The 57,671-nt window shown below is 71.6% G+C and carries 48 protein-coding genes, 2 tRNA genes and 1 pseudogene (2 of these 51 running past the window's edge); 20 read left to right on the forward strand and 31 right to left on the reverse strand.

Going from position 1 to position 57,671, the window contains the following annotated elements; genetic code table 11:
- The 3 genes from gyrA to FB157_RS12625 all read left to right on the forward strand — a co-directional run.
- Nucleotides 1-1,486, forward strand: partial view of a DNA gyrase subunit A gene (gyrA, locus tag FB157_RS12615; RefSeq protein ID WP_145878978.1) — the 3' portion only. Its footprint begins 1,109 nt before the window's first position; the window shows 1,486 of its 2,595 coding nt (coding positions 1,110-2,595); its start codon lies beyond the left edge, outside the window; its stop codon occupies nucleotides 1,484-1,486.
- 19 nt (nucleotides 1,487-1,505) lie between these two features.
- Complete coding sequence (locus tag FB157_RS12620) at nucleotides 1,506-2,234, forward strand: DUF3566 domain-containing protein (protein WP_145878979.1); 729 nt, start codon at nucleotides 1,506-1,508, stop codon at nucleotides 2,232-2,234.
- Nucleotides 2,235-2,346: 112 nt separating this feature from the next.
- Nucleotides 2,347-2,420 (forward strand) — tRNA-Ile (locus tag FB157_RS12625).
- A 204-nt stretch (nucleotides 2,421-2,624) separates the two neighbouring features.
- Here the strand turns inward: FB157_RS12625 and FB157_RS12630 are convergent.
- Nucleotides 2,625-6,749, reverse strand: coding sequence for a WD40 repeat domain-containing protein (locus FB157_RS12630; RefSeq protein WP_145878980.1), 4,125 nt, complete (start codon nucleotides 6,747-6,749; stop codon nucleotides 2,625-2,627).
- Nucleotides 6,750-7,352: 603 nt separating this feature from the next.
- Complete coding sequence (locus FB157_RS12640; RefSeq protein WP_145878981.1) at nucleotides 7,353-7,823, reverse strand: hypothetical protein; 471 nt, start codon at nucleotides 7,821-7,823, stop codon at nucleotides 7,353-7,355.
- Nucleotides 7,824-8,129: 306 nt separating this feature from the next.
- On the opposite strand from FB157_RS12640, the gene FB157_RS48345 reads away from it, so the two are divergent.
- Both FB157_RS48345 and FB157_RS12650 read left to right on the forward strand, forming a co-directional pair.
- Entirely contained in the window at nucleotides 8,130-8,504 is a 375-nt protein-coding gene (locus tag FB157_RS48345) for a hypothetical protein (RefSeq protein ID WP_261386288.1), read from the forward strand.
- A 32-nt stretch (nucleotides 8,505-8,536) separates the two neighbouring features.
- A complete protein-coding gene (locus FB157_RS12650) occupies nucleotides 8,537-8,749 on the forward strand; it encodes a ferredoxin (protein ID WP_145878982.1) in 213 nt (70 codons plus the stop codon).
- A gap of 16 nt (nucleotides 8,750-8,765) precedes the next feature.
- On the opposite strand, the gene FB157_RS12655 is transcribed toward FB157_RS12650, so the two are convergent.
- The 3 genes from FB157_RS12655 to FB157_RS12665 form a co-directional block, all read right to left on the reverse strand.
- Entirely contained in the window at nucleotides 8,766-9,524 is a 759-nt protein-coding gene (locus FB157_RS12655) for a glycosyltransferase family 2 protein (RefSeq protein WP_145878983.1), read from the reverse strand.
- Between the two features lie 8 nt (nucleotides 9,525-9,532).
- Entirely contained in the window at nucleotides 9,533-10,180 is a 648-nt protein-coding gene (locus FB157_RS12660; protein ID WP_145878984.1) for a UTRA domain-containing protein, read from the reverse strand.
- 168 nt (nucleotides 10,181-10,348) lie between these two features.
- Entirely contained in the window at nucleotides 10,349-10,687 is a 339-nt protein-coding gene (locus FB157_RS12665; RefSeq protein ID WP_145878985.1) for a DUF6344 domain-containing protein, read from the reverse strand.
- Nucleotides 10,688-11,035: 348 nt separating this feature from the next.
- Between FB157_RS12665 and FB157_RS47925 the strand changes: the two genes are divergently transcribed.
- On the forward strand, nucleotides 11,036-11,164 hold the full coding sequence (locus FB157_RS47925) for a DLW-39 family protein (protein ID WP_003999697.1): 129 nt from the start codon (nucleotides 11,036-11,038) through the stop codon (nucleotides 11,162-11,164).
- A 304-nt stretch (nucleotides 11,165-11,468) separates the two neighbouring features.
- Nucleotides 11,469-12,731 carry a hypothetical protein gene (locus FB157_RS12675; RefSeq protein WP_261386289.1) on the forward strand — a complete coding sequence of 421 codons (1,263 nt, stop codon included), beginning with the start codon at nucleotides 11,469-11,471 and terminating at the stop codon, nucleotides 12,729-12,731.
- On the opposite strand, the gene FB157_RS12680 is transcribed toward FB157_RS12675, so the two are convergent.
- Both FB157_RS12680 and FB157_RS12685 read right to left on the reverse strand, forming a co-directional pair.
- Entirely contained in the window at nucleotides 12,695-14,074 is a 1,380-nt protein-coding gene (locus FB157_RS12680) for a serine/threonine-protein kinase (protein WP_145878988.1), read from the reverse strand. The genes FB157_RS12675 and FB157_RS12680 overlap by 37 nt on opposite strands.
- Nucleotides 14,075-14,222: 148 nt before the next feature.
- Complete coding sequence (locus FB157_RS12685) at nucleotides 14,223-14,771, reverse strand: DNA-binding protein (RefSeq protein WP_145878989.1); 549 nt, start codon at nucleotides 14,769-14,771, stop codon at nucleotides 14,223-14,225.
- Between the two features lie 182 nt (nucleotides 14,772-14,953).
- Here FB157_RS12685 and FB157_RS12690 point away from each other — a divergent pair.
- A tRNA-Ala gene (locus tag FB157_RS12690) sits at nucleotides 14,954-15,026 on the forward strand.
- Between the two features lie 75 nt (nucleotides 15,027-15,101).
- On the opposite strand, the gene gntA is transcribed toward FB157_RS12690, so the two are convergent.
- The 16 genes from gntA to FB157_RS12770 all read right to left on the reverse strand — a co-directional run bounded on the left by gntA (nucleotide 15,102) and on the right by FB157_RS12770 (nucleotide 38,178).
- Nucleotides 15,102-16,199, reverse strand: coding sequence for a guanitoxin biosynthesis heme-dependent pre-guanitoxin N-hydroxylase GntA (gntA, locus tag FB157_RS12695; RefSeq protein WP_145878991.1), 1,098 nt, complete (start codon nucleotides 16,197-16,199; stop codon nucleotides 15,102-15,104).
- On the reverse strand, nucleotides 16,189-17,040 hold the full coding sequence (fabI, locus tag FB157_RS12700) for an enoyl-ACP reductase FabI (protein WP_222440931.1): 852 nt from the start codon (nucleotides 17,038-17,040) through the stop codon (nucleotides 16,189-16,191). The genes gntA and fabI overlap by 11 nt, the downstream gene beginning before the upstream one ends.
- Before the next feature lie 46 nt (nucleotides 17,041-17,086).
- A complete protein-coding gene (locus tag FB157_RS12705; protein WP_145878992.1) occupies nucleotides 17,087-18,454 on the reverse strand; it encodes a condensation domain-containing protein in 1,368 nt (455 codons plus the stop codon).
- Nucleotides 18,444-19,718 carry a beta-ketoacyl-ACP synthase II gene (fabF, locus tag FB157_RS12710; RefSeq protein ID WP_145878995.1) on the reverse strand — a complete coding sequence of 425 codons (1,275 nt, stop codon included), beginning with the start codon at nucleotides 19,716-19,718 and terminating at the stop codon, nucleotides 18,444-18,446. Before fabF ends, FB157_RS12705 begins: the two co-directional genes overlap by 11 nt.
- 12 nt (nucleotides 19,719-19,730) lie before the next feature.
- Nucleotides 19,731-21,470 carry a thiamine pyrophosphate-binding protein gene (locus tag FB157_RS12715; protein ID WP_145878997.1) on the reverse strand — a complete coding sequence of 580 codons (1,740 nt, stop codon included), beginning with the start codon at nucleotides 21,468-21,470 and terminating at the stop codon, nucleotides 19,731-19,733.
- On the reverse strand, nucleotides 21,467-24,127 hold the full coding sequence (locus tag FB157_RS12720; RefSeq protein ID WP_186581475.1) for an aldehyde dehydrogenase family protein: 2,661 nt from the start codon (nucleotides 24,125-24,127) through the stop codon (nucleotides 21,467-21,469). Before FB157_RS12720 ends, FB157_RS12715 begins: the two co-directional genes overlap by 4 nt.
- Nucleotides 24,128-24,193: 66 nt before the next feature.
- A complete protein-coding gene (locus FB157_RS12725; protein ID WP_186581476.1) occupies nucleotides 24,194-25,483 on the reverse strand; it encodes an ATP-grasp domain-containing protein in 1,290 nt (429 codons plus the stop codon).
- Nucleotides 25,480-26,709, reverse strand: coding sequence for an MFS transporter (locus tag FB157_RS12730; RefSeq protein WP_145879002.1), 1,230 nt, complete (start codon nucleotides 26,707-26,709; stop codon nucleotides 25,480-25,482). The genes FB157_RS12725 and FB157_RS12730 overlap by 4 nt, the downstream gene beginning before the upstream one ends.
- Nucleotides 26,710-26,717: 8 nt before the next feature.
- Nucleotides 26,718-27,731, reverse strand: a complete 1,014-nt coding sequence (locus FB157_RS12735) for a diiron oxygenase (RefSeq protein WP_145879004.1) — start codon at nucleotides 27,729-27,731, stop codon at nucleotides 26,718-26,720.
- A complete protein-coding gene (locus FB157_RS12740) occupies nucleotides 27,728-28,990 on the reverse strand; it encodes an ATP-grasp domain-containing protein (RefSeq protein ID WP_145879005.1) in 1,263 nt (420 codons plus the stop codon). Before FB157_RS12740 ends, FB157_RS12735 begins: the two co-directional genes overlap by 4 nt.
- Nucleotides 28,991-29,025: 35 nt before the next feature.
- Nucleotides 29,026-33,957: a non-ribosomal peptide synthetase gene (locus FB157_RS12745; RefSeq protein WP_145879007.1), complete on the reverse strand. Its 4,932-nt coding sequence runs from the start codon at nucleotides 33,955-33,957 to the stop codon at nucleotides 29,026-29,028.
- Between the two features lie 14 nt (nucleotides 33,958-33,971).
- Entirely contained in the window at nucleotides 33,972-34,724 is a 753-nt protein-coding gene (locus FB157_RS12750; protein ID WP_145879008.1) for a thioesterase II family protein, read from the reverse strand.
- On the reverse strand, nucleotides 34,721-34,930 hold the full coding sequence (locus tag FB157_RS12755) for an MbtH family protein (protein ID WP_145879010.1): 210 nt from the start codon (nucleotides 34,928-34,930) through the stop codon (nucleotides 34,721-34,723). Before FB157_RS12755 ends, FB157_RS12750 begins: the two co-directional genes overlap by 4 nt.
- A 2-nt stretch (nucleotides 34,931-34,932) precedes the next feature.
- Entirely contained in the window at nucleotides 34,933-35,928 is a 996-nt protein-coding gene (gene sbnB / locus FB157_RS12760; protein ID WP_145879430.1) for a 2,3-diaminopropionate biosynthesis protein SbnB, read from the reverse strand.
- A gap of 38 nt (nucleotides 35,929-35,966) precedes the next feature.
- Nucleotides 35,967-36,983 (reverse strand): 2,3-diaminopropionate biosynthesis protein SbnA, encoded by a 1,017-nt coding sequence (gene sbnA / locus FB157_RS12765; protein WP_145879012.1) that lies wholly within the window; start codon nucleotides 36,981-36,983, stop codon nucleotides 35,967-35,969.
- A 175-nt stretch (nucleotides 36,984-37,158) separates the two neighbouring features.
- Nucleotides 37,159-38,178, reverse strand: coding sequence for a LuxR C-terminal-related transcriptional regulator (locus FB157_RS12770; RefSeq protein WP_315903813.1), 1,020 nt, complete (start codon nucleotides 38,176-38,178; stop codon nucleotides 37,159-37,161).
- A gap of 164 nt (nucleotides 38,179-38,342) precedes the next feature.
- On the opposite strand from FB157_RS12770, the gene FB157_RS12775 reads away from it, so the two are divergent.
- The 4 genes from FB157_RS12775 (at nucleotide 38,343) to FB157_RS12790 (ending at nucleotide 41,992) form a co-directional block, all read left to right on the forward strand.
- Entirely contained in the window at nucleotides 38,343-38,633 is a 291-nt protein-coding gene (locus tag FB157_RS12775; RefSeq protein ID WP_145879013.1) for a hypothetical protein, read from the forward strand.
- A gap of 199 nt (nucleotides 38,634-38,832) precedes the next feature.
- Nucleotides 38,833-39,012, forward strand: a complete 180-nt coding sequence (locus tag FB157_RS12780; protein ID WP_145879015.1) for a hypothetical protein — start codon at nucleotides 38,833-38,835, stop codon at nucleotides 39,010-39,012.
- Between the two features lie 47 nt (nucleotides 39,013-39,059).
- Nucleotides 39,060-40,016 (forward strand): ParB N-terminal domain-containing protein, encoded by a 957-nt coding sequence (locus tag FB157_RS12785; RefSeq protein ID WP_145879017.1) that lies wholly within the window; start codon nucleotides 39,060-39,062, stop codon nucleotides 40,014-40,016.
- Nucleotides 40,017-40,120: 104 nt separating this feature from the next.
- The gene (locus FB157_RS12790) at nucleotides 40,121-41,992 is read left to right on the forward strand and encodes an AfsR/SARP family transcriptional regulator (protein WP_145879019.1); all 1,872 of its coding nucleotides are present in this window, start codon (nucleotides 40,121-40,123) and stop codon (nucleotides 41,990-41,992) included.
- A gap of 60 nt (nucleotides 41,993-42,052) precedes the next feature.
- Here FB157_RS12790 and FB157_RS12795 read toward each other — a convergent pair whose 3' ends face one another.
- Together FB157_RS12795 and FB157_RS12800 are read right to left on the reverse strand one after the other, a co-directional pair.
- Nucleotides 42,053-42,877 (reverse strand): SDR family oxidoreductase, encoded by an 825-nt coding sequence (locus FB157_RS12795; RefSeq protein ID WP_186581477.1) that lies wholly within the window; start codon nucleotides 42,875-42,877, stop codon nucleotides 42,053-42,055.
- 200 nt (nucleotides 42,878-43,077) lie between these two features.
- Nucleotides 43,078-43,779, reverse strand: a complete 702-nt coding sequence (locus FB157_RS12800) for a DUF5324 family protein (protein WP_145879023.1) — start codon at nucleotides 43,777-43,779, stop codon at nucleotides 43,078-43,080.
- Nucleotides 43,780-44,022: 243 nt separating this feature from the next.
- Here FB157_RS12800 and FB157_RS12805 point away from each other — a divergent pair, with 243 nt between their 5' ends.
- Nucleotides 44,023-44,556: a peptidylprolyl isomerase gene (locus FB157_RS12805; protein ID WP_145879025.1), complete on the forward strand. Its 534-nt coding sequence runs from the start codon at nucleotides 44,023-44,025 to the stop codon at nucleotides 44,554-44,556.
- 123 nt (nucleotides 44,557-44,679) lie between these two features.
- On the forward strand, nucleotides 44,680-45,564 hold the full coding sequence (locus tag FB157_RS12810; RefSeq protein WP_145879027.1) for a rhomboid family intramembrane serine protease: 885 nt from the start codon (nucleotides 44,680-44,682) through the stop codon (nucleotides 45,562-45,564).
- 259 nt (nucleotides 45,565-45,823) lie between these two features.
- Here the strand turns inward: FB157_RS12810 and crgA are convergent, their stop codons facing one another.
- Nucleotides 45,824-46,078, reverse strand: a complete 255-nt coding sequence (gene crgA / locus FB157_RS12815) for a cell division protein CrgA (protein WP_145879029.1) — start codon at nucleotides 46,076-46,078, stop codon at nucleotides 45,824-45,826.
- A 140-nt stretch (nucleotides 46,079-46,218) separates the two neighbouring features.
- Here crgA and FB157_RS12820 point away from each other — a divergent pair, with 140 nt between their 5' ends.
- From FB157_RS12820 to FB157_RS12845, 6 genes and pseudogenes are all read left to right on the forward strand, one after another.
- Nucleotides 46,219-47,007 (forward strand): DUF881 domain-containing protein, encoded by a 789-nt coding sequence (locus tag FB157_RS12820; protein ID WP_145879031.1) that lies wholly within the window; start codon nucleotides 46,219-46,221, stop codon nucleotides 47,005-47,007.
- Between the two features lie 27 nt (nucleotides 47,008-47,034).
- Nucleotides 47,035-47,649: pseudogene (locus FB157_RS12825) on the forward strand (class E sortase); the annotation flags it as partial.
- A gap of 64 nt (nucleotides 47,650-47,713) precedes the next feature.
- Entirely contained in the window at nucleotides 47,714-47,911 is a 198-nt protein-coding gene (locus tag FB157_RS12830; RefSeq protein ID WP_186581498.1) for a hypothetical protein, read from the forward strand.
- Entirely contained in the window at nucleotides 47,908-48,546 is a 639-nt protein-coding gene (locus tag FB157_RS12835) for an aminodeoxychorismate/anthranilate synthase component II (protein ID WP_145879037.1), read from the forward strand. Before FB157_RS12830 ends, FB157_RS12835 begins: the two co-directional genes overlap by 4 nt.
- Nucleotides 48,543-49,649 (forward strand): class E sortase, encoded by a 1,107-nt coding sequence (locus FB157_RS12840; RefSeq protein WP_145879039.1) that lies wholly within the window; start codon nucleotides 48,543-48,545, stop codon nucleotides 49,647-49,649. Before FB157_RS12835 ends, FB157_RS12840 begins: the two co-directional genes overlap by 4 nt.
- Nucleotides 49,650-49,663: 14 nt before the next feature.
- A complete protein-coding gene (locus FB157_RS12845) occupies nucleotides 49,664-50,416 on the forward strand; it encodes a class E sortase (RefSeq protein ID WP_145879042.1) in 753 nt (250 codons plus the stop codon).
- Between the two features lie 192 nt (nucleotides 50,417-50,608).
- On the opposite strand, the gene FB157_RS12850 is transcribed toward FB157_RS12845, so the two are convergent.
- The 5 genes from FB157_RS12850 to FB157_RS12875 all read right to left on the reverse strand — a co-directional run.
- Complete coding sequence (locus tag FB157_RS12850) at nucleotides 50,609-51,544, reverse strand: restriction endonuclease (RefSeq protein WP_261386291.1); 936 nt, start codon at nucleotides 51,542-51,544, stop codon at nucleotides 50,609-50,611.
- Nucleotides 51,545-51,734: 190 nt separating this feature from the next.
- A complete protein-coding gene (gene pknB, locus FB157_RS12855; protein ID WP_145879044.1) occupies nucleotides 51,735-53,714 on the reverse strand; it encodes a Stk1 family PASTA domain-containing Ser/Thr kinase in 1,980 nt (659 codons plus the stop codon).
- Between the two features lie 172 nt (nucleotides 53,715-53,886).
- A complete protein-coding gene (locus FB157_RS12865) occupies nucleotides 53,887-55,368 on the reverse strand; it encodes a penicillin-binding protein 2 (protein ID WP_145879046.1) in 1,482 nt (493 codons plus the stop codon).
- On the reverse strand, nucleotides 55,365-56,810 hold the full coding sequence (locus FB157_RS12870) for an FtsW/RodA/SpoVE family cell cycle protein (RefSeq protein ID WP_145879048.1): 1,446 nt from the start codon (nucleotides 56,808-56,810) through the stop codon (nucleotides 55,365-55,367). Before FB157_RS12870 ends, FB157_RS12865 begins: the two co-directional genes overlap by 4 nt.
- A 24-nt stretch (nucleotides 56,811-56,834) precedes the next feature.
- Nucleotides 56,835-57,671, reverse strand: partial view of a Stp1/IreP family PP2C-type Ser/Thr phosphatase gene (locus tag FB157_RS12875; RefSeq protein ID WP_145879434.1) — the 3' portion only. 705 nt of this gene lie beyond the right edge of the window; only the last 837 of its 1,542 coding nucleotides appear in the window; its start codon lies beyond the right edge, outside the window — the gene reads right to left on this strand; it ends in the stop codon at nucleotides 56,835-56,837.

A 57,671-nucleotide genomic window follows, 5' to 3' on the forward strand; every position in this document is an offset into this window, starting at 1 on the left:
GACGCACCAGATCGAGGTCGTCGTCCGCCGGACGCGCTTCAGGCTGCGCAAGGCCGAGGAGCGCGCGCACATCCTGCGTGGTCTGCTGAAGGCCCTGGACGCCATCGACGAGGTCATCGCGCTGATCCGGCGCAGTGAGACCGTCGACGTCGCGCGCACCGGCCTGATGGGCCTCCTGGAGATCGACGAGATCCAGGCGAACGCCATCCTCGAGATGCAGCTGCGCCGGCTGGCCGCTCTGGAGCGCCAGAAGATCGTCCAGGAGCACGACGAGCTCCAGGCGAAGATCAGCGAGTACAACGAGATCCTGGCCTCCCCGGTCCGCCAGCGCGGGATCGTCAGCGAGGAGCTGACAGCGATCGTCGAGAAGTACGGCGACGACCGTCAGACCAAGCTGATCCCGTACGAGGGCGACATGTCCATCGAGGACCTGATCGCCGAGGAGGACATCGTCGTCACCGTCTCGCGCGGCGGTTACGTCAAGCGGACGAAGACGGACGACTACCGGGCGCAGAAGCGCGGCGGCAAGGGCGTGCGCGGCACGAAGCTGAAGGAAGACGACATCGTCGACCACTTCTTCGTGTCCACCACGCACCACTGGCTGCTGTTCTTCACCAACAAGGGCCGGGTGTACCGGGCGAAGGCGTACGAGCTGCCCGAGGCCGGCCGGGACGCGCGCGGCCAGCACGTGGCGAACCTGCTCGCCTTCCAGCCGGACGAGGCGATCGCCGAGATCCTCGCGATCCGCGACTACGAGGCGGCGCCGTACCTGGTCCTGGCCACCAAGTCCGGCCTGGTCAAGAAGACGCCTCTGAAGGATTACGATTCGCCCCGCTCCGGCGGTGTGATCGCGATCAACCTGCGCGAGCGCGAGGACGGCTCGGACGACGAGCTGATCGGTGCCGAGCTGGTCTCGGCCGATGACGATCTGCTTCTGATCAGCAAGAAGGCACAGTCGATCAGGTTCACCGCCTCGGACGACACCCTGCGCCCGATGGGCCGCGCCACCTCCGGCGTCAAGGGGATGAGTTTCCGTGAGAGCGATGAACTTCTGTCGATGAATGTTGTTCGACCCGGTACGTTCGTGTTCACTGCCACGGACGGCGGGTACGCGAAGCGGACCGCTGTCGACGAGTACCGCGTCCAGGGTCGCGGCGGCCTCGGCATCAAGGCCGCCAAGATCGTGGAGGACCGCGGTTCTCTCGTCGGCGCGCTGGTTGTCGAGGAGAACGACGAGATCCTCGCGATCACCCTGTCCGGCGGTGTGATTCGTACGCGAGTCAACGAGGTCAGGGAGACGGGCCGTGACACCATGGGCGTCCAACTGATCAACCTGGGCAAGCGCGATGCCGTGGTCGGTATCGCACGTAACGCCGAGGCGGGGCGCGAGGCGGAGGAGGTCGACGGCGAGGATGCCGTCGACGAGACCGCCGAGGGTGCCGCGACCACCGGCACGGACGAGGGTGAGGCGCCCTCGGCCGAGTAGGCACGAGGAGTGAGTCATCGTGAGCGGAGCCACGGGCGCGGGATCGGCCGGTACCCCTGTGGGTACGGAGACGGACGGCGGCCGTGGCTCCGCCGCGCGTGCGGCGGACCCGCACACGACCCAACTGCGCAAGATCGAGGCAGGCACGACCGACTCGCCCTCGACCGACACGCATGCATCCCAGGGGGGAACTGTGACGGACACCCGCGGTCCGCAGACCCAGCCCGGCCCGGCCGAGCGGCAGCAGGCGTCCCCGCTGCCCGGTGAGCGGCGCCCCGAGTCCGCGGAGCAGCCCTACCACCCGCCGCAGGCCTATCCGGCGCAGACTCCCACCGGGGCCGTGCGCCGGCCGCGCACCGGCGCGAAGACCGCGCCGCGCACCCGCAAGGCCCGTCTGCGGGTGGCGAAGGCCGATCCGTGGTCGGTGATGAAGGTCAGCTTCCTGCTCTCCATCGCGCTGGGCATCTGCACGATCGTCGCCTCGGCGGTGCTGTGGATGGTCATGGACGCGATGGGCGTGTTCTCCACGGTCGGCGGCACGATCTCGGAGGCCACCGGTTCCAACGAGGCGAACGGCTTCGACCTCCAGGCCTTCCTCTCGCTGCCGCACGTCCTGACGTTCACGACGATCATCGCGGTGATCGACGTGGTCCTCGCGACGGCGCTGGCCACCCTCGGCGCGTTCATCTACAACCTCTCCGCGGGCTTCGTGGGCGGTATCGAGCTGACGCTGGCCGAGGACGAGTGACTCCACCTGCCGGGCTCTCCTGACAGTCCCCGGACAACCGATTTTGGGACTGCCGCCCTCGTGCGCTAATCTTCAGGAGTCAGCGCGCGGGACACACACCGCAGAGCGCGGCGGGGCTATAGCTCAGTTGGTTAGAGCGCATCCCTGATAAGGATGAGGCCACAGGTTCAAATCCTGTTAGCCCCACAGAAAGAAGACCCCCGGTCCACTTGGACCGGGGGTCTTCTGCATGTCCGGGTCCCTCTACGGGTTTCACGGTACGAAAAAAGGCCCGACCGCTGGCGACGGGGGATGCACCAGCGATCGGGCTATGGCCAAGGGTAACAAGGTTGAGCCGCTTGCGGGAGATAACGGGCCTGTTGGTTGGGGTAGTTGGCTGATCTTGATCGGTCAGTCGGCGCACGGAGGGTCGTACGACAGCCGCGGGAGGTACTCGTGCCACCGCTGCGGGGTCAGAACGTTCCTGGTCACCGCGCAGATGTGCTGGATCGCCGCGTCGGCGTCCAGGCGCCACAGGCGGATCGTGTCGGCGCCGCTGGACACCCCGAGGACGTGGCTGTCGGGGCTGAAGGACAGCCAGTTGCCCGTCTTGGCATAGGGGCTCATCGACTGGCCGATGGGCGTGGCCGACGAAGGGCGGGCGACGTTCCAGATCCGGACCGTGTTGTCGTCGCCGCCGCTCGCCAGGGTCCGGCCGTCCGCGGTGAACGTCAGCGAGGTGACCGCCTCGGTGTGGCCGGTGAGGGGGGCGCCGAGCGCGGTCGCCGCCCGGGGGTCGGTGACGTTCCAGAGCCGTACGGTGTCGTCGTCGCTGCCGCTGACGAGGGTGCGGCCGTCGGGGCTGTAGGCGAGAGCGTTGACGGGGCCGGTGTGCCCGGTGATCGGATGCCCGATCCGGGTGACGTGGCCGGGGTCGGTCACGTTCCACAGCCGGATGGTGAGGTCCGCGCTGCCGCTGGCGAGGGTGTGCCCGTCCTGGCTGAACGCGAGGGCGTTGACGTAACCCCGGTGGCCGGTGAGCGGCTTGCCGAGCGGGACGGTACGGGAGGGGTCGGTGACGTTCCACAGCTGGATGGTGCGGTCCTCGTAGGCGGTGGCCAGGGTGCGGCCGTCCGGGCTGAACGCCACCGTGTGGAAGCCCGCGAAGCGGGTGCGCAGGGCGATGGGCCGCCCGGCCAGGACCGGACGGGCCGGATCGGTGACGTTCCACAGGTACAGCGTTCCCGTCCCGTTCAGCACGGCGAGGGTGCGGCCGTCGGGGGAGAACATCATCGAACGGTGCCCGCCGTCCGTGCCCATGAACGGCTTGCCCAGCGCCACGGGCCGGTCGGGCGCCGCCACGTTCCACAGCCGGACCCTGCCGTCGCGCGCAGCCGTGGCCAGCACCTTGCCGTCCGGGCGGAAGGCCCCGCTGCGGCCGGTCATGTCCCGTGTCGGTACCGACCACAGGCGGACCTTGCTGTCACCGCTGCCGGTGGCGAGGGTGCGGCCGTCGGGGCTGAACCCCAGCGCGAACATCTCGCCGCTGCTGCCCGCGAGCGGAGCGCCGACCTGCGAGGGGGACGCCGGATCGCTGACGTTCCACAGGCTCGCCGTGCTGTCCGCGCTGGCCGCGGCGAGCCGGCCGCCGTCGGGGCTGAAGGCCACCGACCAGATGGGGCCGGTGTGCCCGGTGAGCGGTGAGCCGATCGCTGCCGCGTGCGCGGGGTCGGACACGTTCCACAGCCGGATGGTGTCGTCCGCGCTGCCGCTGGCGAGCGTGCGCCCGTCGGGGCTGAAGGCCACCGAGTGCACGATGTCCGTGTGTCCGCTCAGCACTGTGGGCAGGGCCTTGGGGTGACCCGGATCGGCGGTGTTCCACAGCCGGACCGTGTTGTCGTCGCTGCCCGCCGCGAGCGTGCGCCCGTCGGGGCTGAACGCGACGCAGCGCACCGCCGCCGTGTGGCCGGCCAGTGTGCGCAGCGGCTTGGGCCGGCTCGGGTCCGCCACGTTCCACAGGCGGACGGTGCGGTCCTCGCTCGCCGAGGCCAGCGTGTGTCCGTCGGGGCTGAAGGCGACCAGGTAGATCGTGCCCGTGTGGCCGGTCAGAGGCCGGCCCAGCGGCACCGGGTGGGCCGGGTCGCGCACGTCCCACAGCCGGATGGTGCCGTCGTCGCCGGCGCTGGCCAGGGTGTGTCCGTCCGGGCTGAAGACCGCGCTGCTCACCCAGCTGGTGTGTCCGGTGAGGGGTTTGCCGAGCGGCTTGGGGCGGCCGCGGTCGGCCACGTTCCACAGCCGGACGGTCCGGTCGTAGCTGGCCGTGGCCAGCGTCTTGCCGTCGGGGCTGAAGGAAGTGAGGTAGACGGCGCCGGTGTGGCCGAGCAGGGGCGTGGCCAGGGGCGCGTTCACGATCGAGATCAGACGGCTGTACGTCCCCTCGTCGCCCGGCCGCAGCCGGTGGGCCACCAGGTCGAGCTGGGAGGCCAGCGAGGGGTCCGTGTGCTGGACCCGGTCCGCCTCCGCGAGCACCTGTTCGAACACGGCGTCGTCCCGCTGCTGCCACGCCACCACCGCCGAACCGGCGGCCAGCACGGCGAGGACGACCAGTGCCGCCACGGCCCCGCGGCTGATCAGGACCGTCCGCCTGCGCAGCCGGACCGAGGCGGCCAGGAACTGCACCGCGCTGCGGGTCAGATAGGTGTCACCGGCGGACTTCGCCCAGCCGCGGGCCTGCTCCAGGCGGGAGCCGCGGTAGAGCAGCGAGCTGTCCCGGTTCGAGGCCTCCCAGGCGCGGCCGTCCTCCTCCAGCCGCTGGCGCACCAGATGATCGCTGCGGTCCTCGTCGATCCAGTGGCGCAGCCGGGGCCAGGCGTGCAGCAGCGCCTCGTGGGTGATCTCCACGGTCTCCGCGTCGAGCGTCACCAGCCGGGCGCGGACCAGGGCTTCGAGCGACTCCTCGGTCTTGCCGGGGTCCGCCGACTCCTGCGCCAGCTGGCGCCGTGTGCCGCGCCTGCGGGTGGCCTGGGTGTCCTCACCCAGCCGGACGAGCCGCAGCAGGAGCAGCCGGGCGGCCGTGCGGGCGGCCGGATCGAGGCCGGACCAGGCGCGCTCGGCGGTCGCCGCGACCGCGCCCTGGATGCCGCCGGCCGCACGGTATCCGGCCAGGGTCAGCCGCCCCGACTTGCGGCGCTGCCAGGTGGCGAGCAGGGCGTGCGAGAGGAGCGGGAGCACTCCGGCGTCGTGGGCGCCGCGCGGGCCGTCGGCGCTCACCTCCCGCACGATCAGCTCGGCCAGCCCCGGCTCCAGCTCGAGTCCCACCGCCTTGGCGGGCCCGGTCACCGCCTCGCGCAGCTCGGCCGTGGTCAGCGGTCCGAGCACCATGTGCCGGTGCTGCAGCGCGTCGGCCAGCTCCGGATGCACGAGGCACTGCTCGTAGAAGTCGGCGCGGATACCGAGGACCACGACGGCGGGCGCGGGACCGGGCGAGTCCGCAGGCGGGGTGCAGGCCGCGTGCAGGAACTGGAGGAAGGTGCGGCGGCCGGGCTCGTCGGGGCAGAGGGTGAAGGTCTCTTCGAACTGGTCGACGATGATCACCGGGCGGGTGGCCGGGCCCACGTCCGAAGGGGGCGCGGGGGATGTGTCCGCGGAGGTGGCCGTGGGGGCGGCCCCGGACGAGGTGCCCGAGGTGCCCGCCGCGTCCGGGGGTGTCCCCCGGTGTGCCCACACCGTGACGGCCTCGCGTACCGCCTCGGCGAAGTCCGGGGTGTCGGATCCCGGTGCCGCCGGGTTCCGTGCGGCGTCCTCCTCGGCCTGCCGCGCCTTCGCGGCGAGGGAGGCGAGTTCCGGTATGCGGCGGGTCAGTTCGCCGAGCGGATCGGCGCCCGGCACGAGCTGGAGCACGGCGTTCGGCCGGCCGCCGTCCCCGAGCGCGCCGCTCTCCACCGCCGGCACCAGGCCGGCGTTCAGCAGCGACGACTTCCCCGCGCCGGAGGCGCCGACGAGCATGATCAGGCCGCCCGGCCGCTCCGTCGCACGCAGCAGGGCCACGAGGGCCTCGGTGCTCCGCTCCCGCCCGAAGAACCAGCGGGCGTCCTCCTGGCGGTAGGGGGCCAGTCCCCGGTAGGGGCACACACCGCCGGCGACGGGCGGGGTCTCGGCCGGTGCCTGCCGGTCCTCCTGCGGGGGCGCCGAGGGGCGCTCGCCCGCCGGGTCGGCCAGCGCGCGCTCCCACAGGCGCTGCCACTGCGCGAGGTCGTACAGGCCGCCGGAGACGGGAACGGGCCGGGAGCGCCGGGCCTCCGGGATCAGGATCTGCAGGACGGCCGCGAGGGCGGCGAACTGCGCCGGTACGTTCTTGGCCCGCCGCCAGTCACTGATGCGCTGGGCGGACACCCGCACGGGGCGCCCGCGCTCGTCCACCCGCTGCAGCCGTACGACCGCCTCGGACACGCTCTTGAGGGGAGGGTTGCCCGCCTCCTTGTAGAGCAGAGCGAGACGCTCGGCGAAGGCCACGCGTGCCCCTGAGTCGGAACCCAAGGTCCCACCCCTTACTCCCCCCGTGTCTGGACGTCCGGACCGGAAAACTCACCCTATACGGCTGACCTGCGGTTACACCGTGGTCCGGAGACCGGAACCTCCTCGTCGTGGACGACAAATGGCAGGATCACGACGCGGTATCCGCCTCATCGCACACCGTCCGGACAGGCCACCTGCCCAGCGCTCGGAAAGACACCCGGGGCGCCGAACGTTCTCGGTCAACTTCGCCGGGAGCGCCGGCGACACCGACGCCACCCAGCGACCTCACGGACACGCACTTCGATCCGCGCCGACACGCCGACGCGGCACGGATCGACGACACCCGCTCCGTCCGGCACCGGCCTCCACGTGGGGAGAGGCCGGTGCCGGACGGGCCGGGTACCGGCACCTCCTCGACCGGCACCTGCCAGGCCTCGACCGGGTACCTCCTAGGTCCTGTCGTCAAATTCCCGTCGTCGCCCGAAGGGCGGCCTCGCGGCGTCTGGTGCGTGCTCTCGGTGTGCCGGGCGGAAGTCCTCGTACTGGACGTACTTGGGCTTTCGCCCGGTGCGGCGAGAGTGCGTGCCAGGCGTCGTGGGGCAGACGGGAATTTGACGACAGGGCCTAGGCGATCCACCCCGCCGCGCGGGCGGCGCCGACGGCCTGGTGTTCGGCCTCGTCGGCCGCGGCGTTCAGTGCCGGGTCGCGGCCGGGTGCCGTACCGCCCGCGGCGGCAGCCGCCGCCCGGGAGGCGGTCAGGGCGGCGCGCAGGGCCGGGGCGGCGCCGGCGGTGTCGTGCGCGGCGGCCACCTGGGCCGCCAGGGCTGCAGCCGCCGCGGCGTTCCGGGCGCAGCGGGCGTCCGCCGCGGGATCGGGCGCGCTCGCGGCCAGCGCGTCGAGCGACCCGGCCGACAGCCGCAGCGCGGCCGCGGCCCTGCCGACGGGGCTCGTCGGCACGAGCTGGGCGGCCTCCTGGGTGACGCCGGCGTGGCGGCAGACGGCGACGGCCCGGTCGTACGCGCTGCGGGCGCGGTCGGCGTGGATCCTTCTCAGCGCGGCCGGCGCCGCGGTCACTGCCTCTTCGAGTCCGCTCATCTTCGGTCTCCCTCTGCCGAGACGGCTTCGTGGCTGTCGGGGACGGGGCGCGGGCAGGGTGCCATGCCGGCCGTGAAGAGGCCAGAAGCGTGCCGGGGATCGCCCTGGAAACCTGACGGCCCGTCAGTTAAGGTCGGCCCGCCTGCCGTTCTCGAAGGGGTGAGTGCCTTGGTGAATCGTCCTGACTGCCCGCAACCTCCCGGTACCCCGCGCTGGGTCGCGATGTTCTACCAGCCTTCCCAGGCCTCCTGGCGGGTGGGCGCGGAGTCCCCCGACCGAACCCCTGTGCTGTACGCCGTGGGAGACATGGCCCAGACCGTAGGCGCGCGCGGGGACGACATGACGGTCGCGGTGTGGGGTCCGCAGAACGGCGCCTGGCACCGGTTCGACACCCCGGCGGCCAGGCCGTCCGCACCCGAGGCGTCCCCGGCACGCCCCGGGGAGCCGGCCAAGCTCGCCGAGCGCATGTCGGACCGCCGCCACCAGGTGCTGATGGCGGGCCTGAGCAAGGCGGGTCTGTACGACCTCTCCGCCGAGGACGCCGAGGCGGTGCGGGCGCTGGTCGACCGGCTCGACGAACCGACGGTCCGCCGGGTCGCCCACTGGCTCGCCGCAGCGGGCGGGCCGCAGCGCGGCCAGGGCGGCGTCCACCGGTTCACTGGGCGGCCCGCGGGGCAGTGACGTCCTGGAAGTCACCCGAGGCTGGAGGACGTATGAAGGTCTCCGTCGACCGCACCGTGTGCTACGGCTCCGCCGAGTGCGCGCACCGGGCCCCGTCCGTGTTCGCGTTCGAGGACGAGTACGGCGTGGTCCGGCCCGGCAGGGAGGAGTCCGGGGACGATCCACAGGTGCGCGAGGCCGCCGAGAAGTGCCCCTCGCAGGCCATCGTGCTCACCGGACGGGACGGAGGAGCCCCGGTCGGCTGAGACGGAGGGGTTCCGGTCAGCCACCGGCCGGGTAGGTCCACCCGAAGTCCGCCAGCGACCGCGCTCTGGCCTCCGCCACGGCCATGCGCGCCTCCCGCTCGGCTGGGTCGGCATGCGAGGCCTGCCCGGTCGCCTGCCCCTCCCACTTGCGGTAGAGCAGCCCCACCTCGGCGGAGAACCAGCCGCGGCTGACCGCGTTCAGTGCCAGCAGCAGGCCGGTGTCCTCGGAGGCGGGCAGGGCCATCCAGCCGCCCAGCGCCGTCAGCAGGTCCCGGCGGACGAAGAGCGTCGCCGGATGCACCTGGGCCAGGAACCCGTTGTCCTTCCAGAAGCGGAGGACCGTCCCGCGCTCGAGGGGGCCTTCGTCCGGATCGCCGGGGAAGCCGGCCGTGGAGCCGTCGGGCAGCAGGTCCAGGACCCGGGAGGTCGTCCAGCCGATCGTGCGGTCCGCCTCCAGCGCGGCCAGGTCGCGGGCGAGGGTGCCGGGCGGGAGCTGGTCGTCGGCGTCCAGGACCTTCACGTACTCCCCGCCGGCGTGGGCCAGCGCGATCGTGCGGGCGATGCCGGGCCCGCCCGGCCGGCCCTGACGGAAGCTCACCCGCTCGTCGTCCGGGACGTACGGGCGGACCGCGTCCGTCGTGCCGTCCTCCTGGATCACCCAGTCCCACTCCCAGCCGTCCGGAAGCCACTGCTCGCACAGGGACTTGTAGGCCTCCGGCAGGAAACGGGCGGACGGGGCGTGGACAGCGGTGACCACGGTGATGCGCCGGGACACGGCGGCATTCACCACCTTTCCAGACGAGTGGTGAAGAGCAGTTCCGTACGGTCGCCGGGCAGCACGACGTCGCAGACCTCCACGACCCGGTCGTTGATGTCGTACGAGGTCTTCCGGACCAGGATCACCGCCGTGCCGTCCGGCAGCTCCAGCTCCCGGGTCTCCTGCGGGGTCGGCGGACGCGCGGTGCAGCGTTCCTCGACACGGTCGATCTCCACGCCCACGGTGGCGAGCTGGTGGTGGGTGCCGCCGGGCCAGGGCTCCTTGGACACGTCCAGGAGGTCGGGGTCGGCCGCCGCCACGGCGTGCAGGAGATAAGAGGTGACGAGGCCGAAGGGGGCCGTCTCCGCCGCGCACCGCGTGCGGTAGCCGCGTTCGAGGAGGGGCGTCCCCTCCGGCACGCCGAAGGCCTCGGCCAGCGGTGCGGGTGCCTCGATCGTGCGGTACCGCGCGAGGAAGACGAGGTCCGCCGCCACCAGACCGGTGTCGTGCTCCGTGGCCCCGGTCGCGGCCCGGGTGGTCCGGGGCTGCCGGGCCCGGTCCTTCTCCCACTGGTGACGGCCGCTGTCGCGCACCACCCGGGTGCGAGGACGCCGTGCACGCGTGTCGCGCCCGTGCGGCCTGTCGTCCGCGATCTCCTCGTAGGCCCTGGCCACGCGTCCAGGCTACGACTTCTCAGGAGGACCCGACGACCTGGCGGTCGTGGCCCGTGGAACGCGCAAGACCCCCGGCCGTCCCGGCCGGGGGTCTGTCCGTGTCGACTGGTGGGTACGCAAGTCGCCGTCATGTCGAAACGTCTGCGGTCCTGCGTGCTGCCGTGCGGCTCAGCAGTCGAGGGGGGCCGTGGACTGGTCCGCCGGGTCCGTCTGCGCTTCCGTCTCGTCGAGGGGCCGGTGCCGGCAGCTGGGGGACTTGCCGTGGGCCTCGGCCCGGATCCGCTGCTTCATCGTGGGGGGCAGTGACTTGCCATGGGACCAGGCCCAGTGGTGCATCGCCGGGATCGTCGGGGCCGTCCGCTCCGCGACGGTGTTCTGCGGGCTCTCGGTCCGGGGTGCGGCCGTCGCCGTGGTGGCGGTGGCGGTGGCGAGTCCGAGCGCCGAGCACAGTGCGAAGAAGGCGGTGACGATGGCGGTCCACAGCTTCATGACCTTGTTCTGGGTCATGGCCCCTCACTTTCGGGTTGGGCGATTTGCGTACTTTCCTCATGATGTGTATGAGGTTCGCGAAGTGGTGGACCTCCGCCCGTGGCGCGTCGATGTTCCGATGAACACCACTCGGATGGCCGTAAGAAGGTCGGAAAACCGCCAAAACCAGGTGAGGGAGTGCGAAGGGGGAGCAAAGTCACGTTCCGTGGGGGTGTGATCACCCTCCGATCGGAGCGGCGCCGACCTGGTCTATTGCGCTTCCGGGGGCGGGAGTTGGGGGCCGACGCAGGTCACCGATCGATATCGGTCGGTGTGTATAGTCGGGCGCCAGAGGTCCCCTACGTCAAGGAAAGACGAGGTCGCGCGGTGAAGAAGCTGCTCCTGGTCGCACTGGCCGCCATCGGCGGGCTCCTCGTGTACCGCCAGATCCAGGCGGATCGCGCCGAGCAGGATCTGTGGACGGAGGCGACTGACTCCGTGCCCACGGGTTCGTGAGTACCGATCCAGAATCTGATCAGACCCCGGCCGCCTGCGCGGTCGGGGTTTTGTGTTGTCCGGGCGGGTCCCCCGGTACGACTCGTGTTGCGCGTCCTCGACAGGTGGTGTAGCCGCTCCGGCAGGACGCGCGGACGCGGGGACGGACGGGGCGTTCGTTTCGGACGGCCGTACGGATTCCACGGATGGCGCAGGGGCACCCGGGGCAGGATGGGCCACGGTCGGGTACGCGGCGGCAGAGGGGTGGCACGTGCGGGGGCGAGGGCGTACGAAGTGGTGGCCTCGGGGCGCCCGAGCGGCTGTCGTGACCGCCGTCCTGTGCGCCGTGGCCGCGCTGCCGGGCGGGATCGCGGCGGCAGGCGGGCCGGGGGCGTACGCCTTCGCTCCGGATGCCCTGCCGGTCACCGGCGCGGCGAGTCCCGCCGACGCCCCGCGGCTGGAGCCCGGCCGGACCTACCGCAGCTCCCTGCCCAGGAACGGCAGGCGCTTCTACCGCCTCGACCTCGCCGCCGCGACCACCACGGCGTACGTCCCCGTCACCGCCGTACCCCCCGCTCACGCCACGGTCACGGCCACCGACGGCATCCGTGTCTCGGTCCAGGACGCCGCGGGCGGCTCCTGCTCCAACGCCTCCGCCCGCTTCGGCGCCGCGCTGAGCCCCCGTCCGGTCACGGCCCTGGCCGAGCGCGAGCCCGGCCGGACACTGTGCCCGGACGCGGGGACGTACTACGTGCTCGTCGAACGCGTCGACTCCGGTACGGCGGGCCAGGCGCAGCCATGGGATCTGGAGATCAAGCCGGTCACGGAACCCCGCCTGGCGAAGGCCGGGCCCACCACCGCGCCGCGTGCCTGGGACTCCGCCTCCCCCGAGCCCCTCACCGGCGACCCCCGCGACCGGACCGGCGGCACCGGCTTCACCACCGCCCGCCCGCTGGGTGGGGGAGTCTGGCGGAGCCGCGTCACCCCGGGGCGGACCCTCTTCTACAAGGTGCCGGTCGACTGGGGCCGCCGGGTGCACGCCGTCGCCGAACTGGACGGCTCCCCGAACGGCCACGGCTATGTCGGCGGAGCCCTGACCCTCTCGCTCTACAACCCCGTCCGCGGACTCGTCGACGACGCCTCCCTCGGCTACACCGGCACCCGGAAGCCCGTCGCCCTCGCACCGCTGCCGCCGGTCGAGTACGCCAACCGGTACGCCGTGCTCAGCGGGGAGAACGCGATGCGCTTCGCCGGTGACTACTACCTGGTCGTACACCTCAGCGAGCAGATGGCCGGCACGTTCGGGCAGGGGCCGTTCGGCGTGACGCTGCGGGTACGGCTCGACGGACAGGCGCAGAGCGGGCCCCGGTACGCCGGGCGTCCCGTGCCGGACGACGTCTTCACGATCACGGAACAGGACCGGGTCGCGGCGCCGACCGGGAGCACCGGCGGTGGTGACACCGCGATGCGGGCGCTGGCCGTCGGGGGGATCGGCACCGGGACCGTGCTGCTGCTGGTGCTGGGGGTGTGGACCGTGGCGGCCCGGCGGGCTCAGACGCGGGTCAGCGCCCAGAAGCCCACGGCGTAGCAGACCAGCGCGAGAAGCAGGATCGGGATCGCGGCCTTGGCCGGGGGACCGGGGCGGCGGGCGGCGCGGCGGGCCCGCCGGCCGTGCGCACGGGGTCTCCCCGCCGGCCGTGCGAGAGGCGGAACCCGCGGGTCCTGAGCGGTGTACGAAGCGGTGGAGGTGTCGACGCGCGGCTGCGCCTCCGGGAAGACGCGCGGCTGCGCTTCCGGGACCGGGGGCGGAGGGGTCGCCGGGGCGGGGGGCATGCCGTACCGGGCGCCGGGGTGCGCCTGCTGGGCGTACGGCTGGGGGCTCGGGGTCTGCTGCGGGGGCGGGAGGTGGAAGCTGCCGGTGTCCGACATCGGGGGAAGCGCGGAGTGCTGCGAGTCGCCGCCGCTCCGGCGGGGGTCGGCCGCCGGTCTCTCGGTGCTGTCGGTGTCCGTGCCCGGCCGGGCTTCGCGTACCCGGACTCCGGACGCGCGCTTGAGCGGGCCGTCGGGGCTGAATCCGGAGGGAAGCGGACCGAGTTGGTCGAAGATCTCGATCAACTCGTCGTCGGGGCCGGGCTCCGGCAGGAGTTCCGCGGCGGAGGCGAGCGCCTTGCGCGCTCCCGTGGCGGTGCGGAAACGGGCCGTCGGATCGGGCTGGAGCAGGGTGGCGACGACCTGCCAGAGCGGCTCGGGAACTCCCTTCGGCGGGCCGGGAGTTCCGTGTTCCATGAAGTACTGCACCAGCGCCTTGGCGTCGGGCTTGGCGCCTTCGAGCAGATACAGCGCGACCAGGCCCACGGCGAACAGGTCGGCGGGGAAGTCCGGTTCCGCTCCCAGCATCTGCTCGGGCGCCAGGTAACCGGGCGTGCCCACCACGAGGTTGGTCTCCGTCAGCCGTGGTTCACCGAACCGCATGGCGATGCCGAAGTCGGACAGCCTGAGCCGCGGCCGGCCGGTGCCGGTCACTTCGAGCAGCAGGTTGGCGGGCTTGATGTCCCGGTGGACGACCCCTTCCGCGTGCACCGCGGCGAGCCCCGACAGGAGCTGGTCGAGCAGGACGCACACGTACGCCGGCGGCAGTGGTCCGTAGTCGCCGACCAGGTGGACCAGCGAGCCGCCCCCGACCAGGTCCATGGTGAACAGGACCTTGTCGTCGTCGGCGGCCCAGCTGGCCGGGGCGAGGACATGGGGATGGTCGATGCGCAACGCCTGTTCCCGTACGAAGCGCAGCAGCGAGTGGGCGTCGCGCTGCTGGAGCACCTTGGCGGCCACGTAGCGCCGGCGCCGGTGGTCCCAGGCGCGCCACACGGCACCCGCACCGCCGCGCCCGATCGGGTCGGCCAGCTCGTACCGGCCGGCGAAGACCTCACCCATGACAGTCCGCCGCTCCTCCCCCTAGCCTCGCGTACCCCTCTACCCCCTCTACCCCCTCTACCCCCTCTACCCCCTCTGTCCCCCGTGTCCCCCCTCCGACGCTCCTGGGCCCGGCCCCGGACCCCCTCCGAGGAACCGGGCCCCGAGGTCAGTTCTGGTGGGACTGGTAGTGCGCGACCGCGTCCGAGGTGCGGCCTGCGCCGTAGACCCGGAGGAACTCTGCCAGTTCGGGGTGGCTCGGGGCGAGGGTGTCGGCGGCCTCGATGATGTCGCCGGCGGCGGCCACCGAGCGCAGCAGCGACTGGATCTCGCGCACCACGCGCTTGACCGTCGGTGCACCCGAACCGCTCGTGGTCTGAGTGGTGTTGTTGAGCACGGATCCCCCCTGGGACTTCTTGATCTCGTCCATGCGGTCGGTCGCCTCGGCCGCGCTGACGCTGCCGTCCGCGACCTGTGCCGCCAGCTCCTGCAGCAGCTGCACCCGCTGGACCACCGCGGGATTGCCGATCTTGGCGCGCTGGCCGCTCATCAACTGCGACAGCATCGGGGCCGACAGGCCCAGAACCGCCGCGAGACGGGCCTGGTTGAGCCCGAGATCGTCGATGAGCTTACGGAAGAGCGCCCCCAACGGCTCCCCGTACCAGTTCCGCTGCAGCTCCCGCGCTCTCGCGGTCGCTTCCTGCTGTGCGGCGTCCATTGCGTCTCCCCATCGCTTCCCCATAAAAACCGCGGTTCGCTGTAGCGAACCACGACGAGCATCTTACGGAGAGTGGTCATCCGCGGGGACCCCCAATCTTTTTGCGGGATACGGGGGGTGACCCGGTACTCTGGTCTGCGGCGCCCGCCGGAACGCAAGATCCGGCTGACGCTTCCCTTTCCGGGGCCTTAGCTCAGTTGGTAGAGCGCCGTCTTTGCATGGCGGATGTCAGGGGTTCGACTCCCCTAGGCTCCACACTGTATGACCCCTCTGAACTGCGGAAACGCGGTCGGAGGGGTCTTTTTTGTGCCGAGGCGGTGCCGCGGTGCGTCAGTACCCGGTGCGGGCCGTGAACGGGCAGGCCCAGCTCTGCTCGGTCATGCGGCCGCTGTAGTGGCGGGCCTCGTCGCGATACGTCAGCAGGCTGGGGTTGGCCGAGCCGTGCAGGGTGTCGTCGCGCTCCCTGATCTTCTTGCGCATCTTGAAGAAGGTGCGGCCCAGGGCGTTGAACTGCAGATGCGAGTTGAACACCAGGGCGGGCAGGGCGAAGCGGCGGCTGGGGCGGGAGGCGCCGGGGTGCAGGCCCACCACGAAGAAGGGGTGGCCGAAGAGGGAGAGGGCGAAACGGGGGGAGGCCGGGTCGGAGTCGTAGAGGCCGGTCCAGGGGTGGTGGCGGCTGTCCTCGTCGTGCAGGGCCTGGAGATGGCGCCAGACGGTCTGCTCGAAGGTCTGCTCCGAGGTGTCCGGGAGGCGGTCGAAGGTCATGACGAACGACGAGAAGCTCTGTGCGCCGGGTTCGAAGGAGTCCAGGAAGGTGCGCAGGGCGTCCAGGTTCGTGCGGACGGCCTCGGGGGACGCCGGTTCGCCGCCGTGCCGGTGGGTGATCCGGTCCCGGCGCAGCGCGGCCTTGGCGCCCAGGCAGACGAAGTCCTCCCGGCCGATGAGTTCCGCCAGCGCCGCGCGCACGGCCTCCCCGGCCAGCGGCCGACGGGACAGGATCCGTGCCGTGGACACGGTGACGGCGGAGCCTGCCCGGTCGGTGACCGTGACCTCCACGGTGACCAGGCCGCCGCCGAGGGCCTCGCGGGCCTCGACCAGGCGGCCGCGGGCCGTCAGGACGTCCCCGGCGCGGATCGGGCGGAGGTGGCGGTAGTCCTGGGACAGATGGGTGGCCGAGGTGTAGTCGTAGCCCAGCGGGTGCCGGTTCAGCACCGGCAGCTCGGCCCCGGCGGCCAGCCGGACGGCGAAGGTGGGCGGTGCGACGACGTCCGGGTGGCCCAGCGCGCGGGCCGCCGCCCGGTCTCGGTAGACGGGGTTGGGGTCGCCTGTCGCGTCCGCGAACTCGGCGATGCGGGCCGCCGTGACCTCGAAGGGTCCGACCGCCGCCGTGACGCCCGGTCCGGTCGGGGCCAGGATGTCAGCGGGCACGGAAGCCCCCGTCCCCGACCGCGTGGGCGCCGCCGTCGACGTGCAGGATCTCGCCGGTGGTGGCCGGGAACCAGTCCGAGAGGAGGGCCACGCAGGCCCTGCTCACCGGGTCGAAGTCGACGGAGCGCCAGCCCAGTGGCGCGCGTCGGTCCCACTCCCGCTCGGCCTGGCCGGGGTCGGTGTCCTCGCCGTAGGTGGCGTGTCCGGCCGGGGTGCGCAGGGGGCCGGCGGCCACCAGGTTGACGCGGATGCCGCGGTCGCCGAGGTAGGCCGCGAGGTAGCGGGCGCAGGCCTCCAGGCCCGCCTTGGCGACCCCCATCCAGTCGTAGCCCGCCCACACCTGGCGGGCGTCGAAGTCCAGGCCGACCACCGAGGCGCCCTCGCGCAGCAGGGGGAGCAGGGCGGTGGTGAGGGCCTGGAGAGAGACGGTGGAGACCTCGAAGGCCGTCGTGGCCTCCTGCCGTGACGTGGTCAGGAAGTTGCCGCCCAGGGCTCCGGGCGGGGCGAAGGCCACCGCGTGCAGGACGCCGTCGAGACGGGCGGTGTGCTCACGGACCCGGTCGGCGAGCGTGGTCAGGTGGTCGTCGTCGGTGACGTCCAGCTCGATGACCGGGGCGGGCCGGGGCAGCCGGCGGGCGATCCGCTCGACCAGGGAGAGGCGGCCGTACCCGGTCAGGATGACCTCGGCGCCCTGTTCCTGGGCCGCGCGGGCCACGTGGAACGCGATCGAACGGTCGGTGAGCACCCCGGTGACCAGGACGGTCCTGCCCGCCAGCAGGCCCGACGGGCCGGCCGTGAGCCCGGTGGCGGGTGCGGCCGGGGGTGCGGTCGAGGGGGGCACCGGTGTCACCTTCGGGTCGTCCTTTCAGAAGTGAGGGTGCGCACTCTCAGGAAGCGAGGGCGCGCACGCGGGTGCGCAGGGCCGCGGTGGTGAGGTCCGGCTCGTGGGCGCTGGCCTCGACCACGGCCGTGACCGTGTCCAGCAGCGGCCGCGGGTCGGGCAGCGCGCGGGTGTCGTAGGCGAGGGTCGCCTCCACGCAGTCCGGCCGGTCCATGTAGTAGTTGAGCCAGATCGCCGCCGTGGCCGGGCCCACCGGGCGCTCGCCCTGCCACAGCGGGGCGAGGAAGTCGCGGGTCGCGGTCGTCGCCCTGGTGCGCGGGCCGAGGGCCAGGGGACGGGCCGGCGGCAGGATGTTCACGCCGATGGTGCGCGGGGCCAGCGGGGCGACCTCGCGGATCGAGCGGCCGTAGGTGGGCGGCAGGTCCTCGTTGGCACGGGCGTGTGCGGTGATCCAGTCGCCGACGGTGGCCGGTTCGGGGCTCGGGGGCAGCAGGACGACGGGCTCCACCAGAGGGCCGACGACCAGGACGTCCTCCGGCCGGGTGTGGCCGTGGCGCAGGCTGAGCAGCGGCTGGGGGCCGTCGGACCACAGGCCGGCCGCCAGGGAGGTGGCGGCGAGCAGGACGGCGGCACGGCTCAGACCGCTCCGGGCGGCCGCCTCGGACAGGGCACCGGGCAGCCGCTCGGACAGCGGGCCGTCGAAGTGGCCGTCGTCCTGGAAGGCCGCGGGCGGGGTGCTGCCCGGCAGTTCGAGCGGCGGTCCGGGCAGCGGGTAGGGGGCGAGCAGGTCCTGCCAGCGGGCGAGGCTGCGCGCGCGGACCGACTCCTCGGGCAGGTCCCGCAGGAAGCCGGCGAAGTCCCGGCCGCGCGGGGTGTGGCCGGGACTGCGGTACGCGCCCGCCACCGCCCGGGTGATCAGGCCCAGCGCCCAGCCGTCCAGCACGGAGTGGTCGAAGGAGAACGCCAGCAGCGGCTCCTGCTCCTCCCCCGCCTGCGTCGCGCGCACCAGGACGACCCGGCCGACGGGGTCGGCGCGCAGGTCGGGCTTGTCGAACACCACCGGGGCGACGACGGCGGCCGCCTCGGTGGAGAGCCGGCCCTCCGTCACGGTCACGGGGACGTCGACGGTCTCCAGCTTCAGCGGGACCGGCTCACGGCGCTCCAGGCGCGGCCCGGCGTCCGTGGCCCGCAGCCGCAGGTGCAGCACGTCGGTGGCGAGGGTGACCCGCTCGACGGCTGTGGCCAGCCGCTCCTCGTCGAGCGGACCGTGGATCCGGAACACGTTCCACGGCAGCTCGGAGGGGTTGCGGCGCAGATAACCGTCGGCGTCCACCTCGCCGTTGGCGAGTGCCCGCACCGGCATGCCGTACGCCGGAAGCGTCGCGCCGCCCGCGTTCACAGACTCACTGCTCACGGTCCGCCTCCCAGGAACGCAGGACGAGTACGGCGTTGTGGCCGCCGAAGCCGAAGGAGTTGCTCATCGCCACGTCGACCCGGTGTTCCTGGGCCTGGTGCGGGACGAAGTTCAGGGCCTCGTCGATCGGGCGGTGGCAGTTGATCGTCGGCGGCACCACGCGGTCGCGGACGGCCAGGCCGGCGACGATCGCCTCCACGGCGCCGGCGGCGCCGATCAGATGACCGGTCATGGACTTGGTCGAGCTGATCGGGATGCGTTCGGCGTGACTGCCGAAGACCGCCCGGATCGCCGCGACCTCCGTGCTGTCGTTGGCCTGGGTCGAGGTGCCGTGGGCGTTGATGTAGTCGACGTCCGCGGGCTCGAGACCGGCGTCGGTGAGGGCGCCCGCCATCGCGGCCCGGGCGCCCCGGCCCTCGGGGTGCGGGGCGGTCCAGTGGTGGGCGTCGGAGGTGGACGCGTATCCGGCGACCTCGGCGAGGATGTGCGCGCCGCGGGCGCGGGCGTGCTCCTCGGACTCCAGGACCAGGACACCGGCGCCCGCACTCATCACGAAGCCGTCCCGGTCGGTGTCGAAGGGGCGGGAGGCCTCGGCCGGTGCGCCGCCGCGGGTCGACAGCGCGCGGGCGTTGCCGCTGGAGGCCAGGTCCAGCCGGTTCAGGATGTGTTCGGCGCCGCCCGCGAGGGCGATGTCGACCGTGCCGTGCCGGATCCAGTGGGCGGCCTCGCCGATCGCGTCCGCGCCGGAGGCGCAGGCCGTGCTCAGGGCCCGGGTCGGCCCGGCCGCCCCGAACCGGAAGCCGATCTCGCAGGCCGCGCTGTCGATGGCACCGGTGATCTGCGCGAACGGGCTGACCTTGCGCGGGCCGTGCTCCGCCAGGGCGGCGAAGTGCCGGCCGTGGGCGGCCATGGCGCCGTAGCCGCTGCCGATGAGGACCCCGGTACGGGCACCGCGCTCCTCGTCGAGGACGAGACCGGCCTGCTGCATGGCCTCGCCGGCCGCCGCGTAGGCGTACTGGGCGTAGGTGTCCATGCGCCGGATCTGCGGGGGCTTGAGGTGGTGGGCGGGGTCGAAGCCCTTGACCTCGCCGCCGAAGGTGATGGCCAGGCCGGTGGTGTCGACACCGGTGAGCGGGGCGATGCCGCTGCGACCGGCCCGCAGTGCGGCCCAGGTCTCGTCGACGGTGAGGCCGAGCGGGGTGACCGCGCCCCAGCCGGTGACGACCACCCTGCGGCCGGCCGCCGCCGTGCGTGTCGTGGACATGGGTTCTCCCCTCTACTTCGCGCCCGGCTCGGGGAGCACGGGGAAGTCGCCGCCGGCCACGTCCGCGCCGAACATCGCATCGGTCAGCCGCACCGGCACATTGAGGACGACGACCTCGCCGGCGGCGGCCTTCTCCCAGGCCAGCGCGACGTCGCCGGGCAGGGAGGCCTTGTCCCGCACGGTCACCTGGTGCAGTCCCGGCAGCTGCGGCGCCTGGGCGCCGACCGCCTCGGGGTCCACGAAGGCGTGGTCGCCGACCGGGTGTTCCCGCTGGTCCAGCTGGACCTGGAGCCAGCCGTAGCCGCCGTTGCGCAGGACGACGTAGATCAGTCCGCCGCTGTGTGCGACCGCGGTGGGCAGGTCGGCGGCGGCCATCGCGAAGGCGCCGTCGCCGACGAAGGCCACCACCGGCCGCCCGGGCGCGGCGATCTTGACGCCGAGCGCGGCGGCGGCACCGAAGCCGAGGCTGGTCTGCTCGGACGGGACGACGCTGCCGGCGCCCGAGTGGCAGGAGTAGAGCGGGTACCTGTACGACCACATGTCCTGCAGGCCGTTCTCCTGCACCAGGATCCGGTCGGCGGGCAGGGCGGCGTCGAGCGCCCGCAGCACCTCGGCGATGTGCAGGTCCGGCGACCCGGCCAGCTCGTCGAGCAGCGCCCGGCTGTCGGTGTGGATCTCGTCGTGCACGGCGCGTACGGCCGTCGCCCAGCCGTCGTCGGCGGGTTCGGCGGGGAGCGCCGAGAGCCAGGACCGTACGGTCGCCCCGGCGTCGGCCAGCACCTTCGGTCCCCGCAGCATGGTCTGGAAGTCGGCCGCGGCCAGGTTGACCTGGATCACCGGGATCTCGCGGCCGAGTGCGGCCGGCCACTGGAACGTGGCCGTCTCCTCCAGCCGGCTGCCGAGGGCGACGACACAGTCGGCCTCGGCCCACAGCCGTACCGCCTGCTCGGGGGTGTACAGGCCGGCCAGTCCGCAGAACTGCGGGTGCGCCTCGTCGACCGCGCCGCGGCCGGAGGCCGTGCAGACGATCGCCGCGCCGGTCCGCTCGGCCAGCCGCTCGACCTCGCGGCCCCCGTTCGCGTGCCGCATGCCGCCGCCGACCAGCAGGACCGGCCGGCGGGCCGCACGCAGTGCGTCGAGCGCGGCGGAGCCGGCGGGCAGGGCGACCTCGTACGGCGTCTCCGCCGCCACCGGCGCGGCCAGGGCCCCGGCCTCGGCGGGTGCGGCCTCGGCGAGCAGGTGCTCGGGGAGTTCGACGTAGACCGGACCGCGCTCGTGGCGGGCGACCAGCAGGGCGCGCTGCAGGGTGGGCACCAGCCGGTCGGGGTGGTCGACCCGGGCCGCGTACTTGACCAGGGAGCTCACGACGGCGAGCTGGTCGAGCTCCTGGAAGGCGCCGCTGCCCCGGTGCCGGGCGCCGGTGCCGCCGCTGAGCAGCAGCAGCGGCACGGCGGAGGCGGAGGCCTCCAGCAGGCCGGTGACGGTGTTGGTGACCGCGGGTCCCTTGCCGACGACGGCGACGCCGACCTCGCCGGACTGCAGGGCCCAGCCGGTCGCCATGAACAGGGCGTTGCGCTGGTCGCGGCTGAGGACGAACCTGAGGCCCGCCTCGTGCGCGGCCTCCAGCGCGTACATGTCGTCGCCGGGCAGTCCGAAGACGGTACGCGTCCCGGAGGCGGCCAGCACCGCGGCGGCCGTCGTCCAGGCAGCGGCGGCGGTGGCCTCGGCGGAGGTGTCGGGTGTGTTGCTCATGACCTTCCCGGCAGGTAGTCGGCGACGGCCTTCGACAGCAGCAGCGGCTCGGTGTGCCGCTTGCGGTCCACGGCGATGTAGTTGGCGCGGATGCCCCGGCCACCGAAGGGCTTGTTGCCGTCCTCGATGTCGATGAGGGTCTCGTCGACGCTCACCATGTGGCGCTCGCGCAGGGCCTCCACGGTCTTCGGCAGGGAGCCGAACACCGAGGCTGCCATGGCGCGTTCCGCGTAGTAGGGGTGACGCAGCACCTCGTTCAGCCAGTCCTCGGAGGAGAAGGGCACCACGTTGAAGACGGGCGCGAACATCTCCGGCGGCAGGAACAGGGTGTCCGTCGGGTGGATCAGCACGGTCGGCCGCACATGGCGGTCCGCGAAGTCGATCCGGCCGCCCGCGGCCACGAACTCCCGCTTGCCTCGCAGGTAGTCCAGGGTCGTGTCGAACGCCTCGTCGTAGAACATGGCGCTGTAGTCGGCGGTCGAGTCGTAGGGGGCGCCCAGCCGCAGGGCCTCGACCCGGCGGGAGAGCAGGTTGCAGAACTGGGCGCTGACGGAGGTGTGCACGAACACCGCGTCCGGGCCGAAGCAGTCCTGCCCGGAGTTGAGCATGCGCACCCGGATCAGGCCGTCGACGGCGCGGTTGAGGTCGGCGTCGGCGCCCACCACGTACGGGTTGATGCCCTGCCCGAAGAAGCAGAACACCGTCTCGCGGGGCAGCTGCTCGCGGATCGTCTCGGCGTTCTCGTACGACCCGGTGAAGACCAGGACGTCGGACTTCTTGCCGACGTTGTCCAGGAACTCGCGCTGGCCGCTGTCGTCGAGCACCAGCGGCAGGTCGTGCACGGTGCCGATCAGCTTGTGCAGGGCGCGGGTCTGGGAGTCGATCATCCGCGACGGCCGGAAGACGATCCGCCGGCTGTACAGGCTGGGGATGACGACGTACAGGATGTAGCCGTACAGCGGGATGTTCGACGGCATCAGCACGCCGATCTGTCCCGCCGCCGGCGGGCGGAAGCGGGAGACCTCGGCGACCGCGCCCTCCAGTGCCTCGATGGAGGCGTCGATCTCGTCGGCCGCGGTGCGGTGGTTGGAGACCTCGGTGAGGATGCGCAGCACCTCGGGGCGGCGCTCGGCGAGCAGCCGGGCGACGTCCTGGAGGACGGTGATCCGGTCGGTGAAGGGGATCGCGGGACCGGTGGGCTTCGCGGCCCGCTCGGCCTCCTTGGCCTCCTCCGCGCGGCCGCTGCGCAGCGCCGCCTGAGCCATGTAGCCCAGCGCGGTCAGATTGGCCTTGCCGTTGGTGTGCTCCGGGAACTCGGACACCACGAGCACCTTGTTGGGCTGCTCGTACTCGGCGACCAGGTCCGCGAAGACGCGCCGCCAGTGGGCGGCCGGGCGCTCCTCGGGGTCGGCGACCACGAAGACCAGGTCGGTGCCGAAGCGGCCGTTCTCCACCGGCACGACCCGCACCGGGCGGCCGCACTCGCTGGCCTTGGCGGTGATGGCGTCGGGGTAGAGGGTGTTGCCGAACCGGTGGACGGCGGCCTTGCGGCCCAGGATGCGCAGGTTGCCGTGCTCGTCGAGGAAACCGAGGTCCTGGGTGCGGTGGACGGTGCGCTGGTTCTCCCGGACGCGGCCGCCCGGCTCCAGCACGCCCACCATCAGGTCGGGCGTGTGCACGACGACCTCGCCGACCTGGCCGGCCGGCAGCGGGCGGTCCTCCTCGTCGACGACGGTCACCGTGATCCCGTCGAGGGGGCGTCCGCAGTGGTGGGGGTTGTCGGGCGCGGCCAGCGCGATGTTGCCGGCCTCGGAGCTGCCGTAGCCGTCCAGCAGGGGCCGGCCGAGGCGCTCGGTGAAGCGGCGCTGCAGGTCGTCCTGGAGCGGCTCGCCGCCGACGCACCACATGCGCACCGACTCCAGCAGCGCGGTGGACGCGCGGCCGCGGTCGAGCAGGCGCAGGATGCCCTCGTACACGGCCGGTACGGAGTCGACGACCGTGACGCCGAGATCGACGACCGCCTCCAGGGCGAGGTCGGTGCGCCGGCTGGGCAGCAGGACCAGGCCGGCCTTCGCCTGCCACCACAGCAGCAGGATCGACAGGCCGTACTGGTGCGTGAACGGCAGCAGCGGCAGCAGCACGTCGGACTCGGTGTACTTCATCCGGTCCTGGGTGCGCGAGACGTTGGCCAGCACCGAACTGCCGGAGCGGACCACGCCCTTGGGGCGGCCGAGGCTGCCGGAGGTCCACACGATCAGGGCGTCGGGGCGGCGGGCCCAGCGGTCGAAGGACAGCTCGGCCTGCTCACCGTCCTCGGCGGCCGCCGTGTCGAGTTCGTGCAGCGGGATCCACGGGGCGTCCGGCTTGGCGAAGGCGGGGGCCTGTTCCTCGTGGTCGGAGATGAAGAAGTCGGCGTTCGCCTCCTCCACCAGGCGGGCGAACTGGTTCGGGGTCACCCCGCGGTCCACCAGACCGACCGAGACGCCCATGTCCATCAGGGCGAGGGTGGTGAGCACCGAGGCCGTGGAGTTCGCGGCCGAGAGCAGGACGCGATGGTCGCCGTCGACCCCGCGGGACCGCAGAGCGCGTGTCACGCTCGCGCAGGAGGCCCTGACCTCGCGCCATGAGCGATTGCCTTCATTGCGGCTGATCAGCACCAGAACAACACATCCAATCTTCGAACCGGGTCGCCACGACGCTAAAAGGGGCTGCTCAAGCGGGAATCAAGCGGAAATCCGCTCGGATTCCAGGGATTTCGGGGACTCCGTCTCCGCGGGTGTCACGGGCTCCGTGACGTAGCAGCCGGCGGACTCCAGCGCGCGGATCGCCGCGAGATCGCGGTCGAGTTCCGCCTCGGTGTCCGCGACGAGCGAGACGTAGCCGGGCGAGGTCGCCATGTCGACGGTCCGGCGCACGGGCCGGCCCTCGCGGACGCCGGTGACCAGCCGCTCGAACGCGGGCAGGGCGGTGAAGCGGTCGTGCCAGGCCGTGGCGGTGCCGGCCCGGCCGTTGATCAGCCAGACGTTGCGGACGGTCCTGCTCCAGCGCACCTCGGTGTCCCGGAAGGTGCGGAAGCCCTCCGGGTCGGTGAGGGCGAGGGCGAGCAGTTCCACGTGCGAAGTGCCCGAGTGCCGCTCCAGGACGTCGGGCAGCATGGCCCCCATCAGCCGGGCCCCGGTCTCGATGAGCACCGGCCCGTCGGCGGTGAGCATCACCTCGCTGTGCGCGGCCCCGTCGGTGATGCCGAGGGCGGTGACCGCCGCCACGACGTACTCGACCAGTCCGGCGACGTGCGGGGCGGTGAGCGGCAGCGGCTGCTGGTAGTCGTACAGCGGCGCGCCCTCGGGTCCGTGCGTCTTCGCCGACAGCCAGACGTCCGACACCTTCTGCACACCGTCCACGGCGACCGTGTTGACGATGTACTCGGTGCCGACCAGGTACTTCTGCACCACGGCCGACGGGTTGGGGTTGCCGAAGTAGTCGGTGCCGGCCATGACGGCCGCGGCGGCCGAACGGACGTCGTCCTCGGTGGTGCAGATGTGCACGTTGTCGGTGCCGGCGCTGGCGGCCGGCTTGACCACGACCGTGCCGCCCGCCGCCCGGAACCAGTCCACGGCGGCCTCGGGGTCGGTGGTGCTGAAGCCGACCGGTGCGGCCAGGCCCGCCGCGGCCAGGCGCCGGGCCATGGCGTACTTGTTCCGCCGGGCCTCCACGCCCTCGAACCGGTTTCCGGGCAGGCCCAGTTCGTGGGCGAGGGTGTCGGCGAGGACCACCCCGCACTCGGTGCCGGCGACCACCCGGTCGACGCCGGCCTCCTTCAGGGCGCGGACGGCGTCGGCCGGGTCGGGGAAGTGGCCGAAGTCGTGGCTGTAGAGGGCGGGCCGGAAGGAGGGCAGCAGCCGGGGCGGGGGGATCTCCTGGCTGCGCAGGTGGACCACCTCCACACCCCGCTGCCCGAGCTTGTCGGCCAGCAGGCTGCCGGTCGAGTAGCCGTCGACGATCGCGATCTTCACTGGGTCACCCCCGCCTTCTCCAGATCCTGGTCCGCCTGCGCGGTGCGCTCGGTGTGCTCGGTGTTCTTCTGACGGGAGCGCAGCCGCGCGTCGCAGACGTGGGCGAGGGCGGCGACGGCGGCTGCGGTCGCGCCGAACACGGCGAACGCGGCCTTGGGGCCGCCGTGGTCCAGGCCGGCGCCGGCCAGCGGGGAGCCGATCACGTTGCCGACGAGGATCGCGCTGGCGTAGGTGCCCATCGCCACGCCCTTGGTGCCCTCCGGTGCGATCCCGCTGACCGCGCCGGCGCTCGCGGACAGGGCCGGGGCGACGAACAGGTTGGCCGGGACGGCCAGCAGGCACAGCCAGTACCACTGGGTGGCCAGGCCGATCGGCATGCACAGCAGGCCGAGCACCGCGGTCAGCACGAACACCGACGGCGGACGCTTCATGGCGCCGTAGAGGAAGCCGCCGGCCACGGAGGCGACGCCCGCGAGGACCAGCAGCAGCCAGCTCCAGGCGAGCTGGCCGTGGCGCTGGAGCGTGCCGACGGCCGCGACCTCGAAGCCGACGACGGCGATGGAGGTGGCCACCGTGACGCCGAGCGCGCACACCATGCGGGCCGTCAGCCAGCTGCGCAGACCGGGGGTGGGGCCGCCGGTGGGGCGGGCCTGCTGCAGCGGCGGGTCGAGCACCAGGTAGGCCACGCCCACCAGCAGTTGGAGGCCGCCCATCACGAGGAACGCCACGGTCGGGGAGGCGGTCGAGGCGAGCAGGATGCCGATGGTCGGGCCGGCCATGTAGGCGATGTCGGTCGTCATCGCGTCGACCGCGTAGGCGGTGTGCCGGTTCTCATCGGTGACCAGGCCGGCCAGGGCCAGCCGGATCACCGTGAAGGCGGGCAGCGTGGTCAGGCCGCCGAGGAACGCGGCGCCCAGCAGGACGGGGTAGGGCAGGAAGTGGGCCAGGCTCCAGAACACCGCCTGGGCGGTCACCAGCAGGCCGAAGACCCGGCGCAGTCCGTAGCGGTCCAAGCCGCGGCCCTGGAGCGGGGCGCCGAGGCCGGCGCCCGCCGTCCAGCAGGCGGCGACCAGGCTGCCCGCGGCGAAGCCCCGGTGCAGATGGCCCACGATGTGCAGGATGAGGACCGTGGAGATGCCGAGGCCGGGCATCTTGGCCAGCAGTCCGATCACCATCAGCGACCGCAGGCCGGGTTCGGCGAGCAGCCGTCGGTAGGTCGAGAACATGTCGTCTCCTAGGCCTTGGCGGCCGGTTCGTCCCAGGGCCAGTCCACCTGTCCCAGGAGGTCCATCTCCGAGAGCAGGCCGCGCAGCCCGCTGAAGTCGCGCACCAGGTTCCGGCGGCCCGCGTCCTGCTGCACCTCGGCGATCATCCGGTCGGCGCCGGTGACCCCGTGCAGGGCGAGGATGTGCTGCCAGGTCCGGTAGTCGTTGGCGACGAACGCCTCCAGGCCGGTGAGCATGGTGTCCACGAAGAACCTGCGCTGGTCGGCGGAGAGGAAGTCGTAGACGGTCTTGGCGAGTTCGCCGGTGATGGCGGAGTGGCAGATCTCGTCGCGGTTGTGCAGCTTCACCGTGGTGGAGTTGATCTCCTGGATGTCCGGGTCGTCGGACAGCAGGTGCAGATAGGCGCTGATCGACGTCTCGGAGACGGTGGCGAAGGCCAGCGTGGTGAGCTTGCGCTGCCACTCCTCGCTGCAGGCGGCCCGCAGTTCCTCGTGCCGGTGCACGATGTGCGGGGCGGGCAGCACCGTGTCCGGCAGCGTGATGCCCCGCTTCTGCCGCGTGATCGTGCTGGCGTTGAGGTGCATCAGCGTGTGGTACTGCTCGTCGACCATGGCCTGGGCCAGCGACGTCTCCAGCGCGGGCCCGCCCAGGGAGGGGAACTCGCCCTCGATGACGTAGGCGAACGCCGGGTTGGCGATGCGCTGTTCGGCCATGATGGTGTGCCGGTTGTAGGCGAGCCAGGACCAGCTCAGCATCGACCGGCGCACCTCGGGCGGCAGCCCGTCCCAGACGGGGTGGCCGACGAACGGGACGATCCGCTCCGGGTAGTCCGGGCGCGCCGCGTCGAACAGGTCCTCCAGCTCGGGCTCCTTGCGCTTGACCGCGGCACGCCGCTGCCAGTTGCCGGCCAGGCGGGTGATGACGGCGTTCTCCACCGGGTCGGCGGGGTCGTACGGCGGGAAGCCGGGGATCTCGACCAGGCCGCCGGTGTGCGGGGCGTCGTTCAGGGTGATGGTGGTCATCGGGTCTCCTCGCCCCGCTCGATGTCGTAGAACTCGGGGCCGTCCAGGTAGCAGAGGGCGTTGACGTCGCGTTCCACGACCTCGGCCGACGGGTGGGCGAAGCCGATCGCGAGGGTCTTGGTCGAGTCGTCGACGGTGCGGACGACGGCGTCGCCGGGCCGCACGAACATCTCCACGTTGTTGAAACTCTCCATGCCGCGGACGACGTCCAGCAGGGGGTAGGAGCGCAGGGTGCCCGCGACCGGCGCCGTCGGCCAGCACACCGACACATGGCGCTCGAGCCGGTAGGGGCGCTGGTGGGTGGCGAGGAACCGCTCGGGGTGCAGGTACGCCTCCACGGTCCAGCCGATCTGCGACTCCCCGGCGCCGAGTTCGGCGTAGTAGGGGGTGTTCGCGCCGGCCATGCGGGCACCGACCTCGACCAGGCACGGCCCCTCGGCGGTGACGATGACCTCCAGGTGGGCGGGGCCGTGCCGGATGCCGAGGGCGTCGAGCACCTGCTGCGCGTACTCGGTCAGCTCGCGGCGGACCGGGGCGTCGTGGGCGATCAGGTGGCCGCCGGCGATGCGGTCGCGGACCCCGGGCACCGACATCTTGCTGTACTTCCAGATGTCGGTGACCCGGTGGTGGCCGTCCCGGCTGACGGTGTCGACCACGTACTCGGCGCCGACCAGGTACTCCTGGGCCACGGCCGCGGTGTTGGACTCGGAGAAGACGGTGGTGCTCGCGAGGATCGCCTTGAGCGCGACCGCCGAGTCCTCCGGGGTGTCGCAGACGGCGACACCGTCGTTGGCGGCGCTGCGCAGCGGCTTGACCACGATCCGGCCGCCGACCTCGCGGTGGAAGTCCATCAGCTCCCGCGGGTCGCTGACCAGCTTCTGCCGGGCGCCGCGCACGCCCGCCGCCTTGATCGTCTCGATCATGACGAACTTGTCGCGGCGGGCGGGCGAGAGCCGGGTGCCGTTGGTGGGGACGCCCAGCGCCTCGCTGAGCGCGTCGGCCAGTTCGACGCCGTACTCGCCGGCCGCGACGACCGCGACGGGCGCGTGCCGGGCGACGGCCCGGACGGTGTCGGCCGGCACGCCCCGGTGGACGATGTCGTCGCTGAAGGCACTGGTGTCGAAGGCACCCCGGTAGCACTGGGGAACCTCCTCGGTGCTCTGTACGCGTACGACGTCGCAGCCGCTGTCCAGGAACGCCTGGACGAGCGCGTAGCTGGACGGGTACGCGTCGACCAGGACGACGCTGGGGTTGCTCATGTTCGTCTCTCTCTGTGTGCTCACGCTCTGTGTGCTCACGCCGCCGCCTCGACGGCCTTCGCGAGGCCCGCGACGGTCGGATTGCGGAAGACCAGGACCGGGGAGACGCGGTGGCCGAGCCGCTCGCTCAGCCGGGCCGCGACCGCGGTGATGGCCAGCGAGTTGCCGCCGACGTCGAAGAAGTTGTCGTCCGGCCCGAAGACCCCGTCGAAGCCCAGGCACTCCTGCCAGACCTCGGCCACCAGCGTCTGCTCCTCGGTGGTGTGCTCCCGGCCGGTCGCGGGCGCGCCGGCCGGCCGCGGGTCGGGCAGTGCGTCCCGGTCGACCTTGCCGTTCGGGGTGAGCGGGATCTCCGCGACGACCGTGAAGCCCTGCGGCAGCATGTACGGCGGCAGCCGGTCCGCCAGGTGCGCCCGCAGCCCGGCCGCGTCCGCGTCCCGCACCGGCGGCTCGGGGATCACGTAGGCGGCGAGCTGCTCCACCCCCGTGCTGGTCCGGCGCACCGCGACCGCGCAGTCCGCGACCGCCGGGTGGTCGCGCAGCGCCGACTCGATCTCGCCGAGTTCGATGCGGTAGCCGCGCACCTTGACCTGGTGGTCGTTGCGGCCGAGGAAGACCAGGTTGCCGTCGGGCAGCAGCCGTACGACGTCACCGGTGGCGTACATGCGGGCGCCCGGCTCCTCGGCGAACGGGTCGGGCAGGTACGCCTGCGCGGTGCGCGCCGGCTTGCCCAGGTAGCCGCGGCCGACCGCGCTGCCGCCGACGTACAGCTCGCCCCGGCAGCCCGGGACCACCGGGCGCAGCCGGTCGTCCAGGACGTACAGGCGGGCGTTGTCGGTGGCCTGGCCGAACGGGACGCTCGGCCGGTGCGCGTGCCGGTCGACCAGGTCCTCGGTGATCGGGCAGAACGCGGAGGTGACGGTCGCCTCGGTGGGGCCGTACTCGTTGAAGACGCGGCAGCCGGGGCGGGTGACCTCCAGGATGCGCCGGGCCACGTCGTGGGGGACTGCCTCGGCGCCGGTGAACACCAGCCGCACGGAGGCCAGGTGGGCCGTGCAGTCCGCGCCGGACTCCAGCAGGATGCGCATCTGCGAGGGTGTCGCGTTCAGCGTGGTGATGCCGCGCTCGGACACCTCGCGCAGGAACGCCTCCGGGTCGTAGGCGGCCGTGGGGCCCGCCAGGTGCAGCTGGGCGCCGGAGACCAGGCACTGGAAGATCTCCCACACCGAGTTGTCGAACGCCACCGAGTGGTTCAGCAGCGCCCGGTCGTCGCCGGTCAGGCGGCACAGCCGCTGGTTCCAGGCGAGGAAGCCGGTGATGTTGGCGTGGGTGATGGCCACGCCCTTGGGCTTGCCGGTGGATCCGGACGTGTAGATCACGTAGGCCAGGTGGTGGGGCTGCGCCTCGTCGGCCGGCCCGGGCTCGGGCAGGCCGCCGGGCTCCTGGGCGACGGGGACCACCCGGACCGAGCCGTCGAACAGGCCCGCCGAGGGGTGTCCGGGGTCGGCCACCACCAGGCGTACGCCGGAGTCCTCCAGCAGGTACTGCAGGCGGTCCGCCGGGTAGCCGGGGTCGAGCGGCACATAGGCGCCGCCGGCCTTCAGGACGCCCAGCAGGGCGACCACCAGTTCCACCGATCGCTCCAGGCACACACCGACCAGCTGCTCGGGCCCGACGCCCTGCGCGCGCAGCGCACGGGCCAGCGCGGCGGCCCGCCGGTCGGTCTCGGCGAAGGTCAGCGAGGTGCCGTCGCCCGCCACGCACACCGCGTCCGGGGTGGTGCGCACCTGCCGCTCCCACATCCGCACCAGGGTGCTCGGCTCGGGCAGCGGCTCGGCGAGGTCACCGGCGGCCAGGGCGCGCAGTTCCCCGGCGGAGAGGATCTCCAGCTCCGACAGCCGGGCGCCGCGGTCCGCCACCATCTGCTCGATCACCCGCAGCAGGTGCCGGCCGAGACCCTCGACGAAGTCCTCGTCGAACAGGTCGGTCGCGTACTCGACGGAGATGCTGAGGCCGCCGTCGCCCACCGCGTGGTCGGTCACGTCGAACGCCAGGTCGAAGCGGGCGGAGCCGAGGCGGCCCTCCAGCTCCTTGCGGTCGTACACCTCCGGCAGGGCGCCCGCCGGGGGCTCCTCGTGCAGGGCGAACAGCACCTGGAAGAGCGGGTTGCGGCTCAGGTCGCGCTCCGGGCACAGCTCCGCCACCAGCTTCTCGAACGGCAGCTCCTGGTGCGCGTGGGCGTCCCGGGCCACCTCCCGCACCCGGCCGAGCAGTTCGGACCAGGTGGGGTCGCCGCTCAGGTCGGTGCGCAGCACCGCCGTGTTGACGAAGTAGCCGCACATCCCGGCGGTCTCCGGGCGCGGCCGGCCGCCCATCAGGGTGCCGACGGCCACGTCGGTCTCGTCGGCGTACCGGCCGAGCAGCACCTGCAGCGGGGCCAGCAGACCCATGAACAGGGTGACGCCCTCGGCACGGCAGGCCGCCCGCAGTTGTTCGGCCTGCCCGGCCGGGACGCGCAGGAACGTCCGCCGGCCGCGGTGGCTCGCGACGGCCGGGCGGGGCCGGCTGGTGGGCAGTTCCAGCGCGGGCACCCCGGCCAGCCGCTCCCGCCAGTGGGCGAGCAGCCGCTCCAGTTCGGCGCCGCTGATCCGCTCGTGCTCCCACTGGGCGAAGTCGGCGTAGGTCACCGGCAGCGGTGCCGGGGACGGCCGGCGACCTGCGCGCAGGCCGGCATAGAGGTCGCCGAGTTCGCGCACCAGCAGGTCCACCGAGGTCCCGTCGCAGGCGATGTGGTGGATCGTCAGCAACAGCACGTCCCGCCCGGGGGTGCGCAGCACGTCCGCGCGCAGCAGGGGTGCCCGGTCGAGGGCGAAGGGCGCGCGGATCCGCTCGGTCAGCAGCGTCCGGAGCTCCTCCTCGGTCACCTCCGTGCACGGCACCCGGACGTGCGCGGTCTCGCGGAGCTCGGGGCGGACCCGGCCGTCGGCGGGGACCAGCGCGGTGCGCAGCGTCTGGTGGCGGTCGACCAGCGCGGTCAGCGCCTGCTCCAGTGCGGGCAGCTCGGCCCGGCCGTCCGGGAAGGACAGCGCGACGGGCAGGTGGTAGGCCGGGACGTCCTCGTTGACCTGCTCGAAGAACCAGATGCGCTCCTGACCGAAGGACAGCTCGGCCCGCGTCGCCGGACGGATCGGTTCCTCGTCGACCGCCTCCAGTTCCTCGAGCGCGGCCGCCAGGGCGGCCGGTGCCGGATGCGCGAAGACCGACTGGACGCCGACCGGCACCCCGAGCACCTCGCGTAGCCGCGCCACCGCGCGCACCGCCGCGAGCGACTGGCCGCCCAGAGCGAAGAAGTCGTCGTACGGCCCCACGTCCGTGAGTCCGAGGATCTCCGCCCACACCGCGCGCACCGCGTCGGTGTGCGCCGGCAGCGGACCGCCGGTGTTCTCCCGGCCCGGCTCGCGGACACGGTCGTAGCCGAGGGCGAGCACGGCGCCCCGGTCGGCCTTGCCCGCGGGCGTGCGCGGGAGCGCGTCGAGGACGGCGTAGCCCTGGGTGACCATGTGGGCCGGCAGGTGTGCGGCGAGGTGGTCGCGGACCCGGCCGGGCAGCCCGGCCGCGGCGTCGCGGGCGTCCGGCGCGGCGACCAGGAAGGCCACCAGCCGGTCGCCGCCGGCCGCCTCGCGGTCGACGACCACCACCGCGTCCGCCACCTCGGGGTGGCTGCGCACACAGTCCTCGATCTCGCCGAGTTCGATGCGGTAGCCGCGCACCTTGACCTGGTGGTCGTTGCGGCCCAGCAGCTCCAGGTCGCCGTCGGTGCTCCAGCGGGCGAGGTCGCCGGTGCGGTACAGGCGCCCGGTGCCGTCCCCGAAGGGGTCCGGGACGAAACGCTCGGCGGTCAGCGCGGGCCGGCCCAGGTAGCCGCGGGCCACGCCCTCGCCGCCGATCCACAGCTCGCCGGTGACGCCCGGCCCCGCCTCACGGCCGTGCTCGTCGACCACGTACAGGCGGGTGTTGGACAGGGCGGTGCCGACCGTGACCCGGTCGCCCGCCTCGTCGATGCGGGCCGCGGTGGCCCACACGGTGGCCTCGGTCGGCCCGTACAGGTTCCACAGGGTGCCGCCGGTGGCCACCAGATCGCGGGCCAGCTGCGTATCCAGGGGCTCGCCGCCGGACAGCAGGACCCGGCCGTGGCCGGCCCGCCAGCCGGAGGCCACCAGCATCCGCCAGGTCGTCGGCGTCGCCTGGACCACGGTCACCCGGCCGTCCTCGATGGCGGCGGCCAGCACCTCGGGGTCGGTGTTGGCCGCCTGCGGGGCCATGACGACGGTCGCACCGAGGGTCAGCGGCAGGAACAGCTCCAGCGTGGAGATGTCGAACGACAGCGGGGTCAGCGCCAGCACCCGGTCGCCGGGGGCGAGCCCGGGGCGCTCGGCGACGCTGCGCAGGAAGGAGGAGATCGCCGCGTGCTCGACGGCCACCCCCTTGGGCAGGCCGGTGGAGCCGGAGGTGTAGATGACGTACGCGAGGTGGTGCGGCCGCGCCGGAGAGGTGAACGGCGCGGCCGGTTCGGTGGGTACGTCCTCCATGAGCAGCAGGTCGACCGACCCCGGTACCGCGCCGCGGATCCGCTCGCGGTGCGCGCGGTCGCACAGGACGAGACCGGCACCGGAGTCCTCGGTCATGTGCCGCAGCCGGTCGGCGGGGTAGCTCGGGTCCAGCGGCAGGTACGCGGCGCCCGACTTCAGGATGCCGAGCAGGGCCACGGTCATGTCGACCGAGCGGCCGAGGCAGACACCGACCAGGGACTCCGGGCCGATGCCGCGGGCCCGCAGGGCGGCGGCGAGCGCCGTGGCCCGGCGGTCCACTTCGGCGTAGGTGGCCTGTCGCGGGCCCGCGACGACGGCGACCGAGTCGGGAGCCGAGGCGACCCGCTGCTCCCACAGGGCGACCAGGGTGGTCGACATGAACTGATCCTTTCTCAGCCCCACGCGGGGGCGGTGCGCGTGATCGTTTCCGCCAGCTGCTGTTCCGCGCCGCGTACGTAGAGGTGTCCGCCCGGGAAGCGGCGCAGCTCGAAGCCGGCCGTGGTGTGCTCGCGCCAGCCGGCCAGCTCCACCGCGTCGACGGTGTCGTCGTCGGCGCCGGCCAGGACGGTGAGGGGACAGGGCAGCGGCGCCTCGGCCCGGTGCGCGTACGTCTCGCACACGGTCAGGTCGGCGCGCATCAGCGGCAGCAGCAGCTCCTGCAGCTCCGGATCGAGACCGGCGAGTTCGACATCGTCGAGGCGGGCGAGCAGGTCGGCGTCCGGCAGCTGGTGCAGCGGGTCCCGGTCCGGCAGGCCGGGGGCCCGCAGCGCGGACAGGAACAGGCGGGCGGGCAGGGCCGCGCCCAGGGCCCGCAGCGCGCGGGTCACCTCGAACGCCACCAGCGCGCCCATGCTGTGCCCGAAGAAGGCGTACGGCAGCCCGGTGTGGCCGGCGATCAGCGGCGCCAGCCGGTCCACGACCGTGTCCAGGGAGGTCAGCGGCTCCTCACCGAACCGGTTCTCCCGTCCGGGCAGCTGTACGGTGCACACCTCGACGGTGTCCGGGAGGTGCCGGGCCAGCTGGTAGGCGGAGGCGCCGGCACCGGCGTGCGGGAAGACGAACAGGCGCTGCCGCGCGGTGTCCTCCCGGCTGCCGAGGCCGCGCAGCCACAGCCGGTCGAGGGCGGGGGTGGTCTCGACGGTCATCGCCGCGCCGCCCGTTCGCGGCGCACGGACAGCGGGGTCAGGTCGGTCCACACCGCTTCGATGTGGTCCAGGCACTCCTGCTTGGTGCCCTGCCGGCCGGCCGGGGTCCAGCCGGCGGGCAGCTCGCGGCCGGCGAACCAGATCGAGTACTGCTCCTCGTGGTTGCGGACGACGAGGTAGCGGTCCTGGGTGTCGCTCGCGGTCATGGTCACACCCCCACACCGTCGAAGAAGCCGGCCTGCGGGTGGCCGCCGCCCGCGGCGACGACCCGGTCGTGCACCCACTTGCCGACGGCGAGGTCCAGCACGCCGAGGCCGAACGGGGAGAAGACCGCCGGACGGCCGGGATGCCGGCGCAGCCGCTGCCGGAGCAGGTCGCCGAGGGTGCCGTCGACGAAGTCCCGGTTCCCGGTGCGCTGTTCGGCCAGATGCAGCGAGGTGCGCTCGCGCACGGCGTGGTCGACGTCGTCGGTGAAGTTCTGTGCGGCGAGGATCAGCTCGGGGGCGAGGTCGCGCAGCGACAGGTGCAGCACCACCGGGTTGTGGGCGAGCAGCCGCGCATCGTGCAGGTGGGGCTCGCCGGCCACGGTGGTGAGGACCACCAGGTCGCAGTCGGTGAACGCGTCCTCGACCCGGTCGGCGATCACGACCTCGGCGTCGGTGTGCTCCGCGACGACGGCGGCGTAGCGCTTCGCGGCGTCCCTGTCGAGATCGAACAGGCGGAAGCCGCCGATCTCCCAGTCGAGGTCGCGCAGGAACTTCCAGACGTGCTGGGCGATCAGGCCGGTGCCGACGATGCCGACCCGGCGGGCGCGGCGCTCGCCGACGAGCGTCTCGGCGCCCAGGACGGCGGAGGCTGCGGTCCGGGTCGCCGAGATGATCGACGACTCCATGCAGGCGAACGGGAAGCCGGTGGCGCAGTCGTTGAGGATCAGCGTGGCGGAGGCGCGCGGGATGCCGTGCCGGGTGTTCTCCGGGAAGCTCGCGATCCACTTGTTGCCTGCCACCTCGAACTCGCCGCCCAGGTAGGCGGGCAGGGAGATGATGCGGGCGCGGCTGTTGTGCGGGAAGCGCAGGAAGGAGCTGTGCGGGTTGGCGCTCTGCCCGGCGTCGTGGGCCAGGTAGGCGGCACGGACGACCTCGACGAGCTCCGGGCGGTTGTGCTCGACCTGGGCGGCGATGTCACCCGCGTCGATCACCGTCATGGGCGGTGGGGTCACGATGGGCACGGGAGAGTCCTCCTTCAGTTGGCGGCCAGCGCGGCGACGGGCGAGGCCAGGGCCTCTTCCGCGAGGAGCTGCTGGAACCAGCCGGGGTTGTAGATGGTCTTGGCGTAGGCATGGCCCCGGTCCGCGGCGATGAAGGCGACCTTGGGGCGGCGAGCGCCGGGAGGGTTGCGGGCGAAGTAGCTCTGGACGGCGGCGTAACAGCTTCCGGTCGAACCACCCGCGTACAGGCCGTACTTGGCGGTCAGGGCGCGGCAGCCCTCGACCGCACGCACCTCGGAGACGATCTCGACCTCGTCGATCAGCGCCTGCTCGCACAGGGGCGGCACGATGCTGGAGCCGATGCCGGGGATGCGCCGCTTCTTCGGCGGACCGCCGAAGATCACCGAACCCTCGGTGTCCACGGCCACCACCACGCAGCGGGGGAAGGCCTCCTTGACCCGATGGGAGACGCCGGCGATGGTGCCGCCCGTCCCCACCCCGACGAACAGGTAGTCGATCGGGCCGGCTTCCGCGATCAGCTCGGCGGCCGTGAAGCGGTAGTGGGCGTCACGGGCGTCCGGGTTGGCGTACTGGTTGGGCCAATAGGCCTGCCCGAGTTGTACCAGGAGTTCCTGTACCCGGGCCAGGCGGGTGCGCAGATATCCGCCCGCCGCGTCCCGGGTGGAGACTTTCTCCACTCTCCGGCACAGCAGGCGCAGGTGTGCTTCGGTGGCCTCATTGCAATTGGGGTCGATCACCGGCACGAAGGAAATTCCCAGCATGCGGCAGTAAAAGGCCAGCGCCAGGGCGAAGTTGCCCGACGAGGACTCGACCACCGTGGTGTTCCGCGTGATCTCCCCACGGGCGATGGCCCGTTCCAGGATCCACAGTGCCGAGCGGTCCTTGGTGCTGCCGGTCGGATTGCAGAACTCCAGCTTGGCGACAATGTCGCATTCGTCGTCCGCCAACGGAATCAGCGGGGTCCCCGCGAGACCGGAACGGAGCCGTCCTATCCGGTCGATCAGGGTTTGGTCAGCACGCCTTTGAAGCATGCGGCGACTTTGGCACGCGGTTTCCAACCCCGGCTCAACCGCGACTCAAGCGAGACGCGAGGAGGGGGAACGGCGAAGAACGAGTCCGGAAAGGGGGGCTCAGGAGGCGGCGGGCGGGCCCGTTCGACCGCACCCCGTGGACAGTTGGACGGGGTGCGGTCGGGTGGCCCTCTCGTCAGTCGTCGGCGGCGTGCAGATAGCCGCGGCGCACCGCCTGCACGCCCGCCTGGAAGCGGCTGCGCGCGTCCAGCAGCGTCAGCAGCGCGGACATGGTGCGGCGCACCGTCCGGTCCGACACCCCGAGTTGGTGTGCAATCGCCTCGTCGGTGAGCCCTTGCGCCATAAGACGAAGCACTTCAGCCTGATGCGTGGTGAGTGTCTTGCGGCTGCGCTCGGGACGCGTTCCGATGGGTCGCGCGGACTGCCACACGGTCTCGAACAGCGCGTGCATCAGAGCGATCGTGCCCGGGTTGTCCACCAGGACCGCACCGGCTCCGGTGTTCTTGCTGTCGGTCGCGATGAGCGCCGTACGTCGGTCGATGAGAATGAGGCGATTGGGAAGTGTGGGTGTGGTGCGGACCTGTGCGCCCTGGGCGGCCAGCCATTCGGCATGGGCGACGGTGGGCGGATCACGCCGGATGCTGTCCAGATAGACCGTGCGCATCCGGACGCCCCGATTGAGCAGCCGCAGATTGAGCGGGCGTGAGGCGTCCATGTTCTCCGGGGTCTGCGGACCTCCGGGAGCGAATGTCAGGAATTCCTCCCGGACCTCCTTGGTGAGGATTTCCAGATGCTCCCGGATGGCTTCGACACCGGACAGGAAATGGAATCCCGCGCCGGCGCCGGGGGTGTACTGGTCCGCGAACTGGGCGATGGTCTCCGCGACCACCGCACGGCTCGCCTCCACCCGCTGCTGGTGCGCGGCCAACTCCGCCTGCTGCTGGGCCAACAGCGCCTCCAGGGCGAGCATCGGGTTCACCGGGCGCACCCGGGACTCGTTCTCCGCCGAGGTTCTGACCAGCGCCAGCTCGCTCAACCGGTCCAGTGACTCCCGTACCTCGTGCTCGGACAGACCGAGATCGTCGGCCCACTCGCCGACATCACCGTCCGGGCGCGCGAGCATCGTGCGATACACAGCCTCCGAGGCCGTGTCTATCCCGAGTCCAGAAAGCAATGGGATCTCCTCCTCGGACACCCTGGTCCCCCTTGCTAGGGCTCTCTGTGCGGAGACAGAAATGCATGTGGAGATTACACGAATGGGGGGACCGCAGCCGTGACGGAGATCGCTTTCGCCTATGCCGTCCTGGAAAGCCTTGTCCCGGGTGGCAAAGCCACCGTCTTACCGTGGAGTTGTAATTGATGTACCTCGTCCACCTTCACCTGGGGCCGCATCCGGCCGGCCTGGAGCTGCCCGAGGACACCGCACGGGCCATCGCCGACGCCGCACCGCCGGCCTCGGCGCTCCGCCATGTCACCGTGCACGCCGCCGACGAGCCCGCCGTCGGCCTCTACCTCGCCGCCGGCGGACCGGAACAGGCCGAGGTGACGGCCCGCCTTCTGTGGTGGAGCACGGTCGCCGCGCGGCCGCGGCTCGGCGGCTGGCCGCTGCTCGGCACCCGGGTCACCATCTCCCTGCCCACGGCCCGCTGACCCGGCCGCCGCCCGCCGCCCGCCGCGCGCGACCCGGGCCCGGCCCCGGACTTGTCCGCCAGCGGACATGTCCGCTCTGCCCGCCCCAAAACCCCTTCTCCTGGCCTGCGACCCCGGGTGAAATGCAGTTGTCGGACCGATCACAGACCGGATCGGTCACGACACGAACGATCACGCAACTGTTGAAGGGGAGACGACGATGCGTCGAATTGCTGTTCTGGGGGCTGCGATCGCGGCGGCACTGGCGATCGTGACGGGGGCGACGCACCAGCAGGAGCACAGGGCGCAGCAGGCGGGAGACGCCGGCTGGCAGCGGGCGGCCTCGCCCACGGTCCTCGCCGACGCGCAGGCCGCCCCGGGCGACGCGGGCTGGCAGTAGGAAACCTGGACGACGAGGGCGCCCGCGAATCCCGCTTGGAGGCTGCCATGGCCGCAACCGACTGCCGCAACGACGCCGAGCACCTGCTCGCACTCCGCGGTGAGCTGCTCGAACTGCCGGTGCAGGACATCCCCGTCGACACGCTGCGGGTGACGGACTCACCCCGCAGCAGGGTGGAGGACCCGGGCCACTCCCGGGTCCTGGCCCAGGCCGGGGACGCGCTGCCGCCGGTGGTCGTGCATCGCGCGACCATGACGGTCGTCGACGGTGTCCACCGGCTGCGGGCGGCACAGCTACGAGGCCGCACCACCATCCCCGTCCGCTTCTTCGACGGCAGCGCGGAGGACGCGCGCCTGCTGGCGGTCGCCCTCAACGTCACCCACGGCCTGCCGCTGACCCTGGCCGAACGCACCGCGGCCGCGGAACGCGTCCTCACCGCCCGGCCGGACTGGTCCGACCGCGCGGTGGCCTCCCTCGCGGGACTGTCCGCCGGCAAGACGGCCGAGATACGGCGCCGGGTGCTCGACCCGGCGGCCCCCGGCGCCAAACGGATCGGCCGCGACGGGCGCGCCCGCCCACTGGACGCCTCCCACGGCCGCGCCCTGGCCGCCGCCCTGCTCAGGGAGGACCCGACGGCCTCGCTGCGCGCGATCGCCCGGGAGGCCGGGATCTCACCGGCCACCGTCGCCGACGTCCGCGCCCGGCTGGCCCGCGGCGACGACCCGGTCGGCACCCGCGGCTCCGCCCGCCGGACCCCCGCGCCCGCGGCACCCGGGCCCGCACCGGACCTGGGCGAGATACACCGCCGCCTGCGCCGTGACCCGGCGCTGCGCTTCAGCGAGACCGGACGGTCCTTCCTGCGGCTGCTGGAGGCGGGCGCCGCACTCGCCCGGCACCGGGAGGGGATCGCCGCCGGCCTGCCCCCGCACTGCAGGGCCGCCGCGGCCCACCTGGCCCAGGCCTACGCGCAGAGCTGGGAACTGTTCGCCAACGAGCTGCAGTGACGCACTGCGGCACCGCGCCGGCCGCACGAACCGCGGCCCACACCGGCAGAGCCGGACACCGGGCCACCGCCCGGCCGAGGTCCGCCGGACAACGGGGAGAACCAATGCGAGTCAATCTTCTGGGACCACTGGAGATCTACACCGGCGAACCCGGCGTCAACGCCGTCCCGGCAGCGCAGAAAGTACGCCAGACCCTGGCCGTACTGGTGCTGAACGCCAACCGGGTGGTGCGCTTCGAGCAGCTCATGGAAGAGCTGTGGGAGGACAACCCGCCCGCCAGCGCCCACACCGCCCTGCAGACGTACGTGTACGAGATCCGCAAACGCTTCGCCCTCGGCAACCCGAGGAGCGGCGGACCCGACCGCGGCACCGGCCGGCCCGTGCTCGGCACGGCGAGCGGCGGCTACCAGCTCAGCCTGCCCGAGGACCAGGTGGACGCCTACCGGTTCGAGCCGCTCGTCGCCCGGGCCCGCAAGGAGTTCCGCGCCGGAGACCACCGGCGCGCCCGCGAATCGGTCGCCGCGGCCATGGCGCTCTGGCGGGACGCGGCCCTCGTCGACGTCCGTAAAGGACCCCTGCTGCAGGCCGAGGCGCTGCGCCTGAACGAACTCCACACCAGCGCCACCACCCTGCGCATCGAGGCCGACCTCCAGCTCGGCCGGCACCACGAGCTGATCGGCGAACTGACCTCCCTGGCCGCCCTCGAACCCACCAACGAGACCGTCCAGCGCAACCTGATGACGGCCCTGTACCGCACCGACCGCCGTGCCGACGCCCTCCGCGTCTACCAGCGCGCCCGCTCCCAGATCGCGGACGAGTTCGGACTCGACCCCTCACCCGAACTCCAGGCCCTGCACACGGCCATCCTCCAGTCCGACACCAGCCTGCTGCGACCGGCCGAACCGTCCCCGGCACCGGCCACGCCCGCCCCCGCCCCCCGCGTGCCGTGCCACCTACCCGCACCGCAGGAACGGCTGACCGGCCGCGGCGGCCAGCTCGCCCGCGCCATCGGCGCACTCACCGCCAAGGCCGCGCCCGGACCGGCGCTCGTCGTGGTGAGCGGCGCCCCCGGCACCGGCAAGAGCGAACTGTGCCGGCACGCGGCCCGCCGGGCCAGCGGCCACTACCCGGACGGCCAGCTCTACGGCCGCCTCCTCGACGACACCGGACGGCCCGTCGGCCACGCCGAGATCCTCCGCTCCTTCCTGCGCGGACTCGGCGCGACGGAGGACCTGCTGCACCTGGGCACGACCGACCTGAGCCTGATGTACCGCACCTGGACCGCCGACCGGCGCGTCCTGGTGGTCCTGGACGACGTGACCGGCCCGGACGACCTCGGCCTGCTGCTCCCCTCCGGCTACGGCTGCGGCGCGGTCATCAGCAGCCGACGGCGGCTGTTCGTCTCCTCCAGCACCGAACACATCGAGCTGGACCGGCTGCCACTCGACGACTGCCTGCACCTGCTGGTCTCCCTGGTGCCCGAGCACCGCATCACCATGGACCCGGACGGCGCCCGGCAGCTGGCCGAGCTGTGCCACGGCCTGCCCACCGCCCTGTTCGCCGTCGCCGCCCGACTCCGCCTGCGCCCGCACTGGACCGCCCGTCAGGCGATCACCTGGGCGACGACCGCCGCACAGGCCGGTGAGGACCCGCTGGGGCTGCGGGCCGCACTGGAACGCACCCTCGCCACACTCCCCGCCCACCTCCGCCGCGCGGCACACACCCTGCTCACCCCGAGCGCCCCCGACCGGCCCGCCCCCGCCCCGGCGGCCGCCCTCCTCGGCACCGGCGAGCAGCAGGCCGCGACCCTGCTCGAAGAACTGGTGGACGCCTACCTGCTGAGCGCGACGACCCCTCCGTCCACGGACGGCTGCTACAGCTGGGAGCCGGCGGCCCGCGCGCTGCGGGACTCGATGAGCCGCGCCGTTCCGGCGGCACCTGCCGGCAACGCCGTCCGGCATCCGATGGCGGCCTGACAGCAGCGGGCGCCGCAGACCCGGGCCGGATCAGCCGAAGCGCACGTCACGCGCGCCCCCTCACCGCTTGTTGAGGCGCAGCGCGGTACGCGCGACGAGGTCGCTGACGCCGGCGGGGGCGAGGCGCAGCAGGGGGGCCGACACCGCCCCGGGACCCACGCGGTAGCGGCGGTGCGGCTTCTGCGCGAGGAGAGCGCGGCGCACGGTGCGGGCGACGGTCTCCGGACCGGGCGGCGACCACGAGGCGACGCGCCGGCGGGCGGCCATGTAGCCGTGCGCGTACCGCGACTCGGCCGGAAAGTCCGCCAGGCCCTTGGAGAGCAAGGGCGTGTCGATGAAGCCGGGCTCGACCAGGCAGGCGTGGACACCGCTGCCGGCGATCTCCATGCGCAGGCTGTCGGTCAGGGCCTCCAGCGCGTACTTGCTCGCGCAGTACCAGCCGGTGAACGGGACGGAGACCAGCCCCCCGAGCGAACTCACCTGGACGATCCGCCCCTCGCCCCTGCGCCGCATGCCCGGCAGCACCAGCCGGGTCATCCGCGCCACGCCCAGCAGATTGACCTCCAGGGCGTCCCGGGCAACCTCCTCGGACACGTCCTCGAAGGCGCCGACCGGTGCGACTCCCGCGTTGTTGACCAGGGCCCAGGGTCCCCCCTCCGTCACCTCGTCGATCTCCGTGACGGCGTCCTGGCAGGAGCGCCGGTCCGTCACGTCCAGGAGCACGGTGCGCACGGTGAGCCCGACTTCGGCCGCGGCGGCCACGAGCTTCTCCGCCTTGTCAGGGGTGCGGGCGGTGCCGATGACGTTGAAGCGGCGGGCGGCCAGGTCGAGCGCGGTGGCCCTGCCGATACCGCTGGTGGCTCCGGTGACGACGACGGTCTTCAAGGGGCGGTCCTTGTGAGAAGGGTGGGGCGGGCCGGGCCGCCTCTCCGGATTCTTGATCACCTTCTGCACAACTATGTCGCACATGGGAGCAGATATCCGTTCAAGGCGCGTCCGGGGCGGACGACCCGCACGTCGTCCGCCCCACGGCCCCGCCGGCACTCGGGTCGGCACCCGGACGGTGCCGACCCCCTCAGCCCTCCTCAGTCCTTGTCCTCCCGGTCGGCCGCGTCCTCCTCGGCCTGCTTCGCCCGCACGTCCGGGTCCAGCGCCGAGGGACCCGTGCCGTCCACCGAACTCAGCCGGCCGGACTCGGGCACCTCCGTCGCGGCGGGCGGCTCCACCAGCCAGTCGGGATTGGCCTGCTTGTCCCACCACTTCCAGGCGCAGAACGCACCACCCGCCACCAGGCCGAGCAGCGCCAGCACCTTCAGGGAACGGCCCCTGCGGGAACGCCGCTCGTTCCTTCGGGCCAGCTTCTGGATCTCCTGCGCCGAGACCTGGCCGCGCAGCGCCACCAGCGCGGCGGCACCCCGCGCGGCGGCCTCGTCCGCCACCGGAGCGGCGGCGGCCATCGCATGCTCGATCTTCGGACGCGAGTACTCGGCCGCCTGCCGTGCGGCCTTCCGGGTCAGGTCAGCGGCCTCCTGCGCCGCCAGGTCCACCTTCGGCGGCACATGCGCGAGGGCCTGCTCCAGTCGCGGAGCGAGCCGCGCGTCGTACTGCACACGGGCCTGTTCGGCGGCCTGGGACACCACGGGCGCCAGCCGTACGCGTGCCTCCTGTGCGTAGTGCGAGGCGCGCTCCTTGGCTGTGTCGGCGTAGGGCGCCACCACTTCCGCGGCGTGCAGCACGCTGTCCTTCGCCGAGCCGGTCGCGGCGCGCACGCTGTCGATGCGGGTCACGGGTCTCCTCCTCCTCGGTGGCGTACGGTAATTCGCCTTTCCACCCTTTTAAGGATCATGCCTGCCCGCAGCCCGCGCGTCATGCGAGGGCGGGCATATGGGTGCAACAAGGGCTCCCTGTCGACCCTGCCACGAATCACGGCCGGGCGCTCCCCTCGCGGCGGAACCCAGGCCGGCCGGGCGTCAGGGGCCCCGCACCGTGCGAGGATCGGGGAGTCACACGAGGACAACGGAAGGCGGATCGTGGCCGAGCAGCTCTACGCCACCCTGAAGACCAACCACGGCGACATCGTCATCAGGCTGTTCCCGAACCACGCGCCCGCGACGGTCAGAAACTTCGTCGAGCTCGCCCAGGGCGAACGGGAGTGGACGCACCCGGGCACCGGCGCCGTGAGCCACGACAAGCTCTACGACGGCACCGTCTTCCACCGGGTCATCGGCGGCTTCATGATCCAGGGCGGCGACCCCCTGGGCAACGGCATCGGCGGCCCCGGCTACGAGTTCGGCGACGAATTCCACCCCGACCTGCGCTTCGACCGCCCCTATCTGCTCGCCATGGCCAACGCGGGTCCGGGCACCAACGGCTCCCAGTTCTTCATCACGGTCAGCCCCACCCCGCACCTGAACCGCAAGCACACGATCTTCGGCGAGGTCGCGGACGTCGCCGGCCAGAAGGTCGTGGACGCGATCGCCGCCGTACCGACCACGCTCCCGAACAACCGGCCGGTCAACGACGTCGTCATCGAGACGATCGTCGTGGAGAAGCGCGAGGGCTGAATCCGGGCGCGCCCCGGCATCCGCCCCAGAAAACCGCAGGGAACCAAACGTCCCGCTCGTCCGTAGGGAAGAACGGGGCGGGGTATGGGCCGGGGGACAGGCCACGACCAGCAAGGGGATCTCATGGAACAGGCCGAAGGCAGTACGCAGGACGCCCGCAGCCTGCCCGGGTGCTACCGGCACCCGGACCGCGAGACCGGCGTGCGCTGCACCCGCTGCGAGCGCCCCATCTGCCCCGAGTGCATGGTCAGCGCCTCGGTCGGCTTCCAGTGCCCCGAATGCGTACGCAGCGGTTCCGGCACCGGACACGCCCCGGCCGCGTCCCAGCCGCGCACGGTGGCCGGCGGGACGGTCACGGCCGACCCACGGCTGGTCACCAAGATCCTCATCGGGATCAACATCGCCGTGTTCATCGCGGTCCAGGCCAAGAGCTCGCTGCTGAACGACCTGGTCCTGATCGGCCAGTGGCCCCCGAAGCCCTACCAGCCGACGATGGGCGTCGTCGAGGGCGAGTGGTACCGCTTCGTGACGTCGATGTTCACGCACGAGGCGCCCTGGCACATCGGCTTCAACATGCTCAGCCTGTGGTGGATCGGCGGCCCGCTCGAAGCGGCCCTCGGCCGGGCCCGCTATCTCGCGCTGTACTTCGTCTCCGGGCTGGCCGGCGGTGCGCTGACGTATCTGCTCGCAGACCCGTCGCAGGCCTCGCTCGGCGCCTCCGGTGCGATCTTCGGCCTGTTCGGCGCGACCGCGGTCCTGATGCGCCGGCTGAACTACGACATGCGGCCGATCATCGCCCTGCTGGTGATCAACCTGATCTTCACCTTCGGCTTCCACAACATCGCCTGGCAGGCCCACATCGGCGGCCTGGTCGCCGGTGTCGTCACCGGCTACGCCATGGTCCACGCCCCGCGCGAGAAGCGGACGCTGGTCCAGTACGGCACCTGTGTGCTCGTCCTGGCCGTGGTGGTGGTCATGGTGCTGCTCAGGACCGCTCAGCTCACCTGATACCGAACCGTTGTCCACAGCGGGTGCCGGATCTTGTGCACGCTGTGCGGAAACAGCTGTGCCCCCTGCCGCTCGGATGCGTTTCCGCAGGTCGGGCAGGGGGCGAACGGATGTATGAGGGCCGGTAGGGCAGTCACACCGGCGTCAACGTCCGATGGGTTATCCACAGATCGTAGTCTTTTCCCCAGGGGGGTGTGGATATTGGACCAGGCTGTGGATAACTCAGTGAACAACCCTGGGCAGAGCTAGCGCGGACCCGCTACTTCCACTGCGTGGAGACGCCGAACCCGGCGGCGATGAAGCCGAAGCCGACCACGATGTTCCAGTTGTCCAGGCTGTCGATCGGCAGCGAGCCGTTGCTCACATAAAAGACGACGATCCAGGCCAGGCCGATGAGGAACATGGCCAGCATGACCGGCGCGACCCAGGCGCGGTTGGCGAGCTTGATGGCCTGCCCCTGCTTCGCGGGCGGCGGCGTGTAGTCGGCCTTCTTGCGGATACGTGACTTCGGCACGAGGGTCTCTCCTGTCGATGCGCTGCGTGGCCGCGCAGGTAACTGGGTCGGTCCGGGGCAGCGTACAAGGGGACACTGAGTGCTCCCCCGGGCGTCCGTTAGCGTAGTGCTTCCGCGGCGCCGAAGGAGATAAGGGTACGTTGAGCAATTCTGCCGACTCCCCCGGGACGGGATCAACGGGTTCCGGCCCGTCTCGTGGACCCCGCTTCCGCCCGGTGCGGATTCTCACGATCGCTGTCTTCGCTCTGGCCGGGCTCATCTTCTTCACCAGCTTCAACACGGCCAAGGGCACCGACATCCGGCAGGACGGCTCCCTGCTGAAGCTGTCCGACCTGATCCAGGAGCGCAGCCGCAAGAACAAGGGGCTGGACGAGTCAAACGCCACGCTGCGTGACAGCGTGGACGCGCTCGCCGAGGGCGACGACGGGAGCACCAGGGCCCAGGACGAGAAGCTCCGGGGCCTGGAGGACACGGCGGGCACCCAGAAGCTCACCGGCAAGGCGATCAGCGTCACCCTCAACGACGCCCCGCCGAACGCGACCGCCAAGCTCCCCGGCTACCCCGAGCCGCAGCCCGACTACCTGGTCATCCACCAGCAGGACCTGCAGGCCGTGGTGAACGCCCTGTGGCAGGGCGGGGCCAAGGGCATCAAGGTCATGGACCAGCGGCTGATCTCCACCAGCGCGGTGCGCTGCGTCGGCAACACCCTGATCCTCCAGGGCCGTGTCTACTCGCCGCCGTACAAGATCACCGCTGTCGGGGACCCCGGAAAGCTGCAGCAGGCGCTCGCCGCGAGCAAGGCGATCCAGACCTACATGGTGTACGTCAACGTCTACGGTCTCGGCTGGAAAGTCACCGAGGACGGGACGGTGACTCTGCCGGGCTACTCGGGCACAGTGGATCTGCACTACGCGAAGCCAGTGGAGTAGGTCCCCCGTCAGGAGCCGCCGGTGCGCGTGATCGTCCGGACCGTCAGCGAACTGTGCATCACCGTCGGCACCCTGATCGTGCTCTTCGTCGTCTACGTGCTGTTCTGGACGGGCGTCGAGGCCGACGGCGTCATGAGCGACCAGATCGACCAGTTGCACCAGCAGTGGTCGAGGGGGAGCGGCGGGGCCGCGCCGAGCGCGGCGGATCCGGCGGCCTACCACTACGGCAGGCCGTTCGCGATCATGTACGTCCCGCGGCTCGGTTCCACGTGGAACAAGCCGGTGCTGGAGGGCACGGGCACCGACGTGCTGAAGAAGGGTCTCGCCCACTACACCGGGACCGCGCGGCTCGGGCAGGAGGGCAACTTCGCGGTCGCCGGTCACCGGCGCACTTACGGAGACCCCTTCAAGGACTTCCCGCGGCTGCGGTCCGGTGACGCGGTGGTGCTCACGGACGGAACCACCTGGTTCACGTATCGGATCGACAAAGGGCCCTACAAAACCGTGCCGACGGACGTTGAGGTGATCGACGCTGTGCCACGTAAGTCGGGGTACACGCGTCCGGGCCGGTATCTGACGCTGACCACGTGCGATCCGGAATGGGGGCACAGTCACCGGCTGATCGTGTGGGCGCACCTCGATTCCACCCAGCCCGTGGAGTCAGGCGAACCGGAGGCGTTGCGCCGTTAGTCTGGTGCAGTACGGCGTGAGTCAGGTGCCGTGGTGGAACGGAAGGGACGGCATGTACGGCTGGATCTGGCGGCATCTGCCGGGGAACGCGTGGGTGAGGGCGCTGATCTCACTCGTACTGGTCCTGGCCGTGATCTACGTCCTCTTCCAGTACGTCTTTCCCTGGGCCGAACCGCTGCTGCCCTTCAACGATGTGACGGTGGACAACCAGTGAGTGCGCGGATTCTCGTCGTCGACAACTACGACAGCTTCGTCTTCAACCTCGTCCAGTACCTGTACCAGCTGGGTGCCGAGTGCGAGGTGCTGCGCAACGACGAGGTGTCGACGGCACACGCCCAGGACGGCTTCGACGGCGTGCTGCTCTCGCCCGGGCCCGGGACGCCGGAGGAGGCCGGGGTGTGCGTGGACATGGTCCGCCACTGTGCCGCGACCGGTGTCCCCGTCTTCGGTGTCTGTCTCGGCATGCAGTCGATGCAGGTGGCGTACGGGGGTGTGGTGGACCGTGCGCCCGAGCTGCTGCACGGCAAGACCTCCCCGGTGGAGCACGAGGGCAAGGGCGTCTTCGCCGGGCTGCCCTCGCCCTTCACGGCGACCCGCTACCACTCGCTGGCCGCCGAGCCGGCCACCGTCCCGGCGGAGCTGGAGGTCACGGCCCGCACGCACGACGGCATCATCATGGGCCTGCGCCACCGCGAACTGCCGGTCGAGGGTGTGCAGTTCCACCCCGAGTCGGTGCTGACCGAGCACGGGCACCGGATGCTGGCCAACTGGCTGGTGGAGTGCGGCGACCAGGGTGCCGTGGCGAGGTCTGCGGGGCTTGCCCCGGTGGTGGGCAGGGCCACGGCGTGACCGCGCTGCGCCCGGAGCGCGAGGACTTGTACGGGGAGACACCGTACGAGTCCTATCGCTCTGCGCCGTACGCGGCCGCGGGCGACCCCCCTACGGCGCCGATGCCTCCGATGGCTTCGGCGGCTTCGATGGACGAGCAGGCGACCACGCTGCTGCCGCCGGTCGACGACGAGACGGTGGCGCTGCGGATCCCCGCTCCGCCGCAGAGCCCGGAGAGCGGGTTCCTGCGCGCCTCTGCGGCCTCCTCGGCCTCCTCCGCCACCGGAACCACACCGGGGGGCCGTGCGGCCCGCAGAAAGGCCGCCAAGCGGCGCGGCGGCCGCCACGGCGGGACCCGAGGGCCGGCGGGCGGGCCGGACACCTCCTCGGAGTCGTCGCCGCAGCGGCCGCTCTCCCGTGTCGAGGCCCGGCGTCAGGCGCGGCTGCGCAAGCCCGGCCCGGCCGTCGTCGCGAGCCGGGCGATCGGCGAGGTGTTCATCACCACCGGCGTGCTGATGCTGCTGTTCGTCACCTACCAGCTGTGGTGGACGAACGTCCGTGCCCATGCGCAGGCGGGCAGCGAGACACACCAGCTGCAGGACGACTGGGCCAGCGGCAAGCGGGCCCCCGGGGTGTTCGAGCCGGGGCAGGGCTTCGCCATCCTGCACATCCCGAAGCTGGACGTGCTGGCGCCGATCGCGGAGGGCGTCAGCAACAAGAAGGTGCTCGACAAGGGCATGGTCGGGCACTACGGCGAGGGTGCGCTGAAGACGGCGATGCCGGACGCGAAGACCGGCAACTTCGGACTGGCCGCGCACCGCAACACCCATGGTGAACCGTTCCGTTACATCAACAGGCTCACGGCGGGCGACGCGGTCGTGGTCGAGACGCAGGACACGTACTTCGTGTACAAGGTGACCTCGACGCTGCCGGTGACCCCGCCGTCCAACACCAGCGTGCTGAACCCGATCCCCAGGGGCTCCGGATTCACCGAGCCGGGCCGGTACATCACGCTCACCACCTGTACGCCGGAGTTCACCAGCAAGTACCGGTTGATCGTCTGGGGCAAGATGGTCGAGGAACGCCCGCGCAGCAAGGGCAAGCCGGACGCGCTCATCGAGTAAGGCAGAGGGAACAAGTGGCAGCGACCGCCGACGAGACCGAAGAGCACACCGACGCTTCTGACGCGGCCCAGGCCCCGCGCCGCCGCCCCGGCAGGATCGCGCTGGCGGTCAGCGTCTTCGGCGAACTCCTCATCACGGCGGGCGTGTTGCTGGGCCTGTTCGTCGTCTACTCGCTCTGGTGGACGAACGTGATAGCGGACCGCAAGGCGGACCGGGAGGCCGACAAGGTCCGCGACCACTGGGCCCACGCCGCCGACTCCGGGCCCGGTGCGCTGGACACCAAGGACGGCATCGGCTTCCTGCACGTGCCGTCGATGCGCAACGGCGAGGTCCTGGTCGAGAAGGGCACGGGCACGGACGTCCTCGACGACGGCGTGGCCGGCTACTACACGGACCCGGGCAAGGCCACGCTGCCCATGACCGGAAAGAAGGGCAACTTCACCCTCGCCGCCCACCGGGACGGCCACGGCGCGAAGTTCCACAACATCGACAAGGTGGAGAAGGGCGACCCGATCGTCTTCGAGACGAAGGACGACTGGTACGTCTACAAGGTGTACTCGATCCTCCCCGAGACCTCGAAGTACAACGTCAAGGTCCTCTCCCAGATCCCCGAGGAGTCCGGCAGGAAGAAGCCGGGCCACTACATCACCCTGACGACGTGCACCCCGGTCTACACGTCCGAGTACCGCTACGTGGTCTGGGGCGAACTGGTCCGGGTGCAGAAGGTGGACAGCAAGCGGACACCGCCGGCGGAGCTGCGCGGCTGACAGAGGTTGTTGAGGACCCCGGTCGTCTAGCATGGCGAAGGCCCGAAGCCGCAACTTCCTCTTGCGGCTTCGGGCCTCTTTGCGTCAGGCCGTACCTACTCCAGGACCCTCAGCGGTTCCCCGGCGCCCCACTCCTCCAGCACCCCACGGTGTACGGCGGTGATCCCTGCCTCGGCGGCGATGTGCAGGGCCTCAGGGGGTGAAGGGGCACGTCGCCACGTAGAGCGCCACGTCCGCGCTGTACAGCACCTTGGCCGACCCGACGAACTTCTGGACTTCAGGACTGGTGATGGAGAGGTAGGGCGCGAACCTCTTGCACTGGACGACGAGGCGTCGTCCGTCGGCCGTGAGCCCGATGATGTCGACGCCCCGGTCACCGTGCCCGCCCTGTACGACGACGTTGGTGCAGCCGTCCCGGCGCAGCAGTTTGGCGATGTGCTGCTCGAACGTGCGGCCGTTCATGGCGTCCATGGCGGCCACGACTCCGACGGCGGGCCGGTCGGCTCGGGTCCCTTCGAGCCTCTGCAGCCGTGCGTGGTGCTGGTGGAGCCGCCGCTCGATGCGCTGGACTCCCGCCCGCAGGGCCACCAGCTCCTTGCGATGCTCGCCCGACGTCTCGATCAGGGCGTTGAACATCGGCACGACGGTCTTGCCGAGGATGTGGGTGATGCGCTGGTCGATGCGGTCGTCGAGGGAGGTGGGGTCAGTGGGAGCGGAGTTATCCACAGGCTGTGTGCGTGCCAGGTACTCCATGTCCAGGAGGTACACACGCACCTGACGCGCCACTTCACTGTCCCGGAGCAGCATGGCGACGTTGAGGACGGCGCGGCGCGGGTACAGCGCGAGGGATCGGGAGCGCGATTGGATCCCACTGACCTCCTTGAAGGAGGTCAGTTCTGTACCTGCCAATACGCGGTAGCCGGTGGCCACCAGTTCTTCTCGGTGATCCAGCACCAGTGACTCGATGGCCTTGCGACTCACCTCGAAGTACGCCGCCACCATCGCCGTCGTCACATGCATCCCGTCCGGCAGCAGCGACAGCGCCTTGACTCTGTCGAGTACGTCCGTGCGGTCCAGCACGCTGTCGCGCAGGGATTTCGATTCCAGCAGCGCCGATTCGTTGATCACGTTCTGCCCCTTACTCGTCTCGTGGCCGAATGGCCGGGACAGAGACTCTCCGATTCCCCACCCCACCCGATCAACGAGTCGTGACATATGAAGACACGATCGACAGGCGCACTGCAGTTCAGGCCGCAGACATGAAGTGGGCCCCTGCCGGAACTTCCCGGCAGGGGCCCATCCACGTGTGTGCGGGGTGTCAGCCGCTGGTGCCGCCGAAGATGTTCGTCCCGCCCTGGTTGCCGTTGCCGCCCTGGTCCACCGTGAACAGGGTGACAGTGTCGCCCTGGTTGACCGTGGTGCCCGGGGTCGGGTTGGAGGTGACGACGATGGCGTTGTCGTCCTGGGAGCCCTGGACGGCGACCTGAAGACCCGCCTGCTCGAGCATCTTCCGGGCGTCCTTGAGCCTCTGGTTCTGGACCTGCGGGACCTGCGTCTGCTGCTGGCCCTGCGCCTTGCCGACGTTGATCACCACGTTGGTGTTCTTGGAGACCTGCTCGCCCGCCTGCGGGTTGGTCGAGAGGACCTTGCCGTCGTCGTCGGGGTTGTTCGTCGGGGTGTCGTTGCAGCTGGGCACCAGGCCCAGGTTCTGCAGCTCGGTCTTGGCGTCGTCGCAGGACTTGCCGACGAGGTCGCTGGGGATCGTGATCTTCTCCTCGGCCTTGGCGACCGTGAGGGTGATCGTGGAGCCCTTCTCCTTCTTCGTGCCGCCGTCGGGGTTCTGGGCGGTGACGACACCCGGGGTCTGCGTGGAGACCTCGACCTTCTTGTCGACCGTGAAGCCCTTGTCCTTCAGCTGGGACTCGGCGTCGTCGAACTGGATGCCGCGGACGTCCGGCACGGTGACCTTGGGGGCTCCCGTCGACACCACCAAGTTGATCGTGTCGCCCTTCTTGACGTCCGTACCGGCCTGGGGGTCCTGGGAGCAGACGTTGCCCTTCGGCTGGTTGTCGCAGGGCTTGAAAGTGGGCTTTGCCAGTTTCAGGTCCCGGTTGACGGCCATTTTCTGGGCGGTGGCGTAGCTGTTGCCGACGAAGTGCGGGGCTCCGAAGGTCTCGTCCGTGTTCTTCTGGCTGAAGACCCACTTCCCGATCAGGATCGCGCCGATCAGGACCAGGACGGCCGCGACCACGAGGAGGATCGTGGAGGTGTTGTTCTTCTTCTGCTGACGGCGCCGGTCGGGGCGGTCGTCGTAGCCGAATCCGCCCTCGTCCGGGTTCATCGGCGGGAGCATGGTCGTCGCTCCCGCGTCGGCGCCCGGACGCAGTGCCGTCGTCGGCTGGTCGTCGGGGTAGCCGCCGTAGCCGACCGCGCCCATCGCGGCCGTCGCCGCGACCGGCTGGCCGTCGAGACAGGCCTCGATGTCGGCGCGCATCTCGTCGGCGGACTGGTAGCGGTAGTCCGGGTCCTTGACCAGCGCCTTCAGGACGATGGCGTCCATCTCGGGGGTGATCTCGGGGTCGAAGACGCTCGGGGCCTGCGGCTCCTCGCGGACGTGCTGGTAGGCCACGGCCACCGGGGAGTCGCCCACGAAGGGCGGCCGCACCGTCAGCAGCTCGTACAGCAGGCAGCCGGTCGAGTAGAGGTCCGACCGGGCGTCGACCTGCTCGCCCTTGGCCTGCTCCGGGGAGAGGTACTGCGCCGTGCCGATGACCGCCGCGGTCTGGGTCATGGTCATGCCGGAGTCGCCCATGGCCCGGGCGATGCCGAAGTCCATCACCTTGACCTGGCCGTTGCGCGTCAGCATGACGTTCGCCGGCTTGATGTCACGGTGGACGATGCCGCTGCGGTGGGCGTACTCCAGGCCCTGGAGGATGCCGATGGTCATCTCCATCGCACGCTCGGGCAGGAGCTTGCGGCCGGAGTGAAGCAGCTCACGGAGTGTCGACCCGTCGACGTACTCCATCACGATGTACGGGATCGAGACCCCGTCGATGTAGTCCTCACCCGTGTCGTAGACCGCGACGATCGCGGGATGGTTGAGCGAGGCGGCCGACTGGGCCTCCCGGCGGAAGCGGGCCTGGAAGGACGGATCACGCGCGAGGTCCGCGCGCAGCGTCTTCACCGCCACGGTGCGGCCGAGCCGGGTGTCATGCGCGAGGTAGACCTCCGCCATGCCACCACGGCCGAGCACCTGGCCCAGCTCGTACCGGCCGCCGAGGCGACGCGGCTCTTCCATAGCTACCTACCAGCCCTCTCCGTCGGTCTCGGCCGCGCACGTCCGTGTGCGGCCGAAGGCTGCCGTCCGGGCCTACCGTACCCGGCTCGCGTTGTGTGACCTGGCCAAGCCCGTAACCCGATACAGGACCGGTATCGCAACGTGCAACGATGTGAAGGGGACGTGTGCAGGGTCACTTCTTGGTCTTGATGACCGCCTCCATGACGTTCTTCGCGATCGGGGCGGCCAGGCCGCCGCCGGAGATGTCGTCGCGGTTGGCGTTCTCGTCCTCGACCACCACGGCCACGGCGACCGGCGAGCTGCCGTCGCTGAGCTTGGCGTACGAGATGAACCACGCGTACGGGTTCGCGCTGTTCGCCACACCGTGCTGGGCGGTACCCGTCTTGCCGCCGACGACGACACCGCCGCCGATCTGCGCCTTCTGGCCCGTGCCGCTCTTGACGACGGTCTCCATCATCGACTGCAGGATCTGCGCGTTCGTCGGCGACAGCGGTCGGCTCAGCTCCTTCGGCTCGGTCTTGGCGACCGGGTCGACGTTGGAGGACTGCAGCTCGTCGACCATGTACGGCTTCATCAGCTTGCCGTCGTTGGCGACGGCCGAGGCGACCATGGCCATCTGCAGCGGGGTGGCCGCGGTGTTGTACTGGCCGATGGAGGACAGGGCGGTCTGCGAGGAGTTCATGTCCTTGGAGAACACCGAGGCATTGGCGCGGACCGGGGTGAACTGCTCGGAGTCGAAGCCGAACTTCTGGGCCTCGGCCAGCATCTTGTCGTTGCCGAGGTCGGCGCCGATCTTGCCGAAGACGGTGTTGCAGGAGACCCGCAGCGCCTCACGCATGTTCGCGTTCTTGCAGGGGAGGTTCCCCTCGTTCTTCAGCTCGGTCGTGGTGCCCTTCATGATGTAGGGCAGCGGGGAGTCGGTGTTCTCGTCCGCCGACTTGTACAGCCCGTTCTCCAGCGCGGCCGCGGCAGTGACCACCTTGAAGGTGGAGCCCGGCGGGTAGGTCTCGCGCAGCGCCCGGTTCAGCATCGGGTCGGCCGGGTTGTTCTTCTTCTGGAGCTTGGTCCAGTTCTTGGAGTCCACGTCGGTGGAGTTGCCCGCGAAGGACGAGGGGTCGTACGACGGGTACGAGGCGAGCGCGAGGATCTTGCCGGTGGACGGGTCGAGGGCGACCACGGCGCCCTTGCCGCCCTGACTCTTGAGGCCCTCGTACGCCGCCTTCTGCGCGGCCGCGTTGAGCGTGGTGACGACGTTGCCGCCCTGCTTCTGCTTGCCCGTGATCATGTCGAGGGTGTTGCGGAAGAAGAGCCGGTCGTCGTTGCCGGTGAGGATGCCGTCGTTGATCTTCTCCAGCTGGCTGCTGTCGAAGGCCTGCGAGGAGTAGCCGGTGACCGGGGCCCACATGGGCCCGTTCTTGTACGTGCGCTTGTACTTGAAGTCGCCGCTCTTGGACTCGACGGATCCGGTTATCGGGTCGCCGTCGACGATGATGTCGCCCCGCGGGTTCGCGTACCGCTCGATGGCGACCCGGCGGTTGCTCTTGTCGGTGCGGAGCGAGTCGGACTTGACGTACTGGAGCCAGTTGTCGCGGATCAGCAGAGCCAGTACGAGGAGTCCGCAGAAGATCGCGATCCGGCGCAGGGGTTTGTTCATGACGGGCGGACCACCTGGGTCATCTCGGCGTCGGGGTTGGCTGCGGGCGTGGGCGCCGGCCGGCGGGCGGTGTCGCTGATGCGGATCAGGATGCCGATCAGGGCCCAGTTGGCGATCACGGAGGAACCGCCGTAGGCGAGGAACGGCATCGTCATACCGGTCAGCGGGATGAGCCCCATCACACCGCCGGCCACGACGAAGACCTGGAGGGCGAAGGCCCCGGACAGACCGATGGCGAGCAGCTTGCCGAACGGGTCGCGGGCGGCGAGGGCGGTGCGCACGCCGCGTTCCGCGATCAGGCCGTAGATCAGCAGGATCGCCATGATGCCGGCCAGGCCCAGCTCCTCGCCGAAGGTGGCGAGGATGAAGTCGGAGTTGGCGGCGAACCGGATCAGCTCGGAGTGGCCCTGGCCCCAGCCGGTGCCGAGGGTGCCGCCGGAGCCGAACGCCCACAGGGCCTGCTGCAGCTGGTCGGAGTGGACTCCGGTGACGCCCGGGGTGCGGCTGAGCACGTACTCGTGCATCGGGTCGAGCCACGCCTGGACACGCACCTGGATGTGCGGCTCGAAGCTCGCCACGCCGACGGCGCCGGCCGCGGACATCAGCAGGCCGAAGACGATCCAGCTGGTCCGCTCGGTGGCGACGTACAGCATGATGACGAACATTCCGAAGAACAGCAGCGACGTACCGAGGTCGGTCTCGAAGACCAGGATGAGGATCGAGATCGCCCAGACGACGAGGATCGGGCCGAGGTCGCGGCCGCGCGGCAGGTACAGGCCCATGAAGCGGCGGCTGGCCAGGGCCAGCGCGTCCCGCTTGACCATCAGGTAGCCGGCGAAGAAGACCGCGAGCACGATCTTGGCGAACTCACCGGGCTGGATGGTGAAGCTGCCGACCTGGATCCAGATCTTGGCGCCGTAGACGTCGGCGCCGAGGCCCGGGACCAGCGGGAGCAGCAGCAGGAACAGCGAGGCCGCCATGGAGATGTACGTGTAGCGCTGCAGCGTGCGGTGGTCCTTGAGGAAGAACAGCACGGCGACGAAGAACGCGATGCCCATCGCGGTGTAGATCAGCTGGTTGGTCGCCTTCCCGCCGGCCACGCCGATGCCCTGGAGCAGCTTGGACTGGTCGAGCCGCCAGATGGCGACCAGGCCGAGTCCGTTGAGCAGGGTGGCCAGCGGCAGCAGCAGCGGGTCGGCGTACGGGGCGAACTTCCGTACGACGAGGTGCGCGATGCCGGCCAGCAGGCCGAGGCCCAGGCCGTAGGCCAGCAGGCCCGCGGGCACCTGGTCGTTGAGGGCCAGGCCCACGTTGGCGTAGGCGAACACCGGGATGGCCACGGCGAAGATCAGCAGGGCCAGTTCGGTGTTGCGGCGGCTCGGTGCGCCGATCGCGCCGATCGTGGACGTGTGGTGGGTCGACGAATTCGAAGTACTGCTCATCGTGTGACAGGGCCTCTCACGGCTTTACTGCTTGCCGCACTGATCGACGACCTTCTGCTCATCCTCGGAGAGGCTCGGGCCGGGGTTGGGCGTCGCGGTCGCGGTCGGGGTCGGGGACTTGGACGAGGGAGGCTTCGTGGAGGCCGACGGGTTCGGCGTCGGTGATGCCTTGGACGTGAAAGCGGTACGGGTGGTTCCCGTGGTGCCTCCGGCCTCGCCCTGGCCCGTCTTGGCGTTCTTCTCGGTCTCCGCGGCCGTGCGTTCCGCCTGCTTCCGGCAGGCGGAGGCCTGCACGGCCAGTGCCTCGATCTTCGTCTGCGCCCGCTGCAGATCACCTGCGGCGATGGTGTTCTTGACCTGCTTCTGCTGGTAGGGCGGCAGGTACTTGAGTTCGATCTCGGGGTGGTCCTTCTCCACCTTCGAGAGCGACACCCAGGCCAGGTCCTGGCTGATGCCGCGGTACAGGGCCACGTGCTCGCCGCTGGTGCCGACGTAGTACTGCGTCTGCGTCCAGCGGTAGCCGCTGTACAGGCCGCCGCCGATGACCGCGAGGGCCAGGCCGCCGTAGAGGGATCGCTTCAGCCACTTGCGGCCCTTGCGCGGCTTGACGAAGTCCTCGTCGCTGTAGTCGCCGAAGCTGCCGCTCGGGATGTAGCCGGTGTCGCCGGAGCCGGGCGGGCCGAACTCGCCGCCGCCCTGTCCGTGGCCCTGGCGGCCGAGGTGCGAGGCGCGGCCGGCCGGGGTCTGCATGATGCCGTTGTCGTGCAGGTGGTGCTGGTTCTCGGCGACGGCGCCGACCACGACCGGGGTGTCGGAGAGCTGCCCGGCGAGGGTGTCTCCGGTGTCCAGGTCGAGGACGTC

The organism is Streptomyces sp. BK340 (genome assembly GCF_007827595.1).
Lineage (GTDB): Bacteria > Actinomycetota > Actinomycetes > Streptomycetales > Streptomycetaceae > Streptomyces.

Bases quoted from the DNA above. Each gene is read 5' to 3' on its own strand.
- FB157_RS12865 (WP_145879046.1), bottom strand. From the start codon at position 55,368: ATGAACAAACCCCTGCGCCGGATCGCGATCTTCTGCGGACTCCTCGTA.
- FB157_RS12775 (WP_145879013.1), top strand. From the start codon at position 38,343: ATGTACCTCGTCCACCTTCACCTGGGGCCGCATCCGGCCGGCCTGGAG.
- FB157_RS48345 (WP_261386288.1), top strand. From the start codon at position 8,130: ATGGCCCAGACCGTAGGCGCGCGCGGGGACGACATGACGGTCGCGGTG.
- FB157_RS12685 (WP_145878989.1), bottom strand. From the start codon at position 14,771: ATGGACGCCGCACAGCAGGAAGCGACCGCGAGAGCGCGGGAGCTGCAG.
- pknB (WP_145879044.1), bottom strand. From the start codon at position 53,714: ATGGAAGAGCCGCGTCGCCTCGGCGGCCGGTACGAGCTGGGCCAGGTG.
- fabF (WP_145878995.1), bottom strand. From the start codon at position 19,718: ATGTCCACGACACGCACGGCGGCGGCCGGCCGCAGGGTGGTCGTCACC.
- FB157_RS12730 (WP_145879002.1), bottom strand. From the start codon at position 26,709: ATGTTCTCGACCTACCGACGGCTGCTCGCCGAACCCGGCCTGCGGTCG.
- FB157_RS12750 (WP_145879008.1), bottom strand. From the start codon at position 34,724: ATGACCGTCGAGACCACCCCCGCCCTCGACCGGCTGTGGCTGCGCGGC.
- FB157_RS12745 (WP_145879007.1), bottom strand. From the start codon at position 33,957: ATGTCGACCACCCTGGTCGCCCTGTGGGAGCAGCGGGTCGCCTCGGCT.
- FB157_RS12735 (WP_145879004.1), bottom strand. From the start codon at position 27,731: ATGACCACCATCACCCTGAACGACGCCCCGCACACCGGCGGCCTGGTC.
- FB157_RS12870 (WP_145879048.1), bottom strand. From the start codon at position 56,810: ATGAGCAGTACTTCGAATTCGTCGACCCACCACACGTCCACGATCGGC.
- FB157_RS12715 (WP_145878997.1), bottom strand. From the start codon at position 21,470: ATGAGCAACACACCCGACACCTCCGCCGAGGCCACCGCCGCCGCTGCC.
- FB157_RS12790 (WP_145879019.1), top strand. From the start codon at position 40,121: ATGCGAGTCAATCTTCTGGGACCACTGGAGATCTACACCGGCGAACCC.
- sbnA (WP_145879012.1), bottom strand. From the start codon at position 36,983: ATGCTTCAAAGGCGTGCTGACCAAACCCTGATCGACCGGATAGGACGG.
- sbnB (WP_145879430.1), bottom strand. From the start codon at position 35,928: ATGACGGTGATCGACGCGGGTGACATCGCCGCCCAGGTCGAGCACAAC.
- FB157_RS12650 (WP_145878982.1), top strand. From the start codon at position 8,537: ATGAAGGTCTCCGTCGACCGCACCGTGTGCTACGGCTCCGCCGAGTGC.
- FB157_RS12740 (WP_145879005.1), bottom strand. From the start codon at position 28,990: ATGAGCAACCCCAGCGTCGTCCTGGTCGACGCGTACCCGTCCAGCTAC.
- FB157_RS12665 (WP_145878985.1), bottom strand. From the start codon at position 10,687: ATGACCCAGAACAAGGTCATGAAGCTGTGGACCGCCATCGTCACCGCC.
- FB157_RS12780 (WP_145879015.1), top strand. From the start codon at position 38,833: ATGCGTCGAATTGCTGTTCTGGGGGCTGCGATCGCGGCGGCACTGGCG.
- FB157_RS12785 (WP_145879017.1), top strand. From the start codon at position 39,060: ATGGCCGCAACCGACTGCCGCAACGACGCCGAGCACCTGCTCGCACTC.
- FB157_RS12680 (WP_145878988.1), bottom strand. From the start codon at position 14,074: ATGGGTGAGGTCTTCGCCGGCCGGTACGAGCTGGCCGACCCGATCGGG.
- FB157_RS12810 (WP_145879027.1), top strand. From the start codon at position 44,680: ATGGAACAGGCCGAAGGCAGTACGCAGGACGCCCGCAGCCTGCCCGGG.
- FB157_RS12640 (WP_145878981.1), bottom strand. From the start codon at position 7,823: ATGAGCGGACTCGAAGAGGCAGTGACCGCGGCGCCGGCCGCGCTGAGA.
- FB157_RS12755 (WP_145879010.1), bottom strand. From the start codon at position 34,930: ATGACCGCGAGCGACACCCAGGACCGCTACCTCGTCGTCCGCAACCAC.